This window comes from Sanguibacter inulinus (assembly GCF_013415325.1).
GTDB lineage: Bacteria > Actinomycetota > Actinomycetes > Actinomycetales > Cellulomonadaceae > Sanguibacter > Sanguibacter inulinus.
On sequence record NZ_JACBYE010000034.1, the window covers coordinates 1 to 47,543 of the forward strand.

Annotated in this window: 43 protein-coding genes; 30 read left to right on the forward strand and 13 right to left on the reverse strand. The window is 70.9% G+C overall.

Going from position 1 to position 47,543, the window contains the following annotated elements; genetic code table 11:
- Nucleotides 1-93: 93 nt before the first annotated feature.
- The 14 genes from glf to HZZ10_RS13085 all read left to right on the forward strand — a co-directional run bounded on the left by glf (nt 94) and on the right by HZZ10_RS13085 (nt 15,796).
- A complete protein-coding gene (gene glf, locus HZZ10_RS13025) occupies nt 94-1,281 on the forward strand; it encodes a UDP-galactopyranose mutase (protein ID WP_179913829.1) in 1,188 nt (395 codons plus the stop codon).
- The gene (locus tag HZZ10_RS13030) at nt 1,278-2,147 is read left to right on the forward strand and encodes an ABC transporter permease (protein ID WP_179913830.1); all 870 of its coding nucleotides are present in this window, start codon (nt 1,278-1,280) and stop codon (nt 2,145-2,147) included. The genes glf and HZZ10_RS13030 overlap by 4 nt, the downstream gene beginning before the upstream one ends.
- Nucleotides 2,148-2,152: 5 nt before the next feature.
- Nucleotides 2,153-2,923 (forward strand): ABC transporter ATP-binding protein, encoded by a 771-nt coding sequence (locus HZZ10_RS13035; protein ID WP_228087555.1) that lies wholly within the window; start codon nt 2,153-2,155, stop codon nt 2,921-2,923.
- A gap of 35 nt (nt 2,924-2,958) precedes the next feature.
- A complete protein-coding gene (locus HZZ10_RS13040) occupies nt 2,959-4,611 on the forward strand; it encodes a glycosyltransferase (protein WP_179913831.1) in 1,653 nt (550 codons plus the stop codon).
- Complete coding sequence (locus HZZ10_RS13045; protein WP_179913832.1) at nt 4,611-5,507, forward strand: glycosyltransferase family 2 protein; 897 nt, start codon at nt 4,611-4,613, stop codon at nt 5,505-5,507. Before HZZ10_RS13040 ends, HZZ10_RS13045 begins: the two co-directional genes overlap by 1 nt.
- Before the next feature lie 40 nt (nt 5,508-5,547).
- Nucleotides 5,548-7,524, forward strand: a complete 1,977-nt coding sequence (locus tag HZZ10_RS13050) for a DUF6541 family protein (RefSeq protein ID WP_179913833.1) — start codon at nt 5,548-5,550, stop codon at nt 7,522-7,524.
- Nucleotides 7,525-9,693, forward strand: a complete 2,169-nt coding sequence (locus HZZ10_RS13055; protein ID WP_179913834.1) for an acyltransferase family protein — start codon at nt 7,525-7,527, stop codon at nt 9,691-9,693.
- Nucleotides 9,694-9,787: 94 nt separating this feature from the next.
- A complete protein-coding gene (locus HZZ10_RS13060) occupies nt 9,788-10,897 on the forward strand; it encodes an acyltransferase family protein (protein WP_179913835.1) in 1,110 nt (369 codons plus the stop codon).
- Between the two features lie 170 nt (nt 10,898-11,067).
- Nucleotides 11,068-11,196 carry a hypothetical protein gene (locus tag HZZ10_RS19575; protein ID WP_257152706.1) on the forward strand — a complete coding sequence of 43 codons (129 nt, stop codon included), beginning with the start codon at nt 11,068-11,070 and terminating at the stop codon, nt 11,194-11,196.
- The gene (locus HZZ10_RS13065; protein WP_179913836.1) at nt 11,193-12,476 is read left to right on the forward strand and encodes a hypothetical protein; all 1,284 of its coding nucleotides are present in this window, start codon (nt 11,193-11,195) and stop codon (nt 12,474-12,476) included. The genes HZZ10_RS19575 and HZZ10_RS13065 overlap by 4 nt, the downstream gene beginning before the upstream one ends.
- Nucleotides 12,477-12,481: 5 nt before the next feature.
- Complete coding sequence (locus HZZ10_RS13070; RefSeq protein WP_179913837.1) at nt 12,482-13,219, forward strand: glycosyltransferase family 2 protein; 738 nt, start codon at nt 12,482-12,484, stop codon at nt 13,217-13,219.
- Complete coding sequence (locus tag HZZ10_RS13075; RefSeq protein WP_179913838.1) at nt 13,219-13,626, forward strand: DUF2304 domain-containing protein; 408 nt, start codon at nt 13,219-13,221, stop codon at nt 13,624-13,626. Before HZZ10_RS13070 ends, HZZ10_RS13075 begins: the two co-directional genes overlap by 1 nt.
- Before the next feature lie 96 nt (nt 13,627-13,722).
- Entirely contained in the window at nt 13,723-14,715 is a 993-nt protein-coding gene (locus tag HZZ10_RS13080) for a glycosyltransferase family 2 protein (RefSeq protein ID WP_179913839.1), read from the forward strand.
- 61 nt (nt 14,716-14,776) lie between these two features.
- Nucleotides 14,777-15,796, forward strand: coding sequence for a glycosyltransferase family 2 protein (locus HZZ10_RS13085; RefSeq protein WP_308507576.1), 1,020 nt, complete (start codon nt 14,777-14,779; stop codon nt 15,794-15,796).
- Nucleotides 15,797-15,923: 127 nt separating this feature from the next.
- On the opposite strand, the gene HZZ10_RS13090 is transcribed toward HZZ10_RS13085, so the two are convergent.
- The 3 genes from HZZ10_RS13090 to HZZ10_RS13100 all read right to left on the reverse strand — a co-directional run bounded on the left by HZZ10_RS13090 (nt 15,924) and on the right by HZZ10_RS13100 (nt 19,221).
- On the reverse strand, nt 15,924-17,687 hold the full coding sequence (locus tag HZZ10_RS13090; RefSeq protein WP_179913841.1) for a LasA N-terminal domain-containing protein: 1,764 nt from the start codon (nt 17,685-17,687) through the stop codon (nt 15,924-15,926).
- Complete coding sequence (locus HZZ10_RS13095; RefSeq protein WP_179913842.1) at nt 17,684-18,352, reverse strand: hypothetical protein; 669 nt, start codon at nt 18,350-18,352, stop codon at nt 17,684-17,686. The genes HZZ10_RS13090 and HZZ10_RS13095 overlap by 4 nt, the downstream gene beginning before the upstream one ends.
- Before the next feature lie 254 nt (nt 18,353-18,606).
- Nucleotides 18,607-19,221 carry a dTDP-4-dehydrorhamnose 3,5-epimerase family protein gene (locus HZZ10_RS13100; RefSeq protein ID WP_179913843.1) on the reverse strand — a complete coding sequence of 205 codons (615 nt, stop codon included), beginning with the start codon at nt 19,219-19,221 and terminating at the stop codon, nt 18,607-18,609.
- A 102-nt stretch (nt 19,222-19,323) separates the two neighbouring features.
- Here HZZ10_RS13100 and rfbD point away from each other — a divergent pair, with 102 nt between their 5' ends.
- On the forward strand, nt 19,324-20,232 hold the full coding sequence (rfbD, locus tag HZZ10_RS13105) for a dTDP-4-dehydrorhamnose reductase (RefSeq protein WP_308507577.1): 909 nt from the start codon (nt 19,324-19,326) through the stop codon (nt 20,230-20,232).
- 19 nt (nt 20,233-20,251) lie between these two features.
- Here rfbD and rfbA read toward each other — a convergent pair whose 3' ends face one another.
- Complete coding sequence (gene rfbA / locus HZZ10_RS13110) at nt 20,252-21,130, reverse strand: glucose-1-phosphate thymidylyltransferase RfbA (RefSeq protein ID WP_179913844.1); 879 nt, start codon at nt 21,128-21,130, stop codon at nt 20,252-20,254.
- A 49-nt stretch (nt 21,131-21,179) separates the two neighbouring features.
- Nucleotides 21,180-21,956, reverse strand: coding sequence for a TIGR03089 family protein (locus HZZ10_RS13115; RefSeq protein WP_179913845.1), 777 nt, complete (start codon nt 21,954-21,956; stop codon nt 21,180-21,182).
- 222 nt (nt 21,957-22,178) lie between these two features.
- Between HZZ10_RS13115 and HZZ10_RS13120 the strand changes: the two genes are divergently transcribed.
- The 3 genes from HZZ10_RS13120 (at nt 22,179) to HZZ10_RS13130 (ending at nt 27,972) form a co-directional block, all read left to right on the forward strand.
- Nucleotides 22,179-22,514 carry a WhiB family transcriptional regulator gene (locus tag HZZ10_RS13120; RefSeq protein WP_056136813.1) on the forward strand — a complete coding sequence of 112 codons (336 nt, stop codon included), beginning with the start codon at nt 22,179-22,181 and terminating at the stop codon, nt 22,512-22,514.
- A gap of 137 nt (nt 22,515-22,651) precedes the next feature.
- A complete protein-coding gene (locus tag HZZ10_RS13125; protein WP_179913846.1) occupies nt 22,652-26,212 on the forward strand; it encodes a glycosyltransferase family 2 protein in 3,561 nt (1,186 codons plus the stop codon).
- Nucleotides 26,209-27,972 (forward strand): DUF5719 family protein, encoded by a 1,764-nt coding sequence (locus HZZ10_RS13130; RefSeq protein ID WP_179913847.1) that lies wholly within the window; start codon nt 26,209-26,211, stop codon nt 27,970-27,972. Before HZZ10_RS13125 ends, HZZ10_RS13130 begins: the two co-directional genes overlap by 4 nt.
- A gap of 78 nt (nt 27,973-28,050) precedes the next feature.
- On the opposite strand, the gene HZZ10_RS13135 is transcribed toward HZZ10_RS13130, so the two are convergent.
- Nucleotides 28,051-28,497, reverse strand: coding sequence for a metallopeptidase family protein (locus HZZ10_RS13135; protein WP_228087551.1), 447 nt, complete (start codon nt 28,495-28,497; stop codon nt 28,051-28,053).
- 232 nt (nt 28,498-28,729) lie between these two features.
- Between HZZ10_RS13135 and HZZ10_RS13140 the strand changes: the two genes are divergently transcribed.
- From HZZ10_RS13140 to HZZ10_RS13170, 7 genes are all read left to right on the forward strand, one after another.
- Nucleotides 28,730-29,086 carry a DUF3499 domain-containing protein gene (locus HZZ10_RS13140; protein ID WP_056136819.1) on the forward strand — a complete coding sequence of 119 codons (357 nt, stop codon included), beginning with the start codon at nt 28,730-28,732 and terminating at the stop codon, nt 29,084-29,086.
- Between the two features lie 6 nt (nt 29,087-29,092).
- A complete protein-coding gene (locus tag HZZ10_RS13145; RefSeq protein ID WP_179913848.1) occupies nt 29,093-29,368 on the forward strand; it encodes a hypothetical protein in 276 nt (91 codons plus the stop codon).
- An 11-nt stretch (nt 29,369-29,379) separates the two neighbouring features.
- Nucleotides 29,380-30,972, forward strand: coding sequence for a phosphomannomutase/phosphoglucomutase (locus HZZ10_RS13150; protein ID WP_179913849.1), 1,593 nt, complete (start codon nt 29,380-29,382; stop codon nt 30,970-30,972).
- Nucleotides 30,969-31,199 carry a Trm112 family protein gene (locus HZZ10_RS13155; RefSeq protein WP_056136823.1) on the forward strand — a complete coding sequence of 77 codons (231 nt, stop codon included), beginning with the start codon at nt 30,969-30,971 and terminating at the stop codon, nt 31,197-31,199. Before HZZ10_RS13150 ends, HZZ10_RS13155 begins: the two co-directional genes overlap by 4 nt.
- 3 nt (nt 31,200-31,202) lie before the next feature.
- On the forward strand, nt 31,203-32,021 hold the full coding sequence (locus HZZ10_RS13160) for an SDR family NAD(P)-dependent oxidoreductase (protein ID WP_179913850.1): 819 nt from the start codon (nt 31,203-31,205) through the stop codon (nt 32,019-32,021).
- A 124-nt stretch (nt 32,022-32,145) separates the two neighbouring features.
- Nucleotides 32,146-32,361 (forward strand): hypervirulence associated TUDOR domain-containing protein, encoded by a 216-nt coding sequence (locus tag HZZ10_RS13165; protein ID WP_056137147.1) that lies wholly within the window; start codon nt 32,146-32,148, stop codon nt 32,359-32,361.
- A gap of 126 nt (nt 32,362-32,487) precedes the next feature.
- Nucleotides 32,488-33,432, forward strand: a complete 945-nt coding sequence (locus HZZ10_RS13170) for a cation diffusion facilitator family transporter (protein WP_179913851.1) — start codon at nt 32,488-32,490, stop codon at nt 33,430-33,432.
- Nucleotides 33,433-33,721: 289 nt separating this feature from the next.
- On the opposite strand, the gene HZZ10_RS13175 is transcribed toward HZZ10_RS13170, so the two are convergent.
- The 3 genes from HZZ10_RS13175 to HZZ10_RS13185 all read right to left on the reverse strand — a co-directional run bounded on the left by HZZ10_RS13175 (nt 33,722) and on the right by HZZ10_RS13185 (nt 36,969).
- Nucleotides 33,722-34,642, reverse strand: coding sequence for a glycine betaine ABC transporter substrate-binding protein (locus HZZ10_RS13175; RefSeq protein ID WP_179913852.1), 921 nt, complete (start codon nt 34,640-34,642; stop codon nt 33,722-33,724).
- A 114-nt stretch (nt 34,643-34,756) separates the two neighbouring features.
- A complete protein-coding gene (locus tag HZZ10_RS13180) occupies nt 34,757-35,641 on the reverse strand; it encodes an ABC transporter permease (protein ID WP_056136832.1) in 885 nt (294 codons plus the stop codon).
- Entirely contained in the window at nt 35,638-36,969 is a 1,332-nt protein-coding gene (locus tag HZZ10_RS13185) for a quaternary amine ABC transporter ATP-binding protein (RefSeq protein ID WP_179913863.1), read from the reverse strand. Before HZZ10_RS13185 ends, HZZ10_RS13180 begins: the two co-directional genes overlap by 4 nt.
- Nucleotides 36,970-37,779: 810 nt before the next feature.
- Between HZZ10_RS13185 and ahcY the strand changes: the two genes are divergently transcribed.
- The 4 genes from ahcY to HZZ10_RS13205 all read left to right on the forward strand — a co-directional run bounded on the left by ahcY (nt 37,780) and on the right by HZZ10_RS13205 (nt 42,951).
- Nucleotides 37,780-39,300: an adenosylhomocysteinase gene (gene ahcY / locus HZZ10_RS13190; protein ID WP_179913853.1), complete on the forward strand. Its 1,521-nt coding sequence runs from the start codon at nt 37,780-37,782 to the stop codon at nt 39,298-39,300.
- A gap of 109 nt (nt 39,301-39,409) precedes the next feature.
- On the forward strand, nt 39,410-40,771 hold the full coding sequence (locus HZZ10_RS13195; protein WP_228087553.1) for a sensor histidine kinase: 1,362 nt from the start codon (nt 39,410-39,412) through the stop codon (nt 40,769-40,771).
- Between the two features lie 70 nt (nt 40,772-40,841).
- Entirely contained in the window at nt 40,842-41,498 is a 657-nt protein-coding gene (locus tag HZZ10_RS13200; RefSeq protein ID WP_056136836.1) for a response regulator transcription factor, read from the forward strand.
- A gap of 184 nt (nt 41,499-41,682) precedes the next feature.
- Nucleotides 41,683-42,951: an acyltransferase family protein gene (locus HZZ10_RS13205; protein ID WP_179913855.1), complete on the forward strand. Its 1,269-nt coding sequence runs from the start codon at nt 41,683-41,685 to the stop codon at nt 42,949-42,951.
- Nucleotides 42,952-43,090: 139 nt separating this feature from the next.
- Here HZZ10_RS13205 and HZZ10_RS13210 read toward each other — a convergent pair whose 3' ends face one another.
- Entirely contained in the window at nt 43,091-43,909 is an 819-nt protein-coding gene (locus HZZ10_RS13210) for an RDD family protein (RefSeq protein ID WP_179913856.1), read from the reverse strand.
- A gap of 75 nt (nt 43,910-43,984) precedes the next feature.
- Here HZZ10_RS13210 and HZZ10_RS13215 point away from each other — a divergent pair, with 75 nt between their 5' ends.
- Nucleotides 43,985-44,974 carry a stage II sporulation protein M gene (locus tag HZZ10_RS13215; RefSeq protein ID WP_179913857.1) on the forward strand — a complete coding sequence of 330 codons (990 nt, stop codon included), beginning with the start codon at nt 43,985-43,987 and terminating at the stop codon, nt 44,972-44,974.
- A 122-nt stretch (nt 44,975-45,096) separates the two neighbouring features.
- Here the strand turns inward: HZZ10_RS13215 and HZZ10_RS19580 are convergent, their stop codons facing one another.
- The 3 genes from HZZ10_RS19580 to HZZ10_RS13225 are packed head-to-tail and all read right to left on the reverse strand — an operon-like array spanning nt 45,097 to nt 47,508.
- Complete coding sequence (locus HZZ10_RS19580; RefSeq protein WP_257152708.1) at nt 45,097-45,219, reverse strand: hypothetical protein; 123 nt, start codon at nt 45,217-45,219, stop codon at nt 45,097-45,099.
- Nucleotides 45,220-46,512 (reverse strand): DUF58 domain-containing protein, encoded by a 1,293-nt coding sequence (locus HZZ10_RS13220; protein WP_179913858.1) that lies wholly within the window; start codon nt 46,510-46,512, stop codon nt 45,220-45,222. It abuts the gene before it with no gap.
- 3 nt (nt 46,513-46,515) lie between these two features.
- Entirely contained in the window at nt 46,516-47,508 is a 993-nt protein-coding gene (locus tag HZZ10_RS13225; RefSeq protein WP_179913859.1) for an AAA family ATPase, read from the reverse strand.
- Between the last annotated feature and the right edge of the window lie 35 nt (nt 47,509-47,543).

Consider the following 47,543-nt stretch of genomic DNA (forward strand, 5'->3'; position numbering starts at 1 on the left):
GGTGGGAGGGAGCCAAGATCACGGCGGAGATCGTCGGTACCTGGTGCCCGAGCCGGTAGCCTAGGCGGGCTAGCTACTATCAGAGGAGTGTGCGTGGACGCGGACCTTGTCATCGTAGGGTCGGGATTCTTCGGTCTGACCGTCGCCGAGCGGATCGCCGAGGAGTACGGCCGCAAGGTGCTCGTCGTCGACCGCCGTCACCACGTGGGCGGCAACGCCTACTCGGAGAACGAGGCCCAGACCGGGATCGAGGTGCACCGCTACGGAGCGCACCTCTTCCACACCTCGAACGAGCGCGTGTGGGAGTACGTGAACAGGTTCACCTCCTTCACGGACTACGTGCACCGTGTGTACACCACGCACAAGGGCGAGGTGTACCCGATGCCGATCAACCTCGGCACGGTGAACCAGTTCTTCCGCTCCTCGCACGGTCCGCAGGCCGCCCGCGACCTGCTCCTCGAGCAGGCCGCCGAGCTCGGCGGCAAGACGCCGGAGAACCTCGACGAGCAGGGCATCTCCCTCATCGGGCGCCCGCTGTACGAGGCCTTCATCCGCGAGTACACCGCGAAGCAGTGGCAGACGGACCCCAAGGACCTGCCGGCGAGCATCATCTCGCGCCTGCCTGTGCGCTACACGTACGACAACCGCTACTTCTCGGACACCCACGAAGGGTTGCCGACCGACGGGTACACCCGCTGGATCGAGCGCATGGCCGACCACAAGAACATCGAGGTCCGCCTGGACGTCGACTTCTTCGACGAGTCGCAGCCTGTCAACAAGAAGAACGTCGTCGGCAACGTCCCCGTGGTCTACACGGGTCCTGTCGACCGCTACTTCGACTACGCCGAGGGCGACCTCTCCTGGCGCACCCTCGACTTCGAGGAGGAGGTGCTCCAGACCGGTGACTTCCAGGGGACCTCGGTGATGAACTACGCGGACGCCGACGTGCCGTACACGCGCATCCATGAGTTCCGCCACTTCCACCCCGAGCGGGACTACCCGAAGGACAAGACCGTGATCATGCGCGAGTTCTCGCGCTTCGCGGAGAAGACCGACGAGCCGTACTACCCGATCAACACTGCGGCCGACCGTGAGCGCCTCCTGGCCTACCGCGACCTCGCCGCGGCGGAGAAGGACGTCCTCTTCGGTGGACGCCTGGGCACGTACAAGTACCTCGACATGCACATGGCGATCGGCTCGGCGCTCTCGATGGTCGACAACAAGCTCGCACCTCACTTCGCCCGGGGCACGAGCCTCGAGAGCGGGGGAGTGGACGCGTGACCACGGTCTCCGCCGGGGACGACGTCTTCGTCCGTCCAGGACGTGGCGCGGGCCTGGTCGACGTGTTCCGACGTCGGTACCTGGTCAAGCTGCTCGTCCGCAAAGAGCTGAGGGTCCGCTACCGCGGTTCAGTCCTCGGTCTGCTCTGGTCGTACGTGAAGCCGGCCGTGCAGTTCTTGGTGTTCTACTTCGCAGTCGGCGTCTTCTTGAAGATGAACGACTCGGTCGAGAACTTCTCGGTCTACCTGTTCTCGGGGATCGTCGCGGTCAACTTCTTCTCGGAGGCCTTCGGCAACGCCACGCGGTCGATCGTCGGCAACTCGGCGCTCGTCAAGAAGATCTACCTGCCGCGCGAGCTGTTCCCCGTCTCGTCGCTGTGGGTCGCCATGGTGCACTTCTTCCCGCAGCTGCTCGTCCTCCTGGTCGGCGCGGCGATCGTCGGGTGGCGGCCGACGCCGATGCAGCTGGCCGGGGCCGTGCTCGGCATGGTCATCATCATGGTCTTCGCGCTCGGGCTCGGGCTCCTGTTCGGTGCGGTCAACGTGCTGTTCCGCGACGCGGAGAACATCGTCGACCTGATCCTCATGGTCGTGACGTGGCTCTCGCCGGTCCTCTACCAGTGGACCAACGTCACCGACGCGCTCGGCGACGGTCTTGCCTGGCGCATCTACCAGGCGAACCCGATGACAGCAGCGGTCAACCTCTTCCACTGGGGATTCTGGTACGGGACCACGGACGGGACCGCGCCCCTGCCGCCGGACCTCCTGGTCATGGGGCTCGTGTCCCTCGGTATCGCCGTCGCCTTCCTCGTCGTCGGGCAGGTCGTGTTCAGGCGCCTCGACGGTCGATTCGCACAGGAGCTGTGAGCAGCATGAACATGACCTCGCCGACGGCCACCCAGACGCAGACCGACCTCCCGAGGATCGTCGTCTCCGAGCTCGGCAAGACCTTCGTCCTCAATCACACGCACACGCTCAAGGACCGCATCGTCAAGATGTTCCGCAGGTCCGCGACGCCGAGCAAGAACGTCTTCACCGCGCTCAAGGACGTCGGCTTCGAGGTCCGTGACGGAGAGGCCGTGGCGCTCCTCGGGCTCAACGGGTCTGGCAAGAGCACGCTCCTCAAGCTCATCTCCGGGGTCATGGCTCCCGACCAGGGCGAGATCTTGGTCCGGGGTAAGATCGCTGGTCTCATCGAGGTGGGTGCGGGGTTCCACCCCGACCTCACCGGTCGAGAGAACGTGTTCCTCAACGCGGCGATCCTCGGGATGTCCGAGGAGCAGACCAAGGCCAAGTTCGACGAGATCGTGGAGTTCAGCGAGATCGCCGACTTCATCGACACCGAGGTGAAGTTCTACTCCTCAGGGATGTTCCTGCGGCTCGCCTTCGCGGTCGCTGTCCACACGGACCCGGACATCTTCCTCGTGGACGAGATCCTCGCGGTCGGGGACGAGCCGTTCCAGAAGAAGTGCCTGGCCCGCATCCGCGAGCTCAAGGCGTCGGGCAAGGCGCTCGTGATCGTCAGCCACGATCTCGACATGGTGTCCAAGCTCTGCGACCGCGCGATCCTGCTGCGGCACGGCGTCGTGGTGAGCGACGGCCCGTCGGCCGAGGCCGTCGCAGCCCTGCGGGGCGAGAACTGATGACAGAGAACGACGACGCACGGGGGACGACACCTATGGACACCACGCACGAGACGGTCGCAGCGATCGAGGAGGCCCTCGGCGTGAGTGGCGTCAGCCTGAGCCTGACCGACCACGGACGTGACGTCGTGGGCCGCCTCGGTGCGACGTGGTTCGTCGCTGCGGTCCGGAGCCTGGCTCTGGCGCACCCGGGGTCTCCCCTGGAGCTGGTCCTCGAGGCCGTCTCGATCGAGCCGTTCCCGCGCCCGGTGCCGATCCACCCGAGCAGCGCAGGTGGGATGTACGGAGAGGGCCGGGCCATCGGCCGCATCTCGGTGCCAGCCGCGGGCGGAGGATCCGCCCCGGTCGTGTCACGGGTGCTGATCGTGCCCTCGGCCCAGATGCTCGAGCACGGCGGTGGTTTCGAGTTCATCGCGCCGACGTCGCTCAAGCGCAGGGTGGCGGGCCGTGTCTACAAAGAGCTGTACAGGCGAGCCCCGTTGTCGCTCGACCGCTGGCGGCAGCAGCGCAACTCGCAGGTGATCGGTCACCGCGCGAGCATGGCTCCGATCTCGCCGGCGCTGACCAGCGTCGTGCCCGAGCGTCACCGATCCCAGGACGGACGACCGGTCGCCTGGCTCGCCCTGCACTGGCTCGAGACCGGTGGTGCCGAGTCGTGGGCCTTCGACGCGGCCCGGCTGGCCCGCGAAGCCGGGTACGAGGTGGTCATGACGGCTGACGTGCCCGCCCCGCAGCGTGAGGTCGAACGAGCCCTCGCCGTCGCCGACCACGTCTACCTGCCCGCGAACGCCCTGGCCGAAGAAGACTGGGGACAGTTCCTCGAGAACCTCGTCGTCGCCCACGACATCAGCCTCGTGCACATCCACCACTCCGCCCGGGCCTACGGGTTCCTGCCGGAGCTCCGCCACCGCCGGCCGTCGACCGTCGTGATCGACAGCACGCACATCGTCGAGCACCGGACCGGCGGGTTCGTCAAGACGAGCATCGAGTACTCACAGCACATCGACGAGCACCACGTGATCTCCCCGGAGCTGCGCGACCTGTACCTGCTCGACTCCCACGTCGAGCCGAGCAAGGTGAGGTACCACCCGCTGACGTCGCCGCGTCCCGGGACGGTGCCGACCCCGGTCGCCCGAGAGGGCCGCGCCCTGAGGATCGGGTTCCTCGGACGGCTCGCACCCCAGAAGCGCCCGTTCCTCTTCGTCGAGATGGCGCGGCGCCTCCACGCACGACACCCCGACGACTTCACCTTCGTGATGCAGGGGAGCGGCGTCCTCGACGAGCTGACCTCCGGTCAGATCGCGCGGGCCGGGCTCGCCGGCGTCATCGAGCGTCGCGCCTGGGGGCCCGTCGACGACTTCTTGTCGTCGATCGACGTCCTGGTCGTCTCCTCGGACAACGAGGGCCTGACCCTCACCACCCTCGAGGCCGAGCAGTTCGGCGTGCTCGTGCTCTCGGCTGACGTCGGCAGCCAGCGCACGGTGATCGCCCCCCAGGTGTTGGTCCCCCGTGAGCCCGCCGGGTTCCTCCGCGAGTCCGTCGCGGCGCTCACGCACCTCGCCACGACTCCCGGCGCCTTCGAGACCGCAGCCCGTGTCCAGACCGAGCTGGCCACCGCGCTCAGCGCTGTCGAGTCTGCGGCGACCTACCTGACCACCACCCTTCGCACCCACAAGGAGCCCAGCTGATGCGCGCTGCAGCGGTCATCGTCACCTACAACCGCCGAGAGCTGCTCGAGCAGACCCTCGCGGGCATCGAGGCGCAGACGACGCCGCCGGCCCACGTCGTGATCATCGACAACGCCTCGACGGACGCGACCGAGGAGTACCTCGCCCAGCGCGAGTTCGCCTTCCCGACCACGGTGACGCGTCTGCCGGAGAACACCGGCGGGGCCGGTGGCTTCGCAGCGGGCACCGCAGCCGCCTACGAGCTCGGCCTCGATGCCATGTGGCTCATGGACGACGACACGGTGCCGCAGCCGGAGGCTCTCGAAGAGCTCGTCAACGGTCTCGAGCGCGCATCGGACCTCCTCGGGTACCTGCCGTCCTTCGCGTGCAGCCTCGTCCTGTGGAAGGACGGCACGCTCTGCGAGATGAACACTCCCGAGCCGACGTGGGACTTCGCACGTCCGATCGCCCTCGGGGCGGACTTCACGCTCATGAAGTCCTGCTCCTTCGTGTCGGTCCTCGTGACCCGCGAGGCCGTGCACGCCGTAGGCCTGCCGAGCGCGAACTTCTTCATCTGGTACGACGACGCCGAGTACACCCAGCGTCTGTCCAAGTACCGTCCCGGTATCTTCCTGCCGTCCTCGAAGGTCAACCACCTCCTCCCGCAGAACCGTGGCGTCAACTTCGGTGACGTCAACGACGGCAACATCTGGAAGTTCGAGTACGGCGTGCGCAACCAGATCGCCTCGGCCCGCGTCTTCCGTAGCCCCACCCTGGCTGCGTCGCTCGCCGAGAACATGGTCAAGCAGCTCACGCACTCGAAGGTGCCGTGGCGCCTGCGCATCCGTCTGGCCAAGGCCGCCGTCAAGGGCATCACGTTCCGTCCGCAGATCGAGCAGCCGAAGACGGTCCGATGACCCGGACGGGCTCGCAGCACAGCAGGGGGCAGCTCCACCGATGATCACGCACGACGTAGTCCTGGCGATCCTCGCCGCAGTCCTCATCACCTGGGTCCCCGGGACCGCGGTGCTGCTCCTCGCACGCAAGTCGATCTTCATGAGCGTCGCCGCCGCACCGGCGGTGACGCTCGGGGTCGTCTACCTCGGCACGACCCTCTGGGGTCTGCTGGGTCTCTCGTGGACGGTGTGGACCCTCGCCCTGACCACGGCGATCGTCGGCGGTGTCGTCTGGCTCGTCGCGCGGACCTGGCCGGGCCGCGGCACCGGCTTCGACCGGAGCGGTGAGCGCCTCTGGTCCAGCAAGGGGTCCGTCTTCGTCGCGGTCACCGGTGCCTCCGCGATCCTCGTCGGGTTCCTCGTCTACATCAAGGTCTCCGACTGGTTCAACATCGTCCCGCAGGACTACGACGCGGTGTTCCAGGCCAATGCGATCCGGTACATCGCCGAGACCGGGGACGGCACGCCCGAGGGCCTCGCCGAGATCAACAACTACAGCTCAGCAGCGGGTCGCGGGTACTACTACCCGTCCGCCTTCCACGCACTCGTCGCGCTCACGAGCGCCGCGGCGAAGGTCGGGACTGTCGGCGCTCTGCACGCCCAGGTCATCACCTGGTTCGTCGCGATCGTCCTCGGCCTCGCCCTGCTGATGAAGACGATGCACATCGGGGCCTTCGGCACCGGGATGGCGCTCATCGTCTCCACCTCGTTCACGAGCTACCCCTACGAGCTCCTCTGGCGTGGTCTCTACCCCTATGCGCAGTCGATCGTGCTCGTCATCCCGATCATCGTGCTCCTCGTCCACGGGGCGCGCAGACGTGGGACCGGAGACGCGCTGGTCATCGCCATAGCCTGCGGTGGCATCGTGGCAGTCCACACCTCGGGCGTCACGAGCCTCATGGTCCTCGGGGGGCCCCTCGTCGTCGCCCTCCTGGTCCAGCAGCGCGACCGCATCAAGTCCACCGTCGTGTGGCTGCTCGTCACCGCGGGGCTCACCGTCGTCCTGCTCGTGCCCGTCGTGCTCGGGCTCGTCAGTATCGCCGGCGACCTCGCCTACGACTGGCCCGCGCTCAAGACCCTGCGGGACGGCGTCGAGAGTGCCCTGCTCTTCGGCACCGGCTACCGAGACACCTATCAGCTCTCGCTGGCTGTCCTCGTGCTGCCCGGAGCCGTCCTGGCGTTCCGCCGCCGTTACTCGCCCACGTACGCCCTGGCGATCTCGATGCTCGGCGCGATGGCGCTCTACGTCTTCGCGGTGTCGATCGACTCGCCGCTCTCGCTCCTCCTCACCGGGACCTGGTGGAACGACCAGCTGCGGCTCGCGGCTCTCGCCGCGGTGCTCGCCCCGGTCTTCGTCGCGGTCCTCTTCGACACCGTCGGGGAGATCGCCGTCCGGCTCGTGCGCAGGTCGACGCGCCTGACTGCACAGCTCGAGAAGATCAGCCCGTCGCTGCGGTCCGAAGGGACTGCCGGTGTCGCAGCACTGCTCGCGGTCGCGATCTTCGCGGTCTCCATGGGCGCCGAGTACTTCGACCGCAGCTACTGGGCCGTGCACTACAGGTACACCTACGGCCCGATGGTCTCGCCGCTCAAGATCGACGGCATGCGAGAGCTCGAGGCGCGCGTCGGAGACGACCAGCGCGTCATGAACGACAACGTCGACGGTTCCGCCTGGATGTACGCCATCGCGGGCGTCCGCCCTGTCGCGGGCCACTACGCCCGCGACACGTCGTCCGAGGAGCAGATCCTCCTGCTCGACCACTTCGACGAGATCGCCGACCGCGCCGACGTCCAGGCAGCGGTCGACGACCTGGACATCAGGTTCGCAGTCGTCATGGAGGGCGTCATCGAGGGCGCCGACGGCCGCTCGACCGGGCTCGACGACCTCCAGGACCTTCCCGACGTCTTCGAGCTCGTCTACGAGAACCCCGAGGTCCGCATCTACGAGATCACACCTGAGCTGGCTGGAGCGGAGTAGATGTCAGGTCTGGCAGGAACCCCGGCGCCGTCCGCTGTCACGGCGGCCGCCGCCGGGGGAGCAGGGGGTGCACGACCACGACGACGCGCAGACATCCAGGGTCTGCGCGCCGTCGCGGTGCTGCTCGTGGTCGCCTACCACCTGAGACCGTCCTTCGTCCCGGGCGGTTTCGTGGGTGTCGACGTCTTCTTCGTGATCTCCGGCTTCCTCATCATCGGGTCCCTCGGTCGTGAGGCGTCGGAGACCGGACGGGTGCGGCTCGCGCGGTTCTACGCGCACCGTGCGCGCCGCCTGCTCCCCGCGTCGGCACTCGTCATCGTGGTGACGGTCCTCCTGTCCGTGGTGCTCCTGCCCATGACCCGGTGGTCTGAGATCAGCGGGTCAGCGCTCGCCTCGGTCTTCTCGGTCCAGAACCTCGTCCTCGCCTTCGGTTCGAGCCAGTACGAAGCCGCGTCCCAGGCCGTCTCCCCGTTCCAGCACTTCTGGTCCCTGTCGATCGAGGAGCAGTTCTACCTCGTGGTCCCGCTGCTCGTCGTCGTGACCTACGCCGTCGGGGTGGTGAGGCGACGGGCCCTTCGCAGCGTCGCCCCCCTGGTGCTCGTGCTCGGCCTCGTCGGGCTCGCGTCGTTCGCGTGGTCGCTCTGGTTCAGCGGCCGCGCAGAAGGTGCAGCGGCGTACTACTCGACGCTCACACGCGTGTGGGAGCTCGTCCTCGGCGGTCTCGTCGCCCTCCTCCTGCCCAGGCTGACCTCGGGGCGGCTCACCTGGACCACCCGGTCCGCGGTCGGCTGGATCGGCCTCGCCCTCGTCGCCGCCTCAGCCCTGCTGCTCGACGGCGTCGAGGGATTCCCGGGCGCTGTCGCCCTCGTCCCGACCGTCGGCACGGCCCTGGTGCTGCTCTCCGGGTCGGGCGAGCGTCAGGGCCGGCTGTCGGCCAACGCGCTCCTGTCCACCCGGGTCCCCGTCTACATCGGCGACATCTCGTACAGCCTCTACCTCTGGCACTGGCCCGTCATCGTGTTCTTCGCGGCCTGGACCGGATCGGTCTGGATCTCGGGAGTCCAGGGGTTGGGTCTCCTCGCCGCCTCCCTGCTGATCAGCGCCGCCTCGACCCGGTGGGTCGAGAACCGGTTCCGGCGGCCGTGGACCCTGCCCGCGAGGTCGCCGGCCGCGCGGCACGGTCGGTCGGTCCGGCCGGTGCGCGACGTCGCCTCGGTCGGGCTCGCGCTGAGCCTCGTGGTGCTCGTCGCCTCGGCCGCGACGGTGCCGGGTCTCTACGTCGAGCGGGAGCGCCGCGCTGCCGAGGCCGCGCTGGCGGACGTCGGCGTCGACCCGCTGTACCCCGGTGCCCGGGCGCTGGGAGCCGGAGGGGTCCCCCCGGCTCAGGTCGCCCCGGTGATCCCCGACCCGGTGGTGGCGACCGAGGACCTCCCCGTCGTGTACCGCGACGGGTGCAACGCGCTCGACGTGGCCGCCATCGCCGCGTCCACGACGGAGTGCCGGTACGGGTCCGCGTCCCCGACAGCACCCTCCATGGTGCTGCTCGGAGACTCCCACGCGGCCCAGTACGTCGCCCCCCTGTCCGCGATCGCGGCCAGCCAGGGCAGGTCTTTGCTCGTCCTGTTCAAGGACGGCTGCCCCTTCAGCCTCGACCTCGGGCGGTGGCCCGAGCAGTCGTGCGTCGACCACAACCGCCAGGTCCTCCAGATGCTCGCGACCGAGCGGCCCGACGTCGCCGTCGTCGCCAACCTCAGCGAGGTCGGCTACCTCGAGGCGCTCCAGTGGAGCTGGCCCGACGACGCCACCGCGGTCTCCGGCTTCCAGCAGGCGTGGACCCCGCTCGTCGACGCCGGGACCAAGGTGTTCTACGTCCGTCCGCTGCCCTTCCCGTCCTTCGACGGGCCCGGCTGCATCGCCCAGAACGGCCGCGACTCCGCGACGTGCAGCTCGGACAGGACGGCGGCGCTGCAGCAGGTCTCTCGCGGTGCGGACGCGGCCGAGCAGATCGCCGGGGTCCGGACGATCGACCTCGTCGACGACGTCTGCGCTCCGACGGCGTGCCGCGCCGTCGAGGGGAACGTCCTGGTGTTCCGCGACAACCACCTGACCGAGACCTACGCGCGAACCCTCGAGGGGACGCTCCAGGAGCAGATGGCTGAGACGGGATGACCCGGCCGACCGTCGAGGTGCAGCGGCGGTGCAGGCAGACGCGCCAGCGGGCTGTCGTTTGTGCTGCGTCCGGGTCGCACGGGACACTGGGCCGGTGAACCAGCCGAACCTGCGACCGCGCGCCGTGCTCAGCCCGCGCCAGCTCGACCCACGCCGCAACAGCCTGAACCTCTTCCGGCTGGTCCTGGCGCTCTCGGTGCTCCTGGCGCACGCCTTCACCCTCGCCGGGCGGGAAGAGCCGATCTGGCAGGGTGAGAGCATCGGCGGGTGGGCGGTCGCCGGGTTCTTCATCCTCAGCGGCTACCTCATCACCGCCAGCCGCATGCGGACCCATCTAGCCGAGTACCTCGTGCATCGCATCGCGCGGATCTTCCCCGCGTTCCTCATGAGCCTCGTGGTCGTGGTGGTCCTGTTCGCCCCGCTCGGCTACCACCACGCCAACGGGACCCTGAGCGGGTACCTGACGACCGCCAACACCCCGCTCAACCACGTCTACACGTCCATGTTCCTCCAGATGGGCGACTACTCCGTCGCGGGGACGCCGACGGGGGTGCCTTACCCCGGCGCGTGGAACGGCTCGCTGTGGTCGCTCTACTACGAGTTCCTCTGCTACCTCGCCATCGGCTTCCTCGCGCTGATCCCGGTCGTCAAGCGGTCGCCATGGCCTCTCGCCGCGGTGTTCCTGCTGAGCGTCCTGGCGCAGGCGAAGATCGGTGCCGTGGTGCGTCTGTTCGGCGGCAACGGCGACGCCGTCCTGATGGCGAAGCTGCTCCCGTACTTCCTCGGCGGATCGCTCGTCTACATGCTCCGGGACCGCATCCCCCTGCGTGCTGTCGTCGGGGTGCCTGCAGGGCTCGTCGCCTTCGGGCTGATCTCCCTCTGGCCCGCCTGGGGTGGTCAGGCTGCTGCCCCGTTCCTCGCGGTCCTCCTGCTGTGGCTCTCCATGGTGGTCCCGTCACCGAAGGTCTTGCGCGACCACGACATCTCCTACGGCGTCTACATCTACACCTTCCCGATCCAGCAGCTGCTCGCCGTGTACGGCGTCTACGAGAACTTCCTCGTCTATCTGGTCGCGACCGCAGCCGTGGTCGTCGTCCCCGCGACAGCGAGCTGGTTGCTCCTGGAACGACGCGTCATGAAGCACGTCCGTACGTACGACCACCGACGGGTCAGCGCGCTCGCGAAGGAAGAGCCTGCGATCTGAGGCGCCCGGCGACGGCACTGCCGGCGCTCGGCCCGACCGGTGCGCCGGAGGCCTGACGTAGGCTGCTTGAGCCGGTCTCCCGCAGCCGACCACACCCCGAACGCACGCACGACGACCCCTCCCTGCGCGCAACCGCAGCGGGCAGACACCAACCCAGGAGAGAAGCACTGATGACGCACGACCTCGTGGCTGCGACCGCGCCCCCGGCGCCCGCCTCCTCGACGCCCTCGGACGACACCCCGGGCCGGTCCCTCGGCGTCACGACGGTCGAGGCACGACCGGTGGGTGCAGACCTGTGAGCGTCTCGGACCCTGCCGGCGCGGGCGAGGTCGCGGCGAGCCGTGCTGGCGAGCTCGACGGTCGCGGAGCCCGCGGCGTCGCGGTCGCGGGGATCGTCGTCGCCGCGACCGGGTTCGTCGTCCAGGCGCTCGTCTCCCGGACGGCGTCAGCCGCCGACACCGCGCTGTTCCTCGTCTTCTGGTCGCTGCTCTTCGCGGTCGTCGGTATCACAGGCGGCATCCAGAACGAGAGCACCCGCGCGGTGCGAGCCTCGATGCAGGGCGACCTCCCGACGGGTGCCTCTGGTGCCAGGGTCGTCCCGGTCGGGCTCGCGGTCGGCGGGCTCATCGCAGTGGCCGTCCTCGCATCCTCCCCGCTCTGGGCCTCGAACGTCCTCCAGGAGCACACGGTGCTCGGCGTGGTCCTCGTCGCCGCGGCCGCGCTCGCCTTCTCCGGCCACGCCTCCGCGACGGGAGCTCTCGCCGGCGCCGGGTCCTGGAAGGTCTATGCGCGCGTCGTCGGCCTCGAGTCGGTCGTGCGCCTGGTGCTGGTCGTCGTCGTGGTCGTGGTGAGCGCCACGCTCGTCAACCTCATGGTGGCCTCGGCCGTCGCGACGGGAGCCTGGCTGCTGGCTCTCGCCACGAGCCGTACCACCCGCAGCACCCTCTCCATGCGGGCCGACAGGCCTGCCCGCCGGTACGTGTCGGGGCTCGGGCACGCGATCGTCGCCTCGTCCTCGACCGCCGTGCTCGTCGTCGGTTTCCCCGTGCTCATCCAGCTCACCACCCCGGACGACGTCGTGACAGCCGCCGCCCCGCTGCTCCTCGCGATCTCGCTGACCCGGGCGCCCCTGCTCCTGCCCCTCAACGCCTTCCAGGGGGTGGCGATCACCCATTTCGTGGAGCACCCGGAGCGACGCGCCCGGACGCTCACCGTGATCGTGGGCATCGTCGCGGTCGTCGGCGCCGTCGGGGCCGGGCTCGCGGCGCTGGTCGGTCCCTGGCTCATGGACGTGGTGCTCGACCAGCAGATCGGCCCGGGCATCCTGGCCGCGCTGACTGGCGCCGGTGCGCTCCTCGCGCTCCTCACGCTCACGGGGACGGCCGTCCTGGCTCTCGGCAGGCACCGCGTGTACTCGGCCGGGTGGGCCGTCGCGAGCATCCTCGCGGTCGTGCTCCTGCTCCCGCCATGGCCTCTCGAGGAGCGCGTCCTGCTGAGCCTGTGGGTCAGCCCGCTGGTCGGCGCGGCGATCCACGCCGCCGCGCTCGTGCGGTCGCGTGCGGCTCGATCGGTAGGATGACGGGCATGGTCGACTTCCTCACCGAGCGCGTGCTCGTCATCATCCCGGCATGGAACGAGGAGGAGACTCTCGGCGCCGTGCTCGACGAGGTGGCTGCCGAGCTGCCCTACGTCGACGTCCTCGTCGTCGACGACGGCTCGACCGACCGCACGTACGAGGTCGCCCGCGAGAAGGGCGTCCGCGTGCTGCAGCTCCCCGTCAACCTCGGCGTCGGCGGCGCGATGCGCGCCGGCTACAAGTTTGCCGTGCGCAACCAGTACGGCTACACGGTCCAGCTGGACGCCGACGGTCAGCACCCACCGGCCGGCGTCGTCACCATGTTCGACGCGCTGAGCTCCACCGGCAACGACGTGATGATCGGTGCCCGCTTCGCAGGGGAGGGGGAGTACGAGGCCCGCGGCCCTCGTCGTTGGGCCATGAAGGTGCTCTCCACGATCTTGTCCCGCGTGACGCGTGCCCGGCTCACCGACACCACGTCCGGGTTCAAGGCCTGCGGGCCGCGCGCCGTCGACCTGTTCTCCCGCACCTACCCGGCCGAGTACCTCGGCGACACCGTCGAGGCGCTCGTCATCGCCGCCCGCGCGGGGATGAAGGTGGGGCAGGTCGGGGTGACGATGCGCCCGCGCGCGGGTGGTCGCCCGTCCCACAGCCCCGTCAAGGCCGCAGTGTTCCTCGTCCGGGCGATGCTCGCACTGTGCATCGCCCTCACCCGACCGGGTGTCACCAAGGAGGAGAGAGTCTGATGAGCGGTTACGGATTTGTCGTCGGCCTGTCGGTCGTCGTCCTCGCCTCCCTGGTCGGGCTCATGCGCAGCCGCCGCATCCGGGAGAAGTACGCGGCCGTGTGGATCGCTCTCGGCCTCGGCATCATCGTCGTGTGCGTCTGGCCGAACCTGGCCGTCTCGCTCGCCAGGCTCGTCGGCGTCGAGACGCCGTCGAACCTCGTCTTCGCCGTCGCCCTCGTGATCCTGCTGGGGGTGTGCATCCAGCTGAGCGTCGCCCTCTCCGCGCAGGAGGAGCAGTCCCGCACCCTCGCCGAGGAGATCGCGCTGATCCGCTGCACCCTGGACGAGGCAGGGATCGCGGACAAGACCTCTCACCCCACGCCAGTCCCCGACGACGGCGGCCCCGAGGTCCCGCGCGCCGACTGACCGGACCGGTCGCGCCCCCACAGGACCGCGACCCACCGTGACCGCCCAGGGTGCACCGTGCTGCACCGCCCGCAGGACCCAGGAAGGTGCGTCGTCGTGCCCACAGTCTCCGTCGTCATGGCGGTCTACAACGCCCAGGACACGATCGTCCGCGCCGTGCGCAGCGTGCTCGACCAGACCCACACCGACCTCGAGCTGCTGCTCGTCGACGATGCGTCGACCGACGCCTCTGTCGAGACCGTCCGGGCGCACCTCGCCGAGCGGGGAGGTGATGGGCGGGTCCGCTACCTCACGCACCCCACGAACCGCAGGGCCGCCGCTGCGCGGAACACCGGCGTGGCTGCCGCGACAGGGGAGTTCGTGGCCTTCGTAGACTCCGACGACGAGATGCTCCCGGGCTACCTCGAGACCCTGGTGGGAGCGCTCGACGACGACGTAGACGTCGTGGTCGGGAACGTCGTGTACGTCCGCCCGGACGGGTCGCGCCGTGAGCGCCACCCGGCGGTGACGGGCGACTTCGCAGGGAGTCGCGCGGCCGAGCTGGGGCTCTACGACAAGATCACGCCGTTCACCTGCGACAAGCTGCTCAGACGCAGCCTCTACGACGGCGTGACATACCCCGAGGGCATCATCAACGAGGACTTCCTCACCAATCCCGTGCTCGCGTCGCGTGCGCGGACGGTGCGGGTCGTCGACGCGCCGGTGTACTTGTACCGCGTGCGCGCAGACTCCGTCACCTGGGGCTCGATCCCGCCCGTGAGCGAGCTCGACACCGCCGAGCAGTACCTGCGGGACGCGTTGCTCTCCGGTCCGGGTTCGACCGATGGCCTGCGCGCCGCGGTCGACCACGCGATGGTCTTCCTGACGCTCACCTCCGCGCAGCGCGCGCTCCTGAAGGAGCCCGCGACCGTCCGAGACACGCAGGTGGTCCGCGACTGCAGACGCCGCATCCGGTGGAGCACGCTCGTACGCCTGGCTCGTCGCGCTCCAGCGACGGTCGCCGGCGCCGTGCTGCTCAAGACCACGCCCCCCGCCTACGCCTGGCTCTACAGGCGCCATGTGCGCGCCAGCTACGGACAGGACGCCTGACACCGTGCCTGCACAGCCCGAACAGCCCGAACAGCCCGTCCCCGGCACTGAAGGAGTCCGCGTGCCCGCACAGGACGTATCTGTGATCATGCTCGCCTACGGCGTGGAGGAGTACCTCTCGGATGCGGTCGCCGCCGTCCTCGCCTCCGAGGGCATCGACGTCCAGCTGGTGCTCGTCGACAACGGCTGCACCTCTGACGCCGTCGCGACGCTGCCCGACGACCCACGCGTGCAGGTGCTGCGCCCGGCGGAGAACCTCGGGTTCGCCGGCGGCGTGAACCTCGGAGCGCTCGAGGCGACCTCGACGCACCTCGCCTTCGTCAACAGCGACGCCATCGTGGCGCCCGACGCACTGCGGATCCTCGTCGACGAGGTCGACGTGCCCGGCCGTGGCATCGTCAGCGCGTGCGTGCGCCTCGCCGACAGGCCCGACCTCGTCAACAGCGTGGGGAACCCCATCCACGTCCTCGGGCTCAGCTGGGCTGGGGGCATGGAGGAGCCAGTCGCGGCGCACCAAGAACCACGGGAGATCGCCTCGGCGACCGGGGCGTGCCTCGTCGTCACCGCGGAGCTGTGGCGCTCCCTCGGGGGGTTCCCCGACAAGTTCTTCGCCTACGTCGAGGACCTCGAGGTCAGCTGGCGGGTGTGGCAGCGCGGGCTCTCCGTGCACTACGTGCCGGCCGCGGTCGCAGACCACCACTACGAGTTCAGCCGTTCGCCGCTCAAGATGTACCTGGTGGAGCGCAACCGTCTGCTGTTCGTCCTCACGGGGTACGGCGCGCGTCTCCTGGCACTCCTCGCGCTGCCGCTGCTGGCCTTCGAGGTGGCGATCTTCCTCATCGCCCTCAAGGAGGGCTGGTGGAGGCAGAAGGTCAAGGGGTGGAGCTGGATCCTGCGCAACACCGGGTGGGTCCGGCAACGCCGTCGGCTCGTGCAGTCCACGCGGACCGTCGCGGACAAGGACCTGGTGAGCAGGCTGACCGACACCTTCGACCCCGCGCAGTTCCCGCTGCCGGCTGGCGGAGGAATCGTCCAGGGCGTGCTGAAGGGCTACTGGAGGCTCGTCCGACGCCTGGTCTGATCGGTCCGGGAGTCCGGGAGTCCGGGAGTCCGGGAGTCCGGGAGTCCGGGAGTCCGGGAGTCCGGGAGTCCGGGAGTCCGGGAGCCTGGACCCGGCCACACGTGGCCGGGCCCAGGCTCTGCGGACGTCAGCGGTAGGTGATGTTGGTCTTCCCTGTGCGCCCGTCGTGGGTGATGCGACCGCCTTCGAAGGCCTGTGTGGTCGTCGTGCCGGAGACCGTCGGCTCAGAGGTGGCGTACCCGAGACGGCCGTTCTCCCATCCACCCGCGCCCCAGGCTGTCAGGATCGCGCCGTTCACGCCCTTCGCGCCGTACATCGGGGTCCAGTAGACGGCGCCCCTCTCGAAGTTCTGCACTGCGCCGCCGGCCCGGAGACCCGTACGCTCGCCGGTCGTCGGGTAGCCGAAGGAACCCGCCTCCCACCCTCGTGCGGCCCACCAGGTCATGATGCCACCACGGACCGGCTGGATACCGTTCGCAGGGGTCTTGTAGAGCGATCCGCCCTCGAAGGACTGCACGGCTCCGCGGCTGATCGCACGCTCGCTCGTGATCGGGTACCCGAGGGGGCCAGACTCCCAGCCGAGGGACGCCCAGCGCGTGGCGAACGGGATGCTGAGGGTCTGCGCCCCGCCCACCCTGCTCCAGTACATGTGCCCGGCCTCGAAGGACTGCACGAGCCCGCCGTCCCGGAGCCCACGCTGCGCGGTGACTGGATAGCCGAGCCAGCTGCTCTCCCAGCCGAGCGCTGCCCACCGCGACGCGATCGCACCTCGGACAGGCTGCGCACCTCCGACAGGGCTCCAGTACATGTAGCCGCCCTCGAAGGTCTGCACCGAGCCCTTGAGGCGGGTGAGGGTCTTCTCAGCGGAGGCCGGGTAGCCGAGCACCCCGCCCTCCCATCCGGTCAGACCCCACCCTGTGGCGATGCCGCCGCGGACGATGAACGCGCGGGCAGCGGGCGTCCAGTAGATGGTGCCGTTGGTGAACCGCTGCAGCGCGCCGCCGCGGACCAGGCCCGGAACCTCGTTGGACGTCGGAGAACCGAGAAGGGCCTTGTTGGCGGCGTACAGAGCCCCGATGCCTCCGAAGGTCTCGTACTGGGTCGAGCCGAACCAGTCGGTGAAGAACTTCGCGAAGTTGAAGTTGCCGTAGGACGAGCAGCCGTCGGGGCGGCCGGCGAGCAGGGCGCCGTTGGGCGTGTACGGCGTGTAGTTGTAGAGGCTCGCGGTGGCCTGGTTCTCGATGTAGACCGTCGCGCTGCCGCATGCCGCGTTCGGGTGCAGGCGCACCGCCTGGGTGCGGCCTGCGACGTGCGCGTAGCCATAAGGGTTCTGCGCGTACCGTCGGAACTGGGACGCCGCATTGTAGACCTGGTTGAAGAACCCGTAGTAGGTGTCGTCGCACGGAGCTCCGTCAGGGCAGCCGAAACCCGTCGCGATCTGGTACTTGCGAGGCGTGAGCGCGGCACCGCTCGCTGTGACCAGGCTCTGCTCCTTCTGCAGGAGGACGAGCAAGACCTGCGGGTTGATGCCGCAGGCGGTGCCGATCCGCTGGATGATCGTCGCCGCGGACTCGTTGGCTGCGCCCGAGTAGGTGGCGCACCTCGGAGTCGCAGCCCGCGTGGGTGTCGACTGGCGGAAGTCCTTGAGGCAGGGGATCCCCGCCGCGGAGGCGACGCAGGACGCGCCCTTCTGGTTGAGGAACGTCTGGACGTCATTGGCCGACATCGACGCGGAGTTGTTGAAGACCCCGTCCGACATGATCATGCCGGGGCGGAAGGCAGCAGCCTCCGCTGGAGCCTGGACTCCGGGGAGGAGCTGGGCCAAGAGGGCCGCGAGGAGCACGAGGACGAATGCTGCGGGAGCCCTCCGAGACGTGGATGCCGTGCTCATCGGATCGTCACCGTCGTCGCCGCGCTGACGCCTGAACGGGTGGAGGAGTCGTATCCGATGGTCGCCGACCACTCACCGAGGGCGAGCCCGGTCGTCGTCATCGTCAGCCCACCGCACACCGTGGTCGTGGCATCGGCCTCAGCGGGGGCCTCGATGGTCAGGACCTCGGCGCCGCGGGTCAGGGTGAGCGAGCAGGTGCCGCCTTCCTCGACCTCGGTGACGTAGCCGCTGGCGAGGACCGCACCGGCGACAAGATCGGTCGAGGCGAGCGTGATCTGCACGTCGGCGGTGCCGAGCGCAGGGTCGGCCGGACGCTCGAGGTCACCCTCGGCGGGCGCGACGGCGTCGGGGAGCTCGGCGTCCGGGAGCGCGGCGTTGGGCTCGACGGAGGCTGCCCCGCCCTCGTCCGTCTGGACAGGCACGGACGGTGCGTCCGTCGCAGGCGCGTCGTCGGAGGGCACCGCCGCAGGGTCTGTGCCGTCCGTCGGGGTGCTGGTCGAGGTGTCGGTCGGGGCACCCTCGGTGGGGACCTCGGTCGCCTCGGCCGGGCTGGTCTCGGTCACGGGAGCGCTCGGGTCGTCTGACGGCACCGCCTGTGCGGCGATGGCGAGAGACAGGACGAGAAGGGGCGCCGCCGCGACCGCGAGTGCGGTCTGACGTTTCATGTGGGTGTTCCCTCGTTGGGTCGCAGAGGTCGCACGTCGCCCCTGCAGACGATGTTCACAGTGCGGTCACAGTACCTAGACGGTCTCTAAGTACCACCTACGCCACGCCCTGTCGTGACCGCACCGTGTTCTCCGTCCCCCATCCTCCGCTGCCGCGAGCAGGCGTCGCCGGCTCGTCGCGACCGTTGCCCGCAGCTGCCCGTGCCGGTTCGCGCGTGAAGGTGCTGGCTCGGGGTGGCCCAGCCTCAGCGAGGTCAGACGAGGCCGGCGAGGAACTGCTCGACATCACCCGACGAGGGCAGCAGCCCGCTCTCGAGGGCTTCTGCGAGGGTCGGTGCCGCAGCGTCCTTCTCGGACAGCTCGTAGCGCAGCGGTGAGCCGTCCCGAGCCGTCGTCGGCCAGTCGATGCCGATCGCAGGGTCGAGGGGGTGCACGCCGTGCTCACGGCCGGGCGCGTAGGGCGCGGAGCACAGGTAGAGCACGGTCGAGCTGTCCTCGAGGGACAAGAAGGCGTGCCCGAGCCCCTCCGAGAGGTAGATCGCCCGACGGTCGACGTCGTCGAGCAGGACCGAGTCCCACTGCCCGTAGGTCGGTGAGCCGACGCGGATGTCGACGACCACGTCGAGGACCGCTCCGCGTGCGCAGGTCACGTACTTCGCCTGCCCAGGGGGCAGGTCCGCGAAATGGATGCCACGCAGCACCCCGGCGGCCGAGACCGAGAGGTTGGCCTGCGCGAGAGAGAGGTCGTGACCGGCCTCCTCCGCGAAGGGCGCGCCCTTGAACCACTCGAGGAACACCCCGCGGGGATCGCCGAACTGCTTCGGCGTGATCTCCCACGCACCGGGCACTGACAGCTGTCGGAACTCCACAGGTCTCTCTCCTTCGTGACGGGACGGCCATCGTAGTCGTGCCTGTCGCCGATAGGCTGGTCCGGGCTCGCGGCTGCGGGACCCACGACGACAGGAGACATCGTGCACGAGGACAGCGGGACGCAGCGCGCACCCGGGACGCCGACCCCCGAGACGACGGCGCGCTGGGCGGTCGTCGGGGCTGCCGGCATGCTCGGCCACGACATGGTCGCGCGCCTGGAGCGCGGTGGGCGTGACGTCACCGGGCTGGTACGCGACACCCTCGACGTCACCGACGCCGCCGCGTGCGTCGAGGTGCTCGCGGGCTTCGACGTGGTGGTCAACTGCACGGCGTGGACGGCGGTCGACGACGCCGAGACCCACGAGGCGGCGGCCTTCGCGGTCAACGCCGTGGGCGCGGCGAACCTCGCCCGGGCAGCCGCGGCGCACGGCGCACGCCTCGTGCAGGTGTCGACCGACTACGTGTTCGCCGGCTCGGCCACCCAGCCCTACGAGGCTGACGCGGAGATCGCGCCGGTCTCGGCGTACGGCCGGACCAAGGCGGCGGGGGAGTGGGCTGTGCTCGCGGCGAGCCCCGAGCACATGGTCGTGCGCACGGCCTGGCTCTACGGCGCCGCAGGCGGGAGCTTCCCGCGGACCATCGCACGGGTGGCAGCCGAGCGCGGCGCAGTCTCGGTGGTCGACGACCAGCGCGGGCAGCCGACGTGGACGGGTGACGTGGCCGACCTCGTCCTCCGGCTGGTCGACGCCGAGGTGGCTGGCGGGATCTTCCACGCGACGTCTTCGGGAGAGGCGACGTGGTTCGACTTCGCCCGTGAGGCCGTGGCGACGGCTGGTCTCGACCCTGAGGTGGTGACGCCGACGACGAGCGCGGACTTCGTGCGGCCCGCGCCTCGCCCCGCCTACTCGGTCCTGGGGCACGCCAGCCTGGTGGCTGCCGGTGTCGAGCCGATCGGCGACTGGCGCGGACGCTGGGCAGTCGCCGGTCAGGACGTCGTCGCGACGTCCTGACCGGCGGGGCAGGGGCCGGTCAGCGCGGACCGGGCCCCTCGTCCAGCAGCCCGAGCAGGTAGCTGCCGTAGCCGGACTTGACGAGCGCGTGGGCGCGCTCGGCGAGCGCCTCGTCGTCGAGGAACCCGCGGCGCCAGGCGATCTCCTCGGGAGCGCCGATCTTCAGGCCCTGCCGGTTCTCGATCGTCCGGACGTAGTCCGACGCCTCGAGCAGCGAGTCGAAGGTCCCGGTGTCGAGCCACGCAGTCCCACGCGGGAGCACCTCGACCTGCAGCCGCCCCTGCTCGAGGTACGTGCGGTTCACGTCGGTGATCTCGTACTCCCCGCGGGGCGAGGGCGCGAGCGACCGGGCGATCTCGACGACGTCGTTGTCGTAGAAGTACAGCCCGGGCACCGCGTAGCTGCTCTTGGGGTGCGTCGGCTTCTCCTCGAGCGAGAGCGCCTTGCCTGCGTCGTCGAACTCGACCACGCCGTAGGCGGTGGGGTCGGACACCCTATAGGCGAAGACCGCGCCGCCGTCGATGTCGGTGAAGCGCGAGAGCTGGTTGCCCAGGCCGGGGCCGTAGAAGATGTTGTCGCCGAGCACGAGCGAGACCGAGTCGTCGCCGATGAAGTCTGCGCCGAGCACGAAGGCCTGGGCCAGCCCGTCGGGGACCTCTTGGACCGTGTACTGGATCGAGATGCCGAACTGCGACCCGTCGCCCAGCAGGCGCCGGAACTGCTCGGCGTCGTGGGGGGTGGTGATGACGAGGACGTCTCTGATCCCCGCGAGCATCAGCGTCGAGAGAGGGTAGTAGATCATCGGCTTGTCGTAGACGGGCACGAGCTGCTTCGAGACGCCGAGCGTGATCGGGTGGAGCCTGGTGCCGGACCCGCCGGCCAAGATGATTCCGCGCATCGTCACAGTCTGCCCGACTTCGTGCCGCAGCGTGTGCCTGACCGGCTGGTCAGCGCTGGGCCGTGACCCGCTCGGTCTCCACGAGGCGGGCCAGCCGGCCGGGCGGCAGCGTGCCGTCGTCGTCGGGCTGGACGAGCACGAGAGAACCGTCCGCGGCCCACAGGTCGAGCGCTGTGGCGAGCAGGCTGACGACAGCCCCCGGTCCCGCCGGCACCGCCACGAGGGTGCGGTCGCCGGGCGCCACGGGGTCGACCTGCGACCGTGACCAGTCGAGCAGCGCGGCGAAGGCCACGTCGCCTCGCGCTGAGCTCAGGGCGGTCTCGTCCGGGTCGAGCGGTGCGACGTACCCGACCTGGTCGCCGTAGGTCATGACGGCCGACGCGGCGTCGACGGTCCCGGGCGGGAGGTCCGCGCCGAAGCTCCGGGCGAGCGCGGGCAGCGCGACGGCGACGAGCTCGGTCCCACGGGGACGTGTGCCGTCCGGCGTAGTCCAGCGGTCGGGGGTCGCGGTGACCACGACGTCGGCGCCCGAGAGGTCTGCGGCGGGGTCCGAGGAGTCGTCCACGACGCGCAGGTGAGCACCGGCCCGCCACGTCGCGAGAGCCCAGACGAGGGTCCGCCAGTGCGGCGGCAGGTCGGTCACGACCACGGTGCCCGGCTCGGCGTCGAACTCCTCTACCAGCAGGTTCGTCGTCTTGGACACCCAGTTGACGAGCACCGCGCCCGACAGCTCGATGCGTTCGCCGCCGTCTCCGTACCAGGTCAGGCGTGGTCGTCCGGGCTCGGTCGTCAGGGCGCCGAGGAGGGAGGGCAGAGTGTGCGGCATAGCACGATCGTAGTCGGGCCACGAATCGCGGGGGTGTGCGGAACTTCACCCGCCCCTATGTCCTAAACGGAACAACTCGGCTTGACTCATAGAAGTGACACGCGTGTAATTTACGTCAACGGTCCACGCCGTGCGCCCTGAGAACGTGAGCGAGATCACGCTCATACGTCTGCCGCGGCTGCCGATCGTGAGACGACTGCTGATGCCCGGAGGGGGTGTGCCATGTGGGACCTGCTCGACGAGGACAAAGACTTCCCCACTGACGCGGGACTGACCGAGGACGCACCGCAGACGCTCGCGCCTGTGCTGCCGCTCTTCGGCGCCGCCGACGACGAGGCGATCATCGGGTGGCAGGAGCGCGCTCTGTGCGCCCAGACCGACCCCGAGGCGTTCTTCCCCGAGAAGGGCGGCTCGACCCGCGAGGCCAAGAAGGTCTGCGTGAGCTGCGACGTCAGGTCCGAGTGCCTCGACTACGCGCTCGAGAACGACGAGCGCTTCGGCATCTGGGGCGGGCTCTCCGAGCGCGAGCGCCGCAAGCTCAAGCGCCGCGCGGTCTGAACCACCCCTCCCCCCGGGGCACCTCCTCGACCGCACGCACCTGCGTGCGCGGCGCCCCACAGGCAGCACCCAGACTCGCGCCGCGCCGTGCTCGCCGCCGCCGGTCTGCGGGCGGTTGAGGCACTATGGACGACGGTATGACAACTCCGAGCCCTCTCCCCACGGCGGACCCGACCGCGGAGCGCACCCCCGCCGGGGTCGTGACCGCGATCCTCGTCACCCGTGGCACCACGCCCTATCTCGACGCCTCCCTCCGCGCCGTGCTGGCTGTCGACCGTGCTCCGTCGCGGGTCGTCGTTGCCGACACCTCCGAGGACTCGAGCGCACAGGTCGCCCCCGACCTCGCCGACCAGGTGGTCGTGCACAGGGTCCCCGGGGCTCGCTCCTTCGGGACCGCCGTCTCTGCGGTGCTCGCCGACCTCCCCGCCGTCGACAGCACGTGGCTCTGGCTGTTCCACGACGACTCCGCCCCCGAGCGCAGGTCGCTCGACCACCTGCTGCGCGCCCTCGAGCACACGAGCAACGTCGCCGTGGCCGGGTCCAAGCAGGTCCGCTGGGACGCCCCAGAGGAGCTGCTCGAGGTCGGCTACACGGTCTCCCGCAGCGGTCGCCGCATGACAGGCGTCGAAGACGGCGAGCTCGAGCAGGGCCAGCACGACTCCCGCGACGACGTCCTCGCGGTCGGCCTCACGGGTGCGCTCGTGCGCCGCTCGGTGTGGCTCGAGCTCCGGGGGACGGACCCCACCTACGGCGTCTTCGGCGACAGCCTCGACCTCTGCTACCGCGCCCGCCGCGCCGGTCACCGCGTGATCGTGGTGCCGACGGCGGTCGTGCACCACGCCAGGGCTTCCCTCACAGGGGAGCGCACCCGCACCGCGGCCGGTACCCGCACCGACGCGGCAGGCGCCTCCGACAGCCTCGTCTCGGGGGACCCGTCCTTCGGGCCGCGCCTGCGGTCCCAGCTGTTCTTCCTCGCCTCGACGCTGCCCGTCGTCGTGCTGCCGTTCTTCCTCGTCCTCGCCGTGGTCGCCGGTCCGGTCCGCGCGCTCTACAGGATCGCCGTCAAGCAGCCCGGCCAGGCGCTCGAAGAGATCTGGGCGCCGCTGTGGCTCGTCGGCCGGACCCCGCGGACCATCAGGGCGCGGACTGTCGCGGCCCGCACCAGCTCGGTGCCGCGCCGACGCCTGGCCCCGCTGCTGGCCACGACCCGTGACGTCATCACCTCTCACCAGGACCGCAGGCTCGCCGCGCGTGCCCGGCGCAAGGCGCTCCACAGGAACGACGACCTCGACCGCGCCGAGATCCGGCAGACCGGCAGGCGGCGTCGGCTCACGCTGCTCGGCCTGGTGCTGCTGCTCTGCGTCGTGACCGTCGTCGCCCTCGGACCCGCGGTCTCGACCCTCACCAGCACGGGGCGCGTCGTCGGCGGCGCCCTGCTCCCGGCTCGCGGCGGCTGGTCCGACCTGTGGCAGGCGATCTCCGGCGGTTGGGTCCGTGACGGCCTCGGTGCCTCCGCGCCGGCCGACCCGCTGCTCACAGCCATCGCCCCGGTCACCGCGCTCACGGGTGGCGACCTCCAGCTCGCGGTCAACCTGCTCGTCGTCGCCGGGCTCGTGCTGTCGGGCCTCGGAGCCTGGTTCGCGGCCGGCGTCGTGACCCGGTCGCTGAGCCTGCGGTCCTGGGCGGTCCTGGTGTGGGTCGCCGCCCCGACGCTGCTCGCGGCGGTCGGGCAGGGGCGCCTCGGTGCGATCCTCGCCCATGCCGCGCTCCCGTGGTTCGCCCTCGCTCTCGTCCGAGCCCTCGGGCTCCAGCGCACCGACGTGTGGGGCCGGCTGCGCATGCGGTCGCAGGCCCGCGCAGACCAGCGCTTCCAGGACCGGGAGCGCGAGCGACTCGCCGCGCGTGCGGCTGCTGCGGCCGTCTCCGAGACGGCTGAGGCGAAGGAGGCGGCTGAGGCTGGCGGGACGGCTGAGGCGAGCGAGACCGCTGGTGCGGTCGAGAAGACCGCGGCTGACAAGCCTGTCGGTACCCACCCGGCCGGCCGGTCGACCGACGCGCTCACGGTGACTGTCGACGACCCCGACGACCTCTACGACGGCGCTGGCACGGGCCTCGACGCCGCGCCCGTCGACGCCGCGCCCCGCCCGGCGTCCTCTGCGGGACCACGCACGCCGGTCCGCGGTTCTCTCGCGGCCCTCGGCGCCGCAGCCCTGCTCTGCGCGGTGGTCGTCGCTGGAGCCCCTGTGCTCATGCTGCCGATCCTCGTGGCCCTGGTCGTCGTCGCCGCTGCCGCACCGCGGCACCGTCGTCCGCTGCTGCTCGTCCCCGTGCCCGCCCTCGCGGTCCTCGGGCCCCTCGTGGTCCGGGCCGTGGTGACCTGGGACAGCGGCGGCTGGCGCATCCTGCTCGGCGACCCCGGTCTCGCGACACCGTCGCAGGCACCCGTCGCGTGGCAGCAGCTGCTCGGCTTCCCTGGTCCTGCTCGTCCGTGGTTCGTCGCAGACGGCGTGTGGGCCGAGATCTGGCGGTACGCACCGGGGCTGCTCGGCGGGCTGCTCCTGCTCGCTGCGCTCGTCGGTCTGCTCCGCTCGGGCGGACGCGGCGCTGCCGCTCGTGCCGGCTGGGCTGTCGCAGCCCTCGGTCTGGCGACAGCACTCGTCTCCGGTGCGACAGTCGTCGCCGCAGGGGTCGACGGCGCCGTGACGGGATGGCCCGGCGCAGGGCTCTCGCTCATGACCCTGGGTCTGCTCGCCGCTGCCCTCCTCGGGCTCGACGGTCTCAGCGAGAAGGCTGTGAGTCACACCTTCGGCTGGCGGCAGGTGGCCGTCGGCGCGCTCGCGACAGTGTTGGCTGCCGTCCCGCTCGCGGGGCTGACGGCATGGACCGTCCAGGCCCGCAGCGACGACAGCCCGGTGCTCGTGCAGTCGCTCGACCGGGCGATCGTGCCGGCCGTCGGTCAGCAGATGCAGGACTCCGGTCGCCAGGCCCGGGTGCTCGCCCTCGAGGTCGGCGCCGACGGCTCGGTCCACTACCAGCTGCTCCACGACGACGGACCCCAGCTCGTCGACTCCTCGGTGGTCGTCGACGTCGCCCGTCTGACGAACCGTCCCGACAGCCTCGCCGAGCCTGTCGCCCAGCTGTCTGCAGGGCTCGACGGCGACCAGGTCGCGGTCCTCGGCGAGGCGGGGATCGGCGCTGTCCTCGTGCCGCCGTCCCCTGACCTCGCCAGGGCCGAGCTCGTCAGCCGCATCGACACCGTCGCCGGTCTCGAGCGGATCACCGAGAACGAGTCGGGCACGATCTGGCGGGTCGCACCCGACGGCTCGGCCGAGACCGCGCTCCAGCCCGGGTGGGCCGACGTCTACAGCCCGGACGAGAGCGGGACCCTCGTGCCGTCAGGTGTCCTGGCCGCAGAGCCGCTGCGCGTCGACGTCGAGGTGCCTGCCGGTGCTGCGGGGCGGGTGGTCGTGCTGGCCGAGAACTACGCGCCGGGGTGGCGTGCGACGCTCGACGGGCAGCCGCTGCGGTCGGTCGGCGACGAGCAGCCTGCCTTCGAGCTCGGCGCTGCCGGCGGTCATCTCGTGGTCGAGTACGAGCGAGCCAGCCGTGCACCGTGGTTGATCCTGCAGGGCACCGTGCTCGTGGTCTTCGTGCTGCTCGCCCTGCCGGTCCGTCGTCGTCGAGGAGGGGCCCGATGAGCCCGCGCACCACACCCGAGCGCCGCCTGCGCCGCAGGTCCGCCACGCGGGCCGTGGTCGCGAGCCTCGCGGTCGTCGCGGTCACGGGCTCCCTCGCCGCCTTCGGCGACGACCTCTGGTCCGCCGGTGCCCTCGACGTCCCTGCGGGCGAGCAGGTCGCGGTCGAGGCACGCACGGCCACGCTCGTCTGCCCGGCTCCCGTGACCCTCGCCGACCCTGGCACGACAGGTGACAGCGAGTTCGGCTCGACGCCTGTCGCGACCGCCTCGACCCTCCAGGTCGCGGCCTTCGGCTCCGCCACCACCTCCGTGCTCAGCCCGCTCTCGACAGGCAGCGCGGCGGGGCCCGAGCGGACGGTCCAGGGCGCCGACCCGAGCGCCTACGCGCTCCTCGAGCAGAGCGGCAGCGCGGAGGCCGTGCGCTCGACGACGTCAGCCGGCGACGGGTCCGACACCTCGGCGAGCGCGTCCTCGCTCACCACCTCGGGTGACCTCCGCGGCCTCGCCGCGGCCAGCTGCGCCGCGCCCGGGGTGGACCAGTGGCTCGTCGGGGGAGGCACCGAGCTCGGGTCGAGCAGCCGTCTCACCCTCGCGAACCCGAGCCGCACCCCGGCGACCGTGACCCTTGAGCTCTGGGGACCGTCAGGGCCGATCGACCCCGCTGGACCCACCACCTATCTCGTGCCCCCGGGCGAGCAGGTCTCGACGCTCGTCGAGGGCCTCGCCGCCCAGCAGCGTGGCATCGTCGTCCGGGCCAGCTCGACGGGGGCCCTCGTCACCGCGACGCTCCAGCACTCCGTCCTGGACGGTCTGACCGCCCGCGGTGTCGACCTCGTGGTCGCGGGGGAGGCCCCGGCCACGGCGCAGACCCTCGCCGGGCTGACCGTCGAGGCCTCCGAGATCGGCGACGACGACGTGGCCTCGGTCCGCCTGCTCGCACCCGAGGGCGACGCCACGGCGACGATCATCGTCTTGGGTGCCGACGGGCAGCGTGTCCTGCGCGGCGCGCAGACCGCCGACCTCGTCGCCGGGACCGTGACCGACGTGAGCCTGTCCGGCCTGCCGGCAGGGACCTATTCCGTCGTCGTGCAGTCCGACGCACCCGTCGTCGCCGGTGCCGTGACGACCCAGACCGGGAAGGCCGACCGCGACGAGCCGTTGCTCGGCACACCGGTCGACCGGACCTGGATCGCCTCGCAGCGCGGCAGCGCGACGAGCCCGAGCAGCGTCGTGCTGCCCGACGGGACGCAGGGGACGGTGTCGCTCGTCGCGCTGCCTTCTGAGGTCGACGGCAGCACCGAGCTCGCCGACCAGGTCCCGATCGTCTACGACGAGGAGTCCGCCGCCGATGCCGCTGACGACGCTGCTGGTGACGACGCGACAGAAGAGCCGACCGCCGACGCGACAGCTGGCGACCCGACGTCGTGGGAACCGTCGACGCTGGGCACCCTCGAGGTCTACGGGACCGACGGAGGCCTGATCGTCGACCAGGACGTCGAGCTCGCCGTCGGGCAGACCACGACGGTCGACCTCGCCGACCTCGTCGAGAGCTCGGCAGCGCGGGGCGACGACGACACGGAGATCGGAGCCGTCCGCTTCGTGCCCGACCCGCAGGCCTCGACCGTGGCGGCCTGGGTCCTCACCGCCCGGGCGAGCGGCGTGACAGGGGCGATCAGCACCCTGCTGCCGACGGTCCCGAGCGCGGCGCAGGACGCGATCGTCGTGCGGCGCTCACCGACCGTCGGGCTGCCGCGCGAGTAGCCGGGCCTGGACGCATGCGCGTCCCGGTTCGTCTGTGCTCGGTCTCGCCCGCGCGGCCCCCGCCGTGCTGTCCACGGCTCAGCCGGGCTCGCGGAAGTGCGGGTCGATCTCCTCAGGGCTGCGGGCCAGCATGTGCGCGACCTGCTCGACGACCACGTCGCGCACCAGGTCGGCGAGGTCGGCCGCGTCGACTGCCCGTGACTCGACGGGGCGCCTGTACACGAGGATGCGTCCGGGCTGCCCGGACTCGGCCGGGAAGTAGCGGCCCATCGGCACGCCGCCGTGCTCCCACGGCGCCGGGTCGGAGGGCGGGACGTCCTCGACGGCGAACTCGGTCCCGGTGAGCTCTCGGCCCCACGACGCCTCGAGGCGCTGGACCGTGGCGAGCACGTGCTCGTCGAAGCGCTCGGCGCGGGTGCGGTGCGCCGGGACAGACATCGGCAGGAGAGGGCCGCGCATGCCACGACCGCGACGGTCGCGACGGCTGCCCCGGACGGTCGGGTCGGACGGGACGAGATCACGCATGCTGCCCAGCCTAGCCCTCGGGTCCGCCCGCGCCGTCAGGCGGACAGGCGGGCAGGCAACCTGCGGACCGACCCGCGGGTGGCGACGTCCGCGCGGCGCCCCGGAGCGGAGGTCGGTCCTCGGCGACGCCGTCCGTCCGAGCGGGTGAAGGTGGCCCCCTCGACGGTGTCAGGGCCGTCACGTCCGGCGTGGGACGCATGGCGCAGCGGTGGTGGGAGGTACCGTCTGCGGTGTGATCTCCGTACGCCAATGCTCCCGAACCGCCTGCGCGCGACCCGCAGTGGCGACGCTCACCTATGTGTACTCGGACTCGACGGCCGTCCTCGGGCCGCTCGCGCACATGGCGGAGCCCCACAGCTACGACCTCTGCGAGACGCACTCGGAGCGTCTGACGGCGCCGCGCGGCTGGGAGGTCGTGCGCCTCGCGCCCGCCTACGTCGACCAGGGTCCGACCCCCGACGACCTCGTCGCCCTCGCCGAGGCTGTCCGTGAGGCCGGCCGGCCCAAGCACCTGGCCGACCCTGAGCCCGTCCAGACGGGCGAGGTCGCGCGACGCGGGCACCTGCGCATCCTGCGCGGCGAAGGCTGACCAGCCGTGGTTGACACCGGTGGTGCGGCCGCGCCGCGGCGGCGCCGCAAGGCTCCGGCGCCAGACGTCCCGCTCGGCTCACTGAGCCAGCCGCGCACAGCCGCGCCCGGGCCGGCCTCGTGCCCCGGCTGCGCCTCCTCGTCGCTCACCCGCCTGTCGGTCAGCGGCTCAGGGGTCCCCGCGGTGTTCCTCTCCTGCCACGACTGCGAGCGCACGGGCTGGTACGCAGCCGCCGACGGCCGCCCCCTCGACAGGGACTCCGTGCTGGGGAGCGACACGTAGGATTGGTGCTCATGGAACCCCGTGACTCCACTCTCGCGTCTGACGGCCCGGCTCCGGTCGACCTCTCGGACCTCATCAAGTCCTACGACGTGCGCGGTGTGGTGCCCGAGCCCTTCAGCCCGGCGGTGGCCGAGGCCATCGGCGCGGCCTTCGCGACAGTCGTCGTGATCCCCGACGCGGGCGACGCGGCTGACGCGACACCGAGCGAGCCCGTCCTGGGCACTGCGGCTGCCACGGGCACGCGCCGCCGTCCGACGGTCGCCGTCGGTCACGACATGCGCGACTCTGGTCCTGAGCTCGTCGAGGCCTTCTCGCGCGGTCTCGTGGCCGCAGGGGTCGACGTCGTGCAGATCGGTCTGTGCTCGACCGACGGTCTGTACCACGCCTCCGGTGTGCTCGGCGTCCCGGGGGCGATGTTCACAGCCAGCCACAACCCGGCCCGCTACAACGGCATCAAGCTGTGCCGTGCGGGCGCGCGACCGGTCGGTCAGGACTCCGGTCTCGCCGAGATCAAGGCCCTCGCCGAGCAGTACCTCCGCTACGGCCTGCCCGGCCCGGCGACCGAGCTCGGCCAGACGAGCGAGCGCTCGACCCTCGGCGACTACGCGGCGTTCTTGCGCGGGCTCGTCGACATCTCGGGCATCCGCCCGCTCAAGGTCGTGGTCGACGCCGGCAACGGCATGGGCGGCTACACGGTCCCGGCGGTCCTCGAGACCGCTGCCGGGTTGCCGGCCCTCCCGCTCGAGATCGTGCCGCTGTACTTCGAGCTCGACGGGACCTTCCCGAACCACGAGGCGAACCCCCTCGACCCGAAGAACCTCGTCGACCTCCAGGCCGCCGTGGTCGAGCACGGCGCGGACCTCGGTCTCGCCTTCGACGGCGACGCTGACAGGTGCTTCGTGGTCGACGAGCAGGGGCAGGCCGTGAGCCCCTCGGCGATCACCTCGCTCGTCGGGCTGCGCGAGGTCGCCCGCGAGCTCGCGGAAGGGCGCACCCCCACGGTGATCCACAACCTCATCACGTCGCGGGCCGTACCGGACGTGCTCTCCGCCGCCGGTGCGACCGTGGTGCGCACCCGCGTGGGACACTCCTTCATCAAGGCGAAGATGGCCGAGCACGACGCGGTCTTCGGCGGTGAGCACAGCGCCCACTACTACTTCCGCGACTTCTTCTTCGCCGACACCGGCATGCTCGCCGCCCTGCACGTCCTCGCGGCGCTCGGCGAGCAGCCCCACCCGCTCTCCGACCTCGCCCTCGCCTACGAGCCGTACTCGGCCAGCGGGGAGATCAACTCCTCGGTCGACGACGTCGCGGCGGCGCGGGAGCGCGTCGTCCAGGCCTACGTCACCGAGGAGGGCGCCGGGCCTGTCACGGTCGACGAGCTCGACGGCCTCACGGTCACGCACTGGGACGAGCGTCCCCGCTGGTGGTTCAGCCTGCGTGCCTCGAACACCGAGCCGCTGCTGCGCCTCAACGTCGAGGCCGAGGACGAAGACATCATGGAGAAGGTCCGCGACGACGTGCTCTCGCTCGTCCGCGCGGCAGACTCCGCAGGCTCGACGACGACCGCACAGCAGGACGAGACGGACGAGGTGACGGCATGAGCACGCAGCAGCCCGGCGCGCAGGCGGCAGGCACGGGGAGCCCCTTCCCGATCGACCCGTGGGTGCGCGAGATCTTGCGCTGCCCGGTGAGCGGGGCGACCCTCGTCGACGGCGTCGGCCCTGACGGCTCGCCCGAGCTCCACTCGACGGCCGAGCACGAGCCGCTCGCCTACCCGGTCCGCGAGGGCATCCCGGTGCTGCTCGTCGACGACGCGCGCAGGCTCTAGGCCGTGCCGAAGACCATCGTCGTCACCGGTGCCAGCGACGGGATCGGTGCCGCTGCGGCGCGCCGGCTCGCCGCCTCGGGGGAGCGGGTGGTCGTCGTGGGCCGCTCGCCCGAGCGCACCCGCGCCGTCGCCGACGAGATCGGCGCCGACCACCACCTCGCCGACTTCGCCGACCTCTCCCAGGTCCGCCGGCTGGCCGGCGACCTGCTGGAGGCGTACCCGCAGATCGAGGTGCTCGCCAACAACGCCGGCGGGATCATGGGGGCCCGTCAGACGACCGTCGACGGGTACGAGAAGACCTTCCAGGTGAACCACCTCGCGCCCTTCCTGCTGACGCAGCTGCTCCTGCCCTCGCTCGTCGCAGGCAGGGCCACCGTGATCCAGACCGCGAGCATCGCGGCCCGTGTCTTCGCGAAGTTCGACATCGGCGACCTGCAGGGCGAGCATGCGTACTCCCCGCAGGCGGCCTACGGCAACGGCAAGCTCGCGAACATCCTCTTCACCTCCGAGCTGCAGAGACGCTACGGCGACCAGGGGATCTCGGCCGTGGCCTTCCACCCGGGCGTCGTCGCGACGAGCTTCGCGAGCGACACGACGCACCTCATGCGGTTCCTCTACCACACGCCGCTCAAGCGCCTCTTCACCATCAAGCCCGACAAGGCTGCCGACGAGCTCGTCTGGCTCGCGGAGGGGACACCGGGCGTCACCTTCACCCCCGGGGCCTACTACGAGTCGAAGGAGATCGCGAAGAACGTCAACCCGCTCTCGCTCGACGCGGACCTCGCCGCGCGGCTCTGGGAGGCGTCCGAGGCGCTGGTCTGACGACGCTGCGCGGGGGTGGACGTCGGCCCCCGCGCTGCAGGTCGGCGGCCGTCGTGGTCGACTGGTCCGAGACCGACGCGACGCGCCGGCGCGGATCGACGAGGACCAGCGAGGGGACGAGCACATGGCCGAGCCGTTGAAGGTCGGAGACCGGGTGTCGTGGGGAACCCCTCAGGGGCGGACCCAGGGGAAGGTCGTCGAGCGCAAGACCGCCGACTTCCAGCTGGCCGGGCAGAAGTTCACCGCTTCGCAGGACGAGCCCGCCTTCGTCGTCGAGTCGGAGAAGACCGGTGCGCACGCCGCACACAAGGGCGGGGCGCTGCGCAGGCTCGCGGACTGACACACTCCTGCGCTCAGGTCGTCGACCTGTCAGCGGCAGAGTAGGTTTGACGCCGCAGCACGGCGCTGCCGCGTGAGACGGCCCAAGACGATGGCCCCGCGCGTCGTACCAGGACGATGAGGCACGATGTCAGCACACGGTGGTTCCAAGGCGATCGTCGCGGCTCTGGCCGCGAACCTCGGTATCGCGGTCACGAAGTTCGTCGCGTACCTGCTGACGCACTCCTCCTCGATGCTCGCGGAGTCGGTCCACTCGCTCGCAGACTCGGGCAACCAGGCGTTGCTGCTCGTCGGTGGCAAGCGTGCGCGCCGCGAGGCCGACGCCCAGCACCCCTTCGGCTACGGGCGCGAGCGGTACATCTACGCCTTCATCGTCTCGATCGTGCTGTTCAGCCTCGGTGGGCTCTTCGCCCTCTACGAGGCATACCACAAGTTCTCCGACCCCCACGGGATCGACTCCTGGCACTGGGTGCCCGTCGTCGTGCTGGTCGCCGCGATCGGCATGGAGGGGTTCTCCTTCCGGACCGCTGTCCACGAGTCGAACCTCGTGCGTGGCAAGCAGACGTGGAGCCAGTTCATCCGCACCGCGAAGGCCCCCGAGCTCCCCGTCGTCCTGCTCGAGGACTTCGGTGCGCTCGTCGGGCTCGTGCTCGCCCTCGGTGGTGTCGGGATGACCCTGGCGACAGGTGACGGTCGCTACGACGCAGCTGGGACCGCGTGCATCGGAGTGCTGCTCGTTCTCATCGCCGTGGTGCTCGCCCTCGAGACCAAGTCGCTCCTGCTCGGGGAGTCCGCGTCGAAGGACGCCGTCGCGGCGATCGAGAAAGCGCTCGTGGGACCTGGCGTGCCGTCGGTGATCCACCTCAAGACGCTCCACCTCGGCCCTGAAGAGCTGCTGGTCGCCGCGAAGATCGAGGTCGACACGACCGAGAGCGCGAGCGAGGTCGCCGACGCGATCGACGAGGCCGAGTCACGCGTGCGTGCAGCGGTCCCGGGCCTGACGATGCGCATCTACCTCGAGCCCGACCTCCGCGACGCCGCCGGCACGCTGCGCGGGGCTACGGCTCCCTGACAGCTCTCTGAGCAGCCTCCGCTGACTCGGTCCCGGTTCAACCCCGCGGAGGACCGCGAGGTCGCACTGACGCCCACGAGGTCGCATGGTGTCCCGCGAGGTCGTACGGACACGCCGGAAGATCGCCTCGGGCGGCCTGATCTGGCGTGCCTGTACGACCTCGCTGCACGGAGGACGACCTGGGTGCCAGACCGCACGAGAGAACGCACGAGGCCGGTCTCCCCACCAGGGGAGACCGGCCTCGTGCGTTCAGGACGGGTGCTCAGCGCACCTGTCCGTCAGGTGGTGCTCAGGCATCGGCTGCGGCCTTGAGGTCGTCGACGAAGGTCGGGTTCTGCTCGAGCCACTCCTTGGCGGAGGCGTCCGGGTCAGAGCCGTTGTTCTCGTTGAACATGATGTTCTCGAGCGAGAACAGCTGCTCGTCGGTCAGCTTGAAGGCGCCGATCCACGATGCTGCGGTCGGGTAGTCCTTGGCGAAGTCCTCGCGGCCGACCGAGTTGATCTCCTCGGCCTCACCGAGCAGGCCCTTCGGGTCCTCGAGGTCGCGGACGGGGTACGCGTCGTAGGCCCAGTGCGGACGCCACAGCGTCACGGCGATGTCTTCGCCCGCGTCGGTCGCGCCCTTGAGCTCGGCGAGCATCGCGGGGGTGGACGAGACGATGAACTCCATGTCCTCGAGGCCGTAGCCCGGGATCACGTCGTCCTGCGTCACGCGGGTCAGGCCAGCGCCCGACTCGATGCCGACGATGCGGTTGCCCACGGTGTCGGCCTGCGCGGCGAGCTCGTCGAGCGAGGTGATGGGGGAGTCCTCGTTGACGGCGATGGTGAGCTTCGCGTCGTCGTACCAGACGCCCAGCATCTCCATCTTGTCGCCGTACTGCTTCAGGTAGTCCTCATGCGTGTTCGGCAGCCACATGTCGAAGTTCACGTCGAAGTCGCCACCGGTGAGCCCGGTGTAGACGACGCCGGCCTCGGCCTCGGTCGTGTCGACGGTGTAACCCTCGTCCTCGAGCATGACCTTGAACAGGTGCGAGACGGCGATGCCCTCGTCCCAGCCTGTGTGGACACCGATCGAGATGGTCTCGAGGTCTCCGTTGTCCAGACGCGGGGCGTCGGAGGCGTCGCTGTCAGAGGAGCAGGCGGCGAGGCCGAGGGCGACGGCCAGCGAGCCGGCGACGAGTGCTGTGCGGTGCGTAGAGCGGTTGAACATGGTTCCTTCCTGGAGGCAGCAGCCCTGGTGGCCGCTGCCGCGGGGTTGGTAGGTGGTGCAGACGCAGCGCCGAGGTCGTCGGTGACGACAGCCCCGGAGCCGCGGACGGGTGTGTCAGACCGCGGCGGCCTTGAGGGCCTTGGCCACGGGGGCGCGGTCGGCGAGGGCCGAGGTGATGCGGTCGAGGAACATCGCGAGGATGACCACGGAGAGACCGGCCTCGAAGCCGAGCGAGATGTTGACGCGGTTGAGAGCGGCGACGACGTCGCCACCGAGACCGGCGGCCCCGACCATGCCGGAGATGACCACCATCGACAGCGCGAGCATGATGACCTGGTTGATCCCGGCCATGATGGTCGGCAGCGCGAGGGGCAGCTGGATCTGGCGCATGATGCGGCCCTCGGTCGCACCGAAGGCATGCCCGGCCTCGACGACCTCACGGTCGACCTGACGGATGCCCAGCTCGGTGAAGCGGACGCCCGGTGCGAGCGCGAAGATCACCGTCGCGATGATGCCGGGGACCACGCCGACGCGGAAGATGATGACCGTCGGGATGAGGTACACGAAGGCCGGCATGGTCTGCATGAAGTCGAGCACCGGGCGCAGCACGCGCGAGACCGCGTCGTTGCGCGCGGCCCAGATACCCAGCGGGATGCCGATCACCAGGGCGATCACGCTCGCCAGGATGACGAGCGCGAGGGTGTCCATCGCGTTGCTCCACTGGTCCATCACGTCGATGACCGCGAAGCCGACGAGGGCACCGAGCCCCAGCCTCCAGCCCTTGGCCCAGAAGGCGAGGGCGGCGAGCACGAGGGCGATGACCCAGAACGGTGGCGCGCTGAGCACGAGGTCGATCTGGTCGTAGCACCAGACGACGACGTCCTTGACGAGGTCGAAGAGCCAGGCGAAGGTCGAGGTGATCCACGAGACTGCCGTGTCCACCCAGTCGCCGAAGGGGATGCGGGGGAGACCCGACTGGGTCTCTGCGGCGGTGATCACGGGCGTTCTCCTGTCGTCTGCTCGGACGGGTCGGCGGGCACGGGCGCTGCGGCGACCGCGTCAGCGGCCCCGGCGCTCGTCGGTGCCTGCTCGACCGCGGCGGAGGCGACGGTGTCGTCGTCCGCGCTGCCCTGGGTGCTGGTCTCGTCGGTCGTCTCCTCGAGGTGCTGAGGCACCATGGCCTCGAGCAGCACCACGCGCGGGATGACGCCCACGAGGCGTCCCGCCGCGTCGGTGACGGGCACGGGGAGCGGCGACTCGGCTGCCGGGGCGAAGACCTCGGCGAGCGAGGTGTCCTCGGTGACAGCGGTGAGGTCGTCGCGGACGAGGCCCTCGAGCGAGGTGACACCGGCGCGCAGGGCGTCGACCACCTCGGCGTCGTAGACGACACCGCGCAGCGTGCGCGAGCGGTCGACGACGTACGCGGCGGAGACCTGCGCCTCGCGCATCGTGCGGGAGGCCCCGCGGGGACCCGCGGACATCGGGACGACGGCACGCGGGCGGTGCATGAGCGAGGAGGCCGTGAGCACGCGGGTGCGGTCGACGTCGGCGACGAACTGCGCGACGTAGTCGTTGGCCGGGTCGGAGAGGATCTCCTCGGAGGACCCGATCTGCACGATCCGGCCGTCGCGCATGACGGCGATGCGGTCGCCGAGGAACATGGCCTCATTGAGGTCGTGCGTGATGAAGATGATGGTCTTGCCGAGCTTGCTCTGGAGCTCGACGAGCTGCTCCTGCATCTCGCGGCGGATCAGCGGGTCGAGGGCCGAGAAGGCCTCGTCCATGAGCAGCACGTCGGTGTCGGCGGCCAGGGCACGGGCCAGGCCCACACGCTGGCGCATGCCGCCCGAGAGCTGTGAGGGCAGCTTGTCGGCCCAGTCGGTCAGGCCCACGAGGTCGAGGGCCGTGCGGGCACGCTCGAGGCGGCTGGCCTTGTCGACGCCCTGGATCTCGAGCGGGTACGCGGCGTTGTCGAGCACGGTGCGGTGCGGCAACAGCGCGAAGTGCTGGAACACCATGCTCACGCTCTTCTGGCGGATGTCACGGAGCTTCTTGGCGCCGACGGCGTTGATGTCCTGCCCGCCGAGGCGCACAGTCCCCGACGTCGGCTTCCACAGACCGTTGAGCATGCGGATCAGCGTGGACTTGCCCGAGCCCGAGAGGCCCATGACGACGAAGATCTCGCCCTTGGCGACCTCGAAGCTCGCGTCGATCACCGCGGCGGTGCCGAGCGAGGCGACGTCGGCGCGGCTCGCGCCGGCCTTGAGCTTGCGTGCGGCCTCGCCGGAGCGGCGGCCGAAGATCTTGTAGACGTTCTCGACCTGCACCGCGGGCGTGCCCTCGGTGCCGGTGGTCGTGCCGGTGGTCTTGGTCAGCAGCGAATCCTGCACACCCTGGTCGGAGTCGCTGGGCGCGGCCTGTCCTGCCGCTGCGTCCGTGCGTCCTGCCTGGTGCGGGTCCTGCTGTGTGGTGACTCCTGGTCCTACGGTCACTGTCTCCCCGTTCGCGTGTCCTGCCGTCCGTTGCTTGGCGGCAGGGTGAGGCCTGCGTCGGCGCACCAGGACGGCACCTGGGAGGGTGCCGGGAAGGGCGTCGAGGCGAAGGCGCAGTCGAGACGAGCTCGTCGCGCCACAGCGCCGAGATCACGCGACCGGTCCGGGATGACTCCACGTCGGACGGCGGCGGCTCAAGGCGCTCGCAGGCCGATCGTGTCCTTGATCGGTCTTTTCCACCATGCCCCATGCGCTCCGTCGTGGCTAATGCTCGAGCGGTGAACGGAGGGTGGCGATACCGTTCCTTTACCCGGAAACCTGCGGCTCGTCGGCGATCTGCCGCGGATCACGATCGTTACCCGTCTGTGATCTACTCAATCGCTGCAAATCAGCGGATGTTGCCTGGGTCACAGGAATCCAGTGGCGTGGCTCACGCCTGCTGAAGTTTGCCAAGCCTTGCCCGCTAGAGGCGATCCGGTCAACGATCGGTCATCTCGCGACGCTTGTCCGCACTGTCGAGCCCGGGCGGCTCGCGAGGTCTGCGAGGTGCAGCAGCAGCCCTCCGGGCACCTGTGGACAACCCTGCTGGGAGGGTGCTCGCCGAGTAGTCTGGCGACGACCCTCACACCGAGACCTCGGAGCATCATGTCGACGCACAGCTTCAGCGAGTCCCCCGGCCAGTACAAGGTCCGCGACCTCTCCCTCGCGGAGGCGGGTCGGCACCAGATCCGCCTCGCCGAGCACGAGATGCCCGGTCTGATGGCGCTGCGCGCCGAGTACGGCGAGAGCCAGCCGCTCGCGGGTGCCCGCATCGCAGGGTCGATCCACATGACGGTCCAGACTGCCGTGCTCATCGAGACGCTCACAGCCCTCGGCGCGAAGGTGCGCTGGGCGTCCTGCAACATCTTCTCGACCCAGGACGAGGCCGCCGCCGCCGTGGTCGTCGGACCTCACGGCTCGGTCGAGGACCCGCAGGGTGTCCCGGTCTTCGCGTGGAAGGGCGAGAGCCTCGAGGAGTACTGGGAGTGCACGGAGCAGATCTTGCTCTGGCCGAGCGACTCCGTCGGGGGCGTCGACGCCCCCTACGCAGGTCCCAACATGATCCTCGACGACGGCGGCGACGCCTCGCTGCTGGTGCACGACGGTCTCGCCTACGAGCGTGCCGGCGCCGTCCCGCCGGACACCCGCCCGGGGGAGCCCAACCACTCCGAGGAGACCAACGTCGTCCTCGCGCTCCTGCGCCGCGTGCTGCAGGACGACCCGCTGCGCTGGACCACGATCGCCGAGAACATCCTCGGTGTCACCGAGGAGACGACGACGGGCGTCCACAGGCTCTACCAGCTCGCCGAGTCCGGTCAGCTGCTGTTCCCGGCGATCAACGTCAACGACTCGGTCACCAAGAGCAAGTTCGACAACAAGTACGGCATCCGCCACTCCCTGCCGGACGGCATCAACCGCGCGACCGACGTGCTCATGGGTGGCAAGGTCGCCTTCGTGGCTGGCTACGGCGACGTGGGCAAGGGCGCGGCGGAGGCCTTCCGCGGCCAGGGCACGCGCGTCATCGTCTCCGAGATCGACCCGATCTGCGCCCTGCAGGCCGCGATGGACGGCTACCAGGTCGCCACGATCGAAGACGTCCTCGACGAGGCCGACTTCTTCATCACCACGACGGGCAACAAGGACGTCATCACGGCCGACCACCTGGCGCGGATGAAGAACAAGGCGATCGTCGGCAACATCGGCCACTTCGACAACGAGATCGACATGGCCGGTCTCGCCCAGGTCCCCGGTGTCACGCGCACCGAGATCAAGCCGCAGGTGCACGAGTGGACCTTCACGACGGGGGAGCGTGCCGGTCGGTCGATCATCGTGCTGTCCGAGGGGCGCCTGCTCAACCTCGGCAACGCGACGGGTCACCCGTCCTTCGTCATGAGCAACTCCTTCGCCAACCAGGTGATCGGCCAGATCGAGATCTACACCAAGGCCGGGACCGACGAGGCGTACCCCGTGGCCGTGCACCGCCTGCCGAAGATCCTCGACGAGAAGGTCGCACGCCTGCACCTCGACGCCCTCGGTGTCCGCCTCACCACGCTGAGCCCGGCGCAGGCCGGCTACCTCGGCATCGACGCAGACGGCCCTTACAAGGCAGAGCACTACAGGTACTGAGCGACGTGCGAGAGAGGCACGTCCGTCGGGGCGCGCGGGGGACCTCCCCCGTGCACCTCGGCGGACGCCACCCTGGTCGGCGCGCCCGGCAGTGACGACGATGGAGAGCATGGAGACGCTGACCTACCCCTGGCGGCGCGCCCGGGAGCCTGAGCCCCTCGAGCGCGTCGGGTTCTTCAGCGGTGCCTTCAGGGCTCGCACCTGGCGTGAGCTCGCCTACCTGTTCGTGGTCACCCTGTGGTCGGTCGTCGGCTTCGTCTACGTCGTCGTGATGTTCGCGCTGACCGCCGGGCTCCTCGTGACGGTGGTCGGCGGGGGCGGGATCCTCGGCGCGATGATCGTGGGCGCGCGGGGCTTCGGAGCCGCCGACCGCGGGCTGGCCCGCGGGATGCTGCGCGCCGAGATCAACAACCCGCGGCCGTTCCGCCGCAAGAAGGGTCTCTGGGCCGGGATCTGGTCGATGGTCTGCGACGGCGTCGGCTGGCGCGCCGTCGCGTTCATGGTGCTCCAGCTGCCCCTCGCGATCGCCACCCTCGTGATCGCCGTCGTGTGGCTCGCCGTCCCGCTCGGTGCCGTGACCCACTGGTACTGGTCCAGGTTCCTCCCCGCCGTCCCGGACACCCGAGGTGTCCTGCACCGCGGTGCCGAGCTGCTCCCCGACTACTTCGTCGACACCACCCCGCGCCAGGTGGTCATGGCTGTCGCCGGCCTGCTGCTGTTCTTCGTCGGGGCGGCGATCGTCCGCGGCCTGGCGCACCTGCACAGGATGCTCGCCGAGGGCCTGCTCGGTCCCACGGAGGCGAGCATGCGTGTCGCGAGCCTCGAGCAGTCGCGCGGGCGTGCTGTCGAGGACGCCGACTCGACGCTGCGCCGCATCGAGCGCAACCTGCACGACGGCACTCAGGCGAGGCTCGTGGCGATCGCCATGCAGCTCGGCGAGGCGAAGGAGCAGGCCTCGGCCAGCGGGGCCTCGCGCGAGCTGACTGATCTCATCGCTGCGGCGCACGTCTCGACCAAGGAGACGCTCGTCGAGCTCCGAGAGCTGTCCCGCGGGATCCACCCGCCGGCCCTCGACAACGGTCTCGGGGTCGCCCTCGAGACCCTGGCGGCGCGCAGCCCGCTGCCCGTCCAGCTCGACGTCGACCTCCCGGGCCCGCCGGCGTCACGGCCTGCCGAGGCGATCGAGACCATCGCGTACTTCTGTGTGACGGAGCTCCTCACCAACGCGATCAAGCACGCCCAGGCCACGGCCCTGCACGTGCGGGTCGCCGTCCGGGCCCGGGCTCTGCGCCTGGAGATCCGTGACGACGGGGTCGGCGGAGCGGTGATCCTCGTCCCCGACGCCGAAGGTCACCACAGCGGGCTCGCCGGTCTGTCCGAACGGGTCGGCTCGGTCGACGGGACCTTCGTCGTCACCAGCCCGCCCGGTGGGCCTACGCTCGTCACTGTCGTGCTGCCGCTGCACGTCTGAGCAGTCCACCACCCGGACGTCCGTCCGGCCCCGTACCACCCACCCGCACCACGACCGACAGGACAGCCCCGTGCGTCTGCTCATCGCCGAAGACTCCGTCATCCTGCGCGACGGCCTCGTCGCGCTCCTCACCCGGCGCGGCCACGAGGTCGTCGGGGCGGCGGGCGACGGCGAGCAGCTCCGCGCGCTCCTCGCCGACCTCGAGCCCGAGCGCGCACCCGACGTGGTCATCATCGACATCCGGATGCCCCCGACCTTCACCGACGAGGGCCTGCACGCTGCGCTCGCGATCCGCTCGGCCGACCCGCAGCAGGGTGTGCTGCTGTTCTCGCAGTACGTCGAGACCCGGTTCGCCGCCCAGCTGCTCACTGGTGACGCCCGCGGTGTCGGCTACCTGCTCAAGGACCGTGTCGCCGACGTCTCGGACTTCATCGACGCCCTCGAGCGCATCGCCGACGGCCACACGGTCCTCGACCCCGAGGTCGTCACGCAGCTCATGGGAGCCGCGCGGGCCGACGACGGCCTCACCCGCCTGACCCCGCGGGAGAACGAGGTCCTCGAGCTGATGGCCCAGGGGCGGTCCAACACCGCGATCGCCGAGCGTCTGGTGCTCTCCTACGGGGCCGTCGAGAAGAACGTCTCGTCGATCTTCACCAAGCTCGACCTCCCGCTCGACGCCGGCGACCACCGCCGTGTCCTCGCCGTGCTGCGCCGCCTCAACGCCTGAGGGACGGACCGCACGACGGGCCCTCAGCGACGGGGGTGGGAGAACCCGACCCTGGTGGGTGGGACGGCCTCACCCCGCTGGGTGGGTCGGCCTCCACCAGAGTCGGAGGACTGTCCCATGGGCGCCGTGACCTGCGACGACAAGACTCGAAGAGCACAGTCCCCCAGCTCTCGAGGTCGTCCACATGTCCCGTCCCGCCCCCTCCGCGCCGACCGTCCAGGTGCGCCTGAGTAAGGCCGACACGCACGTCTCTGGCCCGCCAGCGCAGCGCGCCTCGTCGTCGTCCACCGCGACACGCTCCACCATTCCCACCCCTGCGACGAGGACTGGCGCGCAGGCAGGACCGCTGGCCCGCCAGGCCCGCGACCCGCTGCTCGACCTCCTGCGTGCCGTGGGGACCGTGGCCGTGGTGATCGCCCACTGGCTCATGCCGCAGGTCGCGTGGGACGGCTCCGAGATGAGCGTCGTCAACGTCCTGGGCAGCGGTCCGGGATGGGTGGTCACCTGGCTGATCCAGGTGATCCCGCTGATGTTCTTCGTCGCCGGGGCGGCGACCTTCGGGCAGGTGCGGCGCAGGCCTGCGCCATGGTCGCAGTTCATGGGTGTCCGGCTGCGGCGGCTGGTCCCGCCCGTCGCGGTCTTCGCCGGGACCTGGCTGGTGCTGCGGGCAGCACTGCCCGCCCTCGGGGTGCCTGAGGGGGCCGTCGAGGTCGCGGCGACCATCGCCCCGCAGCTGCTCTGGTACCTGGGCATCTACGTGGTGCTGCTCGCCGCCTCGCACGGGTTGCTGGCCTGGTACGCCAAGACCGGGGTAGTCGGGGTCGCCGCGATCGGTGCCGCCGCCCTGGGCGTCGACGCCCTGCGCTTCGGGGCCGACGTCCCCCACGTCGGGCTCGCCAACCTCTTCCTCGTGTGGGCCTTCGCGTACACGCTCGGCTTCGCCTACGCCGACGGGCGGCTCTCCTGGTCGTCCCGGGCCTGCGCGGCGCTCGCGGCAGCCGGGCTCGTCGGCCTCGTGGTCGCGGTCACCGTGGGGCCCTACCCGCTGAGCATGGTCGGCATGCCCGGCGACACCTTCTCCAACATGGGGCCGCCCACCCTGTGCCTCGTCGCGCTCACCCTCGTGCAGGTCTTCGGCGCGGTCGCGCTGAGGGGACCGCTGGTGGCGCTCGCCCAGACCCCATGGGTGGCCCACGCTGTCGCGTGGCTGTCGGCTCGGTCCATGACCGTCTACCTCTGGCACCTCACCGCGATGTTCGTGGTGATCGGCCTCATGACCGTCGGTGCGCACGTCGACCTCCCCGAGGGGTGGACCTCGTCCTGGTGGCTCACCCGGCCGGCGTGGTTCGCGGCCTGCCTGGTGGTGCTGCTCGTGCTGGTCCGCGTCTTCGAGAGGGTCGAGCAGCTCGGCCAGCGGCGACCGCGCCCGGTCGTCGCCCTGGCCGCGGCATGATCGCGACGGGGACACGGTGGGGACGCTGCGGGGACGACGTGGGAGCACAGCGGCGGACACGGTGGGGACAGGGCGACCACAGCAGGGGACAGCAGGGGACGCAGCAGCGACAGAGCCGGGCGCTGCGCGCCGAGGTCCCTCAGCGCGCCGGGTCGGGGATCCCGTAGGGGAGCGTGCGGACGGTCTCGGCCTGCTCGGCAGCGACAGACCGTGCACGCTGGGCTGCGGCCCACTCGCGTGAGCGGCGCTCGGCGAGGACGGCCATGAGGAAGGTCTCGGGCGGGGTCCCGGGCGGCGGTCCGGGGGCGACGAGCTTCTCGACCCGCCCGGCGAGGTCCTGCCCCATCCGGACCCGCGACGTCTCGTTCATCCTCTGCCCGCGGGCCAAGAACTGCCGGACCGCGAGGGCCAGGCCGTCCGGGAGGCGGCGCATGTCTGCGGAGGCCGCCCAGCCGGCGAGGGGCCGCGGCATGTAGACCGCAGCCACGGTCGACCGCCCGCCGCGGATGCGGATCGCGTAGGTCCCGGCGAGCATGTCGCCGATGCGCTTGCCCTTGGTGTTCGTCAGGGACGCGACGAGCGCGACGGTCCCGAAGGTGAGCCACAGCTCCCCGACGCCCACGAGCGCCCGGATGAACGCGTGCCGCACCCGCACAGGCCCACCGTCGTCGCGGACCACCCGGATGCCCGTCGCCAGCTTGCCGAGGGACCGGCCACGGGTCAGCGTCTCGACGGTCGTGGGGACCACGACCATGACGAGCACGAGGACGGAGACGAGCAGCGCGGGCGCGATGTCCTCGCCGCCGACGGCGACGCTCCCTGTCGCGAGCCACAGCAGGACGAGCAGCACCGCCCCCTGGACGGCGATGTCGAGCGCGCTGCCGAGCATCCGGGTCGCGAAGGACGCTGGACGGGCGTCGAGCACCACGCCCTCGCCGATGACGATGCCGTCGTCCACGGAGTCCTCCTGCAGGTCCGTCGGGGTGCGCACGTCGAGCGACGCACCGCACAGTTCTATGGCAGGGTATCGTCCGTGGACCTGGACGCATTCTCCGACGTGCACCGCGGCGAGTGGGAGCGGCTCAAGCAGCTGAGCGGACGCCGCCGCCTCGACGGGGCGGAGTCCGACGAGCTCGTCCGTCTGTACCAGACCGTCGCCACCCACCTGTCGACGCTGCGCTCCTCAGCGCCGGACCCCGTCCTGGTCTCCGAGCTGTCCCAGACGCTCAACCGGGCGCGCACGACCATCGCCGGGGCGCACGAGCCCGCGTGGCGGGACGTCAAGACCTTCGTCCTCGTGTCGCTGCCCGCCGCGTTCTACAGGCTCCGCTGGTGGGTCGTGGCTGTCACCCTCGCCTGCCTGCTGCTCGCCGTCGTCTCCGGTGTGTGGGTCGCGACCACGCCGCAGGGTCTGGCCGCGGTCGGGCCGCCGAGCTACCGCGAGGAGTATGTCGAGAGCGCCTTCGCCTCGTACTACGACCCGGGTGCAGGGTTCGCCGCCGTGGTGTGGACCAACAACGCGTGGATCGCCGCGCAGTGCGTCGCCTTCGGCATCACCGGGATCTGGCCTGCCTACATGCTCGTGCAGAACTTCGTCATGGTCGGTGCCATCGGCGGCATGATGGCGCACTACGGCGAGCTCGGGATGTTCCTCCAGCTCATCACGCCGCACGGCCTGCTCGAGCTCACGTCGATCCTCGTCGCCGGCGCCGCGGGTCTCAAGATCTTCTGGACGCTCGTCTCGCCCGGCCCGAGGCCCCGCGGTCGCGCGGTCGCCGAGGAAGGGCGCTCGCTGTTCACCGTCGCCGTGGGCCTCGTGGCGACCCTCGCGCTGTCAGGCCTCGTCGAGGGCTTCGTCACCGGGTCGTCGCTCGTCTGGTGGCTCAAGATCGTCATCGGGGCGCTCGCCCTCGCGGTGTTCTGGGTCTACGTGCTCGTGCTCGGCCGACGCGCTGTCGCGCAGGGCGCGACCGGGGACCTCGACGAAGAGCGTGCCGGGAGCGTCCAGCAGGTCGCGGGCTGAGACCCGTCTGGTCCTCGATCGTCTCGCACTCCGTCGGCGACCGGATCGCACCGGGTCGCCGTCCGCCGGGAGGGCCGTCCCGGCGAGCCGCGGACCGGCCCGCGCAGCTCAGCCGCTGGTGCTCAGCCGAGGAGGAGGGCCAGAGCCGGTGCCGCGATCGTCAGCACGAGCGCCGCGACGATCGCGAGCGCGACGCGGCGGTTGCGGCGCTCGCGCGCCTCGGAGCTGTTGGGTGAGAGTCGCATCTAGAGCCTTCCTGCGGCCTTGAGTGAGAGGTACGTGTCGGCGAGCCGCGGGGCGAGCTCGTCGGGGAGGGCTGACACGACGTCGACGCCGCGCCGGCCCAGGACCATTGTCGCTGCTGCACGCTCGAGCTCGGTGCGCTCGGCAGCCGCGGCGTCGAAGACCTCGGCGGCCGTGGACCGCCCGGCACGCAGCGCGGCGACCGCCGGGTCGGCGACCGAGGCGAGCACCACGGTGTGGTGCGCTGTCAGCTGCTCGACCACGGGCAGCAGACCGGTCTCGATCGCAGCGGGCTCGAGGGTCGAGAGCAGCACGACGAGGGACTTCTGCGACAGGCGCTCGCGGACCAGGCCCACGAGCCCTGGCCAGTCCGTCTCGACGAGGCTCGGCTCGAGCGGTGCCATCGAGTCGGCGAGGGCTGGCAGCAGCCGGGGTCCTGCGGCTCCGGCGACCCGGGCGCGCAGCTGGCGGTCGTAGGCGACCATCTCGACCCTGTCACCCGCGCGGGATGCGAGAGCCCCGAGCAGCAGACCTGCCTCGATGCTCGCGTCGAGCCTCGGCTGGTCGCCGATCCGGGCCGCCGAGGTGCGGGCTGTGTCGAGGACGATGAGCACCCGTCGGTCTCGCTCGGGACGCCACGTCCGCACGACCATCTCTTGCCCGCGCGCAGACGCACGCCAGTCGATCGACCTGACGTCGTCCCCGATGACGTACTCGCGCAGCGAGTCGAACTCGGTGCCCTCGCCCCGGATCTGCACGGCGGCCTGCCCGTCGAGCTCGCGCAGGCGGGCCAGACGGCTCGGCAGGTGACGGCGGGAGGCGAACTCGGGCAGCACCCGCAGCACACCGGGGACGACGACCGACGCCTGCCGTCCGGCGATGCCGAGCGGTCCGAGCGAGCGCAGCGTCACCTTGTCGGCCCGCCGGTCCCCGCGCCGGGTCGGCACGAGGGTGGTCACGACGCGGCGCTGCTCACCTCGGGGAAGGTCGAGGACGTGCCGGTTCGACACGGCTCCTGCCGAGGGCTGCCACGCGTCGCGGACCAGGCCGACGAACCGTCGCCGGGACTCGTTGCGCAGCAGCAGCGTCGACCGTGTCTGCTCGGTGAGGCGCACGGCCCGTGGGACCGTCCGCTCGACCGACACCTCGCGCGGGGATGCGGCGAGACCTGCGTCGAGGGCGACGAGCGCGGCGACCACCACGGCCCAGAGCAGGACCGTGCCCGTGCTGCCTGTGAGCAGCACGGGGACCACCCCGAGCGCTGTGAGGGCGACGGCACGCCAGGTGAGGACCACGGGTCAGCGCGGGACGGGCACAGAGGCGAGCACCGTCGACAGGACGGTCTCGGCGCTGACGCCCTCGAGCTCGGCCTCCGGGCGCAGCTGGACCCTGTGCCGCAGGGTCGGGTGGGCGAGCGCCTTGACGTCGTCGGGGGTGACGAAGGTGCGCCCGTTGAGCCAGGCCCAGGCGCGCGACGTCGCGAGCAGGGCCGTCGCGCCACGGGGCGAGACGCCGAGGGACAGCGAGGGGGAGAACCGCGTCGCGCGGCAGACGTCGACGACGTATCCCAGGACCTCGGGCGACACCTGGACCTGCGAGACCTCGCGGCGCGCCCTCTCGAGCTCGTCGGCGGTCGCGACGGACCTGACGCCCGCGGCACCCAGGTTGCGGGGGTCGAAGCCGGCGGCGTGCCGGGCGAGGACCTCGAGCTCCTGGTCGCGCTCGGGCAGCGGGAGCAGCACCTTGAGCAAGAACCTGTCGAGCTGCGCCTCGGGCAGCGGGTAGGTGCCCTCGTACTCGACGGGGTTCTGCGTCGCGATGACCAGGAAGGGGTCGGGCAGCGGCAGCGGCGCGCCGTCGACGCTCACCTGGCGCTCTTCCATCGCCTCGAGCAGCGAGGCCTGGGTCTTGGGAGGGGTGCGGTTGATCTCGTCGGCGAGCAGCAGGTTGGTGAAGACCGGCCCCTCACGGAAGCTGAACTCGGCCGTCCGGGCGTCGTAGACGAGCGAGCCGGTGATGTCGCCGGGCATGAGGTCGGGTGTGAACTGCACACGCTTGGTGTCGAGGGCGAGGCTCGCCGCGAGCGTGCGGACCAGCAGCGTCTTCGCGACGCCTGGAACTCCCTCGAGCAGCACGTGGCCGCGGCAGAGCAGTGCGATGAGCAGGCTCGTCACGGCGGCGTCCTGGCCGACGACCCCCTTCGCGACCTCGGTCCGCACACGGCCGAGCACGGCGCGCAGGTCGTCGGAGGCTGGTGCGGTTACCGGGGCCTGTGCCTTCTCGGTGCTCACGCTCGGCTCCTGGGGTCCGTGGGGGTCTGCGGGTG

Bases quoted from the DNA above. Each gene is read 5' to 3' on its own strand.
- HZZ10_RS13055 (WP_179913834.1), top strand. From the start codon at position 7,525: ATGTCAGGTCTGGCAGGAACCCCGGCGCCGTCCGCTGTCACGGCGGCC.
- HZZ10_RS13045 (WP_179913832.1), top strand. From the start codon at position 4,611: ATGCGCGCTGCAGCGGTCATCGTCACCTACAACCGCCGAGAGCTGCTC.
- HZZ10_RS13125 (WP_179913846.1), top strand. From the start codon at position 22,652: ATGACAACTCCGAGCCCTCTCCCCACGGCGGACCCGACCGCGGAGCGC.
- HZZ10_RS13170 (WP_179913851.1), top strand. From the start codon at position 32,488: ATGTCAGCACACGGTGGTTCCAAGGCGATCGTCGCGGCTCTGGCCGCG.
- HZZ10_RS13120 (WP_056136813.1), top strand. From the start codon at position 22,179: ATGTGGGACCTGCTCGACGAGGACAAAGACTTCCCCACTGACGCGGGA.
- HZZ10_RS13195 (WP_228087553.1), top strand. From the start codon at position 39,410: ATGGAGACGCTGACCTACCCCTGGCGGCGCGCCCGGGAGCCTGAGCCC.
- ahcY (WP_179913853.1), top strand. From the start codon at position 37,780: ATGTCGACGCACAGCTTCAGCGAGTCCCCCGGCCAGTACAAGGTCCGC.
- HZZ10_RS13130 (WP_179913847.1), top strand. From the start codon at position 26,209: ATGAGCCCGCGCACCACACCCGAGCGCCGCCTGCGCCGCAGGTCCGCC.
- HZZ10_RS13040 (WP_179913831.1), top strand. From the start codon at position 2,959: ATGGACACCACGCACGAGACGGTCGCAGCGATCGAGGAGGCCCTCGGC.
- HZZ10_RS13165 (WP_056137147.1), top strand. From the start codon at position 32,146: ATGGCCGAGCCGTTGAAGGTCGGAGACCGGGTGTCGTGGGGAACCCCT.
- HZZ10_RS13035 (WP_228087555.1), top strand. From the start codon at position 2,153: ATGAACATGACCTCGCCGACGGCCACCCAGACGCAGACCGACCTCCCG.
- HZZ10_RS13090 (WP_179913841.1), bottom strand. From the start codon at position 17,687: ATGAGCACGGCATCCACGTCTCGGAGGGCTCCCGCAGCATTCGTCCTC.
- HZZ10_RS13050 (WP_179913833.1), top strand. From the start codon at position 5,548: ATGATCACGCACGACGTAGTCCTGGCGATCCTCGCCGCAGTCCTCATC.
- HZZ10_RS13115 (WP_179913845.1), bottom strand. From the start codon at position 21,956: ATGCCGCACACTCTGCCCTCCCTCCTCGGCGCCCTGACGACCGAGCCC.
- HZZ10_RS13205 (WP_179913855.1), top strand. From the start codon at position 41,683: ATGTCCCGTCCCGCCCCCTCCGCGCCGACCGTCCAGGTGCGCCTGAGT.
- HZZ10_RS19575 (WP_257152706.1), top strand. From the start codon at position 11,068: ATGACGCACGACCTCGTGGCTGCGACCGCGCCCCCGGCGCCCGCCTCC.
- HZZ10_RS19580 (WP_257152708.1), bottom strand. From the start codon at position 45,219: ATGCGACTCTCACCCAACAGCTCCGAGGCGCGCGAGCGCCGCAACCGC.
- HZZ10_RS13070 (WP_179913837.1), top strand. From the start codon at position 12,482: ATGGTCGACTTCCTCACCGAGCGCGTGCTCGTCATCATCCCGGCATGG.
- HZZ10_RS13175 (WP_179913852.1), bottom strand. From the start codon at position 34,642: ATGTTCAACCGCTCTACGCACCGCACAGCACTCGTCGCCGGCTCGCTG.
- HZZ10_RS13075 (WP_179913838.1), top strand. From the start codon at position 13,219: ATGAGCGGTTACGGATTTGTCGTCGGCCTGTCGGTCGTCGTCCTCGCC.
- HZZ10_RS13155 (WP_056136823.1), top strand. From the start codon at position 30,969: ATGAGCACGCAGCAGCCCGGCGCGCAGGCGGCAGGCACGGGGAGCCCC.
- HZZ10_RS13095 (WP_179913842.1), bottom strand. From the start codon at position 18,352: ATGAAACGTCAGACCGCACTCGCGGTCGCGGCGGCGCCCCTTCTCGTC.
- rfbA (WP_179913844.1), bottom strand. From the start codon at position 21,130: ATGCGCGGAATCATCTTGGCCGGCGGGTCCGGCACCAGGCTCCACCCG.
- HZZ10_RS13150 (WP_179913849.1), top strand. From the start codon at position 29,380: ATGGAACCCCGTGACTCCACTCTCGCGTCTGACGGCCCGGCTCCGGTC.
- HZZ10_RS13135 (WP_228087551.1), bottom strand. From the start codon at position 28,497: ATGCGTGATCTCGTCCCGTCCGACCCGACCGTCCGGGGCAGCCGTCGC.